The 52,838-nt window shown below is 68.2% G+C and carries 45 protein-coding genes; 30 read left to right on the plus strand and 15 right to left on the minus strand.

The features are described from left to right. The 9 genes from V2B31_RS15705 to V2B31_RS15745 all read left to right on the plus strand — a co-directional run. Positions 1-791, plus strand: a 791-nt coding sequence (locus tag V2B31_RS15705) for a cbb3-type cytochrome c oxidase subunit I (protein ID WP_328280225.1), incomplete at its 5' end; no start/stop codon positions are given. A gap of 83 nt (positions 792-874) precedes the next feature. Continuing rightward, complete coding sequence (locus V2B31_RS15710; RefSeq protein ID WP_328280227.1) at positions 875-1,783, plus strand: heme o synthase; 909 nt, start codon at positions 875-877, stop codon at positions 1,781-1,783. Then, positions 1,780-1,917: a hypothetical protein gene (locus tag V2B31_RS15715; protein WP_328280229.1), complete on the plus strand. Its 138-nt coding sequence runs from the start codon at positions 1,780-1,782 to the stop codon at positions 1,915-1,917. The genes V2B31_RS15710 and V2B31_RS15715 overlap by 4 nt, the downstream gene beginning before the upstream one ends. Then, a complete protein-coding gene (locus V2B31_RS15720; RefSeq protein ID WP_328280231.1) occupies positions 1,917-2,492 on the plus strand; it encodes a cytochrome c oxidase assembly protein in 576 nt (191 codons plus the stop codon). Before V2B31_RS15715 ends, V2B31_RS15720 begins: the two co-directional genes overlap by 1 nt. 36 nt (positions 2,493-2,528) lie before the next feature. Further along, positions 2,529-3,359, plus strand: a complete 831-nt coding sequence (locus V2B31_RS15725) for a cytochrome c oxidase subunit 3 (RefSeq protein WP_328280233.1) — start codon at positions 2,529-2,531, stop codon at positions 3,357-3,359. Between the two features lie 16 nt (positions 3,360-3,375). After that, entirely contained in the window at positions 3,376-3,885 is a 510-nt protein-coding gene (locus V2B31_RS15730; RefSeq protein WP_328280235.1) for a DUF3291 domain-containing protein, read from the plus strand. After that, positions 3,878-4,540, plus strand: a complete 663-nt coding sequence (locus tag V2B31_RS15735; protein ID WP_328280237.1) for an SURF1 family protein — start codon at positions 3,878-3,880, stop codon at positions 4,538-4,540. The genes V2B31_RS15730 and V2B31_RS15735 overlap by 8 nt, the downstream gene beginning before the upstream one ends. Positions 4,541-4,584: 44 nt before the next feature. Then, positions 4,585-5,985, plus strand: a complete 1,401-nt coding sequence (gene thrC / locus V2B31_RS15740; RefSeq protein ID WP_328280239.1) for a threonine synthase — start codon at positions 4,585-4,587, stop codon at positions 5,983-5,985. 95 nt (positions 5,986-6,080) lie between these two features. After that, positions 6,081-6,950 carry a class I SAM-dependent methyltransferase gene (locus V2B31_RS15745; RefSeq protein ID WP_328280241.1) on the plus strand — a complete coding sequence of 290 codons (870 nt, stop codon included), beginning with the start codon at positions 6,081-6,083 and terminating at the stop codon, positions 6,948-6,950. A 79-nt stretch (positions 6,951-7,029) separates the two neighbouring features. Here the strand turns inward: V2B31_RS15745 and V2B31_RS15750 are convergent, their stop codons facing one another. From V2B31_RS15750 to rnd, 3 genes are all read right to left on the minus strand, one after another. Continuing rightward, positions 7,030-7,413, minus strand: coding sequence for a nuclear transport factor 2 family protein (locus tag V2B31_RS15750; RefSeq protein ID WP_328280243.1), 384 nt, complete (start codon positions 7,411-7,413; stop codon positions 7,030-7,032). A gap of 102 nt (positions 7,414-7,515) precedes the next feature. Beyond that, a complete protein-coding gene (locus V2B31_RS15755) occupies positions 7,516-7,806 on the minus strand; it encodes an I78 family peptidase inhibitor (protein ID WP_328280245.1) in 291 nt (96 codons plus the stop codon). A gap of 11 nt (positions 7,807-7,817) precedes the next feature. Further along, the gene (gene rnd / locus V2B31_RS15760) at positions 7,818-8,984 is read right to left on the minus strand and encodes a ribonuclease D (RefSeq protein WP_328280247.1); all 1,167 of its coding nucleotides are present in this window, start codon (positions 8,982-8,984) and stop codon (positions 7,818-7,820) included. A 128-nt stretch (positions 8,985-9,112) separates the two neighbouring features. Here rnd and aspS point away from each other — a divergent pair, with 128 nt between their 5' ends. The 4 genes from aspS (at position 9,113) to V2B31_RS15780 (ending at position 13,452) form a co-directional block, all read left to right on the plus strand. Further along, the gene (gene aspS, locus V2B31_RS15765) at positions 9,113-10,897 is read left to right on the plus strand and encodes an aspartate--tRNA ligase (RefSeq protein WP_328280249.1); all 1,785 of its coding nucleotides are present in this window, start codon (positions 9,113-9,115) and stop codon (positions 10,895-10,897) included. Between the two features lie 107 nt (positions 10,898-11,004). Further along, entirely contained in the window at positions 11,005-11,793 is a 789-nt protein-coding gene (locus tag V2B31_RS15770; RefSeq protein ID WP_328280251.1) for a polyphosphate kinase 2 family protein, read from the plus strand. Between the two features lie 82 nt (positions 11,794-11,875). Continuing rightward, entirely contained in the window at positions 11,876-13,189 is a 1,314-nt protein-coding gene (locus V2B31_RS15775; RefSeq protein ID WP_328280253.1) for a methyl-accepting chemotaxis protein, read from the plus strand. A gap of 77 nt (positions 13,190-13,266) precedes the next feature. Beyond that, on the plus strand, positions 13,267-13,452 hold the full coding sequence (locus tag V2B31_RS15780; RefSeq protein ID WP_066696002.1) for a hypothetical protein: 186 nt from the start codon (positions 13,267-13,269) through the stop codon (positions 13,450-13,452). Position 13,453: 1 nt separating this feature from the next. Here V2B31_RS15780 and bla read toward each other — a convergent pair whose 3' ends face one another. Beyond that, on the minus strand, positions 13,454-14,338 hold the full coding sequence (gene bla, locus V2B31_RS15785) for a subclass B3 metallo-beta-lactamase (protein WP_328280259.1): 885 nt from the start codon (positions 14,336-14,338) through the stop codon (positions 13,454-13,456). 106 nt (positions 14,339-14,444) lie between these two features. Here bla and V2B31_RS15790 point away from each other — a divergent pair, with 106 nt between their 5' ends. Next, positions 14,445-15,338, plus strand: coding sequence for a LysR family transcriptional regulator (locus V2B31_RS15790; RefSeq protein WP_328280261.1), 894 nt, complete (start codon positions 14,445-14,447; stop codon positions 15,336-15,338). 60 nt (positions 15,339-15,398) lie between these two features. On the opposite strand, the gene greB is transcribed toward V2B31_RS15790, so the two are convergent. Continuing rightward, on the minus strand, positions 15,399-15,881 hold the full coding sequence (greB, locus tag V2B31_RS15795; protein WP_328280263.1) for a transcription elongation factor GreB: 483 nt from the start codon (positions 15,879-15,881) through the stop codon (positions 15,399-15,401). A 313-nt stretch (positions 15,882-16,194) separates the two neighbouring features. On the opposite strand from greB, the gene V2B31_RS15800 reads away from it, so the two are divergent. Further along, positions 16,195-17,067 carry a hypothetical protein gene (locus tag V2B31_RS15800; protein WP_328280265.1) on the plus strand — a complete coding sequence of 291 codons (873 nt, stop codon included), beginning with the start codon at positions 16,195-16,197 and terminating at the stop codon, positions 17,065-17,067. Between the two features lie 18 nt (positions 17,068-17,085). Here V2B31_RS15800 and V2B31_RS15805 read toward each other — a convergent pair whose 3' ends face one another. Then, the gene (locus V2B31_RS15805) at positions 17,086-19,170 is read right to left on the minus strand and encodes a lytic transglycosylase domain-containing protein (RefSeq protein ID WP_328280267.1); all 2,085 of its coding nucleotides are present in this window, start codon (positions 19,168-19,170) and stop codon (positions 17,086-17,088) included. Positions 19,171-19,269: 99 nt separating this feature from the next. Here V2B31_RS15805 and dapA point away from each other — a divergent pair, with 99 nt between their 5' ends. The 6 genes from dapA (at position 19,270) to recA (ending at position 25,401) form a co-directional block, all read left to right on the plus strand. Further along, a complete protein-coding gene (gene dapA, locus V2B31_RS15810; protein WP_328280268.1) occupies positions 19,270-20,148 on the plus strand; it encodes a 4-hydroxy-tetrahydrodipicolinate synthase in 879 nt (292 codons plus the stop codon). A gap of 91 nt (positions 20,149-20,239) precedes the next feature. Further along, a complete protein-coding gene (smpB, locus tag V2B31_RS15815; RefSeq protein WP_328280270.1) occupies positions 20,240-20,722 on the plus strand; it encodes an SsrA-binding protein SmpB in 483 nt (160 codons plus the stop codon). After that, on the plus strand, positions 20,722-21,312 hold the full coding sequence (locus V2B31_RS15820; protein WP_328280272.1) for a DUF2062 domain-containing protein: 591 nt from the start codon (positions 20,722-20,724) through the stop codon (positions 21,310-21,312). Before smpB ends, V2B31_RS15820 begins: the two co-directional genes overlap by 1 nt. 34 nt (positions 21,313-21,346) lie before the next feature. Beyond that, positions 21,347-23,764: a hybrid sensor histidine kinase/response regulator gene (locus V2B31_RS15825; protein WP_328280274.1), complete on the plus strand. Its 2,418-nt coding sequence runs from the start codon at positions 21,347-21,349 to the stop codon at positions 23,762-23,764. Positions 23,765-23,848: 84 nt separating this feature from the next. Then, a complete protein-coding gene (locus V2B31_RS15830) occupies positions 23,849-24,205 on the plus strand; it encodes a response regulator (protein WP_328280276.1) in 357 nt (118 codons plus the stop codon). A gap of 122 nt (positions 24,206-24,327) precedes the next feature. Continuing rightward, a complete protein-coding gene (gene recA / locus V2B31_RS15835) occupies positions 24,328-25,401 on the plus strand; it encodes a recombinase RecA (RefSeq protein WP_328280278.1) in 1,074 nt (357 codons plus the stop codon). Between the two features lie 203 nt (positions 25,402-25,604). On the opposite strand, the gene V2B31_RS15840 is transcribed toward recA, so the two are convergent. From V2B31_RS15840 to V2B31_RS15870, 7 genes are all read right to left on the minus strand, one after another. Next, complete coding sequence (locus V2B31_RS15840; protein WP_328280280.1) at positions 25,605-27,074, minus strand: HlyD family type I secretion periplasmic adaptor subunit; 1,470 nt, start codon at positions 27,072-27,074, stop codon at positions 25,605-25,607. Further along, a complete protein-coding gene (locus V2B31_RS15845; protein WP_328280282.1) occupies positions 27,071-29,245 on the minus strand; it encodes a type I secretion system permease/ATPase in 2,175 nt (724 codons plus the stop codon). The genes V2B31_RS15840 and V2B31_RS15845 overlap by 4 nt, the downstream gene beginning before the upstream one ends. Before the next feature lie 111 nt (positions 29,246-29,356). After that, positions 29,357-36,883 carry a beta strand repeat-containing protein gene (locus V2B31_RS15850; RefSeq protein WP_328280284.1) on the minus strand — a complete coding sequence of 2,509 codons (7,527 nt, stop codon included), beginning with the start codon at positions 36,881-36,883 and terminating at the stop codon, positions 29,357-29,359. Between the two features lie 139 nt (positions 36,884-37,022). Further along, positions 37,023-37,823 (minus strand): 3'(2'),5'-bisphosphate nucleotidase CysQ, encoded by an 801-nt coding sequence (locus V2B31_RS15855; protein WP_422247565.1) that lies wholly within the window; start codon positions 37,821-37,823, stop codon positions 37,023-37,025. Beyond that, the gene (locus V2B31_RS15860) at positions 37,816-39,162 is read right to left on the minus strand and encodes a TldD/PmbA family protein (protein WP_328280288.1); all 1,347 of its coding nucleotides are present in this window, start codon (positions 39,160-39,162) and stop codon (positions 37,816-37,818) included. The genes V2B31_RS15855 and V2B31_RS15860 overlap by 8 nt, the downstream gene beginning before the upstream one ends. Before the next feature lie 45 nt (positions 39,163-39,207). Then, the gene (nudC, locus tag V2B31_RS15865) at positions 39,208-40,122 is read right to left on the minus strand and encodes an NAD(+) diphosphatase (protein ID WP_328280290.1); all 915 of its coding nucleotides are present in this window, start codon (positions 40,120-40,122) and stop codon (positions 39,208-39,210) included. Next, entirely contained in the window at positions 40,100-41,164 is a 1,065-nt protein-coding gene (locus V2B31_RS15870; RefSeq protein ID WP_328280292.1) for an A/G-specific adenine glycosylase, read from the minus strand. The genes nudC and V2B31_RS15870 overlap by 23 nt, the downstream gene beginning before the upstream one ends. 26 nt (positions 41,165-41,190) lie before the next feature. Here V2B31_RS15870 and V2B31_RS15875 point away from each other — a divergent pair, with 26 nt between their 5' ends. The 7 genes from V2B31_RS15875 to V2B31_RS15905 all read left to right on the plus strand — a co-directional run bounded on the left by V2B31_RS15875 (position 41,191) and on the right by V2B31_RS15905 (position 48,524). Then, on the plus strand, positions 41,191-41,733 hold the full coding sequence (locus tag V2B31_RS15875; RefSeq protein WP_328280294.1) for a DUF721 domain-containing protein: 543 nt from the start codon (positions 41,191-41,193) through the stop codon (positions 41,731-41,733). A 42-nt stretch (positions 41,734-41,775) separates the two neighbouring features. Then, positions 41,776-42,444, plus strand: coding sequence for a thioredoxin domain-containing protein (locus V2B31_RS15880; protein ID WP_328280296.1), 669 nt, complete (start codon positions 41,776-41,778; stop codon positions 42,442-42,444). Between the two features lie 40 nt (positions 42,445-42,484). Next, positions 42,485-43,219, plus strand: coding sequence for a thioredoxin domain-containing protein (locus V2B31_RS15885; protein WP_328280298.1), 735 nt, complete (start codon positions 42,485-42,487; stop codon positions 43,217-43,219). A gap of 71 nt (positions 43,220-43,290) precedes the next feature. Continuing rightward, entirely contained in the window at positions 43,291-46,734 is a 3,444-nt protein-coding gene (gene smc, locus V2B31_RS15890; protein ID WP_328280300.1) for a chromosome segregation protein SMC, read from the plus strand. Between the two features lie 106 nt (positions 46,735-46,840). Beyond that, positions 46,841-47,113, plus strand: coding sequence for a BrnT family toxin (locus V2B31_RS15895; RefSeq protein WP_328280302.1), 273 nt, complete (start codon positions 46,841-46,843; stop codon positions 47,111-47,113). After that, a complete protein-coding gene (locus V2B31_RS15900) occupies positions 47,073-47,354 on the plus strand; it encodes a BrnA antitoxin family protein (RefSeq protein WP_328280304.1) in 282 nt (93 codons plus the stop codon). The genes V2B31_RS15895 and V2B31_RS15900 overlap by 41 nt, the downstream gene beginning before the upstream one ends. A 60-nt stretch (positions 47,355-47,414) precedes the next feature. Next, complete coding sequence (locus tag V2B31_RS15905) at positions 47,415-48,524, plus strand: pyridoxal phosphate-dependent aminotransferase (RefSeq protein ID WP_328280306.1); 1,110 nt, start codon at positions 47,415-47,417, stop codon at positions 48,522-48,524. Here V2B31_RS15905 and V2B31_RS15910 read toward each other — a convergent pair. Together V2B31_RS15910 and ubiA are read right to left on the minus strand one after the other, a co-directional pair. Then, positions 48,521-49,978 carry a phospholipase D-like domain-containing protein gene (locus V2B31_RS15910; RefSeq protein WP_328280308.1) on the minus strand — a complete coding sequence of 486 codons (1,458 nt, stop codon included), beginning with the start codon at positions 49,976-49,978 and terminating at the stop codon, positions 48,521-48,523. The two genes, V2B31_RS15905 and V2B31_RS15910, sit on opposite strands and share 4 nt — an antisense overlap. Then, positions 49,975-50,880 carry a 4-hydroxybenzoate octaprenyltransferase gene (gene ubiA / locus V2B31_RS15915; RefSeq protein WP_328280310.1) on the minus strand — a complete coding sequence of 302 codons (906 nt, stop codon included), beginning with the start codon at positions 50,878-50,880 and terminating at the stop codon, positions 49,975-49,977. Before ubiA ends, V2B31_RS15910 begins: the two co-directional genes overlap by 4 nt. 168 nt (positions 50,881-51,048) lie before the next feature. Between ubiA and V2B31_RS15920 the strand changes: the two genes are divergently transcribed. Continuing rightward, a complete protein-coding gene (locus V2B31_RS15920) occupies positions 51,049-51,795 on the plus strand; it encodes a 16S rRNA (uracil(1498)-N(3))-methyltransferase (protein ID WP_328280313.1) in 747 nt (248 codons plus the stop codon). Positions 51,796-51,907: 112 nt separating this feature from the next. Next, positions 51,908-52,838, plus strand: a 931-nt coding sequence (locus tag V2B31_RS15925; protein ID WP_328280315.1) for a glutamate--cysteine ligase, incomplete at its 3' end; no start/stop codon positions are given.

A 52,838-nucleotide genomic window follows, 5' to 3' on the forward strand; every position in this document is an offset into this window, starting at 1 on the left:
AGATCGTCTCGACCTTCAGCCGCAAGCCGGTGTTCGGCTATCTCGGCATGGCCTACGCCATGGTCGCGATCGGCGTCGTTGGCTTCGTGGTCTGGGCGCACCACATGTTCACGACCGGCATGTCGGTCAATGTGAAGATGTATTTCACCGCCGCCACCATGGTCATCGCCGTGCCCACGGGCGTCAAGATCTTCTCCTGGATCGCGACCATCTGGGGCGGCTCGATCAGCTACAAGACGCCGATGGTCTGGGCGCTGGGCTTCATCTTCCTGTTCACCGTGGGCGGCGTGACCGGCGTGGTGCTGGCCAATGGCGGCGTGGACGATGTGCTGCACGACACCTATTATGTCGTCGCCCACTTCCACTATGTGCTCTCGCTGGGCGCGGTGTTCGGCCTGTTCGCCGGCTTCTACTACTGGTTCCCGAAAATGTCGGGCCGCATGTATAACGAGTTCCTCGGCCAGCTGCACTTCTGGGTCTTCTTCATCGGCGTGAACCTGCTGTTCTTCCCGATGCACTTCCTGGGCCTCAGCGGTATGCCGCGTCGCTACCCCGACTATCCGGAAGCGTTCGCCTATTGGAACAAGATCGCCAGCCACGGCTATGAGATCATGGCTGCGGGGATGCTGATCTTCTTCGTCAACCTGATCTGGTCGCTCGCCGCTGGCCGCAAGGCGGAGGGCAATCCCTGGGGCGAAGGCGCGACCACGCTGGAATGGACTCTGTCCAGCCCGCCGCCCTTCCACCAGTTCGAGACGCTGCCGGTGATCGACGACGCCGCGCACCATTGAGGCTGTGACTTTCGCCGGGGGCGGACGCGATCCGTACCCCGGCCCAGCATGAAAGCCCGCTTGTTGCGCGGGCCGGAACGATTATGACGACCGCGATCCTTTCCCCTGTCTCCCTGCCTGCCGACTGGCGGGATTTCGTGGCTTTGACCAAGCCGCGGGTGATGACTCTGGTCGTGTTCACGGGCCTCTGCGGCCTGCTCGCCGCGCCGGGGCATATCCACCCGGTCCTCGCCTTCACCGCCATCCTGTGCATCGCGCTCGGCGCGGGCGCGGCCGCCGCGCTCAACCAATGGTGGGAGGCCGATCTCGACGCCAAGATGAAGCGCACCGCGTCGCGCCCGCTGCCGGCCGGCCGGATGGACCGGCAGGCGGCGCTGCATTTCGGCGTCGGCCTCTCTTTCTTCTCGGTCATCCTGATGGGCATGGCGACCAACTGGCTCGCCGCCGGGGTGCTGGCCGTTTCGATCCTCTTCTACGTCTTCGTCTATACGATCTGGCTCAAGCCCCGCACGGCGCAGAATATCGTGATCGGCGGCGCGGCCGGGGCGTTTCCGCCGGTGATCGGCTGGGCGGCGGTGACCGGCGACGTCAGCGCGCTGCCGGTTGCCCTGTTCATGCTGATCTTCTTCTGGACGCCGCCCCATTTCTGGGCGCTCGCTTTGTTCGTAAAGACCGATTACGCCGCCGCCGGCATCCCGATGCTGCCAGTCGTGTCGGGCGAAGTGGCGACCCGTCGGCATATCTGGGCCTATACCGCGATCATGGCGGTGGCCGCGCTCGCGCCGGTGCTGCTGCGGCTCACCGGCCTCATTTATGGCGTGACGGCGCTGGTCGGCACGCTCATCTTCGCCGCGCTCGCCTTCCAGGTCTATCGCCGGCGCGAAAGCGATCCCGCGCGCATGGCGCCGGAGAAGCGGCTGTTCAAATTTACGATCCTCTACCTGTTTCTGCTGTTCGGAGCGGTGGTCGTCGACCGCTGGCTGCTGGCATGACGCCCGAGGAGCAGGAACAGATCCGCGCCCGGCAGAAGAGCCGCGCCATCATGACCGGGCTGCTGCTCGGCTTCCTCGCCATCCTCTTCTTCGCCATCACGCTCGCGAAGATCGGCGCGAGCCATAATATCTGATGGCGACCTTGCCGCCTTCGCCCTTCGACCGGGATCGGCGCAACCGCCGAACGCTCGTCGCCATGGCGGGGGTGGGCCTTGCCATGCTGGGCCTCGGCTTCGCGTCCGTCCCGCTCTACCGCATCTTCTGCGAGCAGACCGGGTTCGGCGGCACCACCCAGCGCGCTGACGCGGCGACGAGCGTGCCGGTGGCGACCGGGCACAGCATGTCGATCCGGTTCGATTCCAACATCGCCCCGGGGATGCCCTGGCGCTTCCAGCCCGAGCGTCGGACCGCGACGGTGACGGTGGGCGCCAAATCGATGGCGATCTTCGTCGCGAAAAATCTCTCCGACAAGCCGGTCACGGGCACTGCCGCCTTCAACGTCACGCCGACGCAGGCCGGCGCCTATTTCACCAAGATCCAGTGCTTCTGCTTCACCGAGCAGACGCTCATGCCGGGGCAGGAGGTGCGGATGCCCGTCCTCTATTATGTCGATCCCAAGATATTGGCCGACCCGGACAACAAGGATACGCAGCAGATTACGCTTAGCTATACCTTCTACCCTGTTGAGCAGGGCCGGAAGGCGAGCTAAGGACGACACGATAACAGCCACGGGGAAGAGCAGGACATGGCCGGCGCCAAGAATCACGATTACCATATTCTCCCGCCCAGCATCTGGCCGCTGTTCGGCTCCATGTCGGCGCTGGTGATGGCGTTCGGCGCGATCATGTGGATGCACCCCGATGCGATGGGACCGGGCGGCGGCTGGGTGTTCCTGATCGGCGTCGCGGGCGTGCTCTTCACCTTCTACAGCTGGTGGGGCAATGTCATTGCCGAAGCCCATGCGGGCGATCATACCCCGGTGGTGCAGCTTCACCTGCGCTACGGCATGATCCTGTTCATCGCGTCGGAAGTGATGTTCTTCGTCGGCTGGTTCTGGGCCTTTTTCGACTTCTCCCTGTTCCCCAGCGAACTCGCGCCGATCGAGGGCCTGTTCCCGTCCAAGGGCGTGGAGGTGATGAACGCCTTCGAGCTGCCCCTGCTCAACACGCTGATCCTGCTCTGCTCGGGCACTACGGTCACCTGGGCGCACCATGCGCTGATCCATGGCGACCGCGACGGCCTCATCAAGGGGCTGTGGTGCACCATCATCCTGGGCGCGATCTTCTCGTGCATCCAGGCTTATGAATATGCCCATGCGCCCTTCGACTTCGGCGGCAATCCCTACAGCTCGTCCTTCTACATGGCGACCGGCTTCCACGGCTTCCACGTTCTGGTCGGCACCATCTTCCTGATCGTCAATCTGGTGCGCGCCTATAAGGCGCATTTCACCCCGCGCCAGCATTTCGGCTTCGAGGCGGCGGCCTGGTACTGGCATTTCGTCGACGTGGTGTGGCTGTTCCTGTTCGTCGCCGTCTATGTCTGGGGCGGCTGGAACGCGCCGGTCCACGGCGGCTGATCGGCGGCGGCGGGCGATGACGCAGGCCGTCTGGCACCTCGCCCAGATCAATATCGGCCGGCTGGTCGCCCCCAGGGGCGATCCGCGGGTCCAGCCCTTCTTCGACGCGCTCGACCGCATCAACGCGCTGGCCGAAGCCTCGCCGGGTTTCGTCTGGCGGCTGAAGGACGAGGGCGGCAACGCCACCGACATGGCGCTGGGCGGCGATCCGCTGCTGATCCCCAACATGTCGGTATGGACCGATGCCGACGCTTTGTTCGACTTCGTCTATCGCAGCGCCCATACGCCGGTGATGGCGCGGCGGCGCGACTATTTCGAACGGTTCGAGGGCGCCTATCAGGCGCTCTGGTGGATCGAGGCAGGCACGGTGCCCACGGTCAATGACGGGCTGTCGCGGCTCTGGCTGCTCGATCGGCTCGGCCCGTCGCCCCAGGCCTTCACCTTCAAGGCGCGCTTCCCTGCCCCCGATGAGGCTGGACCGCCGATCGATCACCAGCCCGATCCCTGGTGCATGGGTCGTGCCTGATACAGGCGGCGGCACGCGGCGCATTCCCGTCATTCCGACGATCATCGTCGCGGCCGCCATCCTCACAATGATCGCGCTCGGCGTCTGGCAGCTCCAGCGGCGGGGCGAAAAGGCGCAGGCGCTTAGGTTGGCCGCGACCAATCCCGCGCAGCCTCCCGTCGCCTTTCCCTCCTTGCCGCCGGTCGCGCCCGACCTGCTGTTCCGCCGCTCCTCGGTCCACTGCCTGCGCGTCGTGGGGTGGCAGGTGGAGGCAGGGCGCGCTGCCGACGGCTCGACCGGCTATCGCCATATCGCGCAATGCGCCACCGGAGCGGAGGGGCCGGGCGTGCTGGTCGCGCTGGGCGTCGGCCAAAAGCCCGACCAGAAGCCGAGCTGGACCGGCGGGCAGGTAGAGGGCTGGATCAGCGAGGAGCCCGATCATCGCGCACTCCTGACCCGCATCGCCGGTAACGCCGCCCCGCTGCGGCCGATGCTGATCGCGAAAGCCGCGCCGGCCGGTCTCAAGCCCGTCGCGCCGCCGACTGCCGCCGACATTCCCAACAACCATTTGGCCTATGCGGTGCAATGGTTCTTCTTCGCCGGGGTCGCCGCCATCATCTATGGCCTGGCGTTGCGGCGGCGGAATATCGCGGTTTCGGGGTCGCAAAAGCCTTAATTGCTTGCCCCTTTGCCGGGCCGGCGCTACCGCGCTTCCCCATCATGCAGTATCAGAGCAGCAGAGGGAGCGCGCCGGCGCTCGGGTTCGAGGATGTGACGCTGGCGGGCCTGGCGTCCGACGGCGGGCTTTACCTGCCGACCGAATGGCCCGCCTTTTCGCCCGAGCAAATCCGCGACCTTGCCGGCCTCTCCTATGTCGAGACGGCGGTGCGGGTGATGACCCCCTTCGTCGCCGGATCGCTGAGCGAAGACGAACTGCGCGATCTCTGCGCCGCCGCCTATGCGCGGTTCAGCCATAATGCGGTGACGCCGCTGGTGCAGCTCGACCATCAGCACTGGCTGCTGGAGCTGTTCCACGGCCCGACGCTGGCGTTCAAGGATGTGGCGCTGCAACTGCTCGGCCACCTGTTCGAGCGCTTCCTGTCGCGCCGCGACGATCATATCACCATCGTCGGCGCGACATCGGGCGACACCGGATCGGCGGCGATCGATGCCGTGGCGGGCCGGGCGAAGATCGACATCTTCATGCTCCATCCCGAAGGCCGCGTGTCGGACGTGCAACGTCGGCAGATGACGACGGTGCTCGCCCCCAACGTCTATAATATCGCGATCGACGGCAGCTTCGACGATGCGCAGGCGCTGGTGAAGGCGATGTTCAACGACGTCGATTTCTCCGGCCGCTTCAACCTGTCGGCGGTGAACAGCATCAACTGGGCGCGGCTGATGGCGCAGGTGGTCTATTATTTCTACGCCGCCGTGCGCCTGGGCGCGCCGGAGCGGCCGGTCGCCTTTTCGGTCCCCACCGGCAATTTCGGCGACGTGTTCGCGGGCTATGTCGCAGCGAAGATGGGGCTGCCGGTGGCGAAGCTGATCGTCGCCACCAACGTCAACGACATCCTCCACCGCGCTTTGTCCGATGGCGACTACAGCCAGGGTCAGGTGGTGCCGACCGCGACGCCCAGCATGGACATCCAGGTCAGCTCCAACTTCGAGCGGCTGCTGTTCGACGCCGGCGGGCGCGACGGGCTGGCGCTCGCGGCGCAGATGCGCGGGTTCGAGGCGACGAAGGCGATGCGGCTCACCAATGCGCAAAGGGAGGGCGCGGCCCACCTGTTCCGCTCCGCCCGGATCGATGCGGACGGCATGACGACCGCGATGCGCTGGGCGCATGATGGCGCAGGGCAGATCATCGATCCGCACAGCGCCATCGGGCTGGCGGCGGCGCGCGCGGCGGCGATCGATGTCGACGTGCCCGTCGTCACGCTGGCGACGGCGCATCCCGCCAAGTTCCGAGACGCGGTCGAGCGCGCGACCGGCGTCCGCCCGCCGCTGCCCGGCCGGGTCGGCGACCTGTTCGCGCGCGAGGAAAGCTATGCAAAGCTCCCCGGCACGTTCGACGCGGTGACCGCCTATGTCGCGGAGCGGGCGACGCCGCGCGGCTAATCTCAGCATCCGTTCGGTTCGAGCTTGTCGAGAACCGGATGCCCATGGTTCTCGCCCTTCGACAGGCTCAGGATTTCGAACCGAACGGGACTGGTATGGACCTCAAGACCCTCATCGGCGAACCCTGGCCCGATTATGGCCTGCTCGATTCGGGCGACGGCCGCAAGCTGGAGCGCTATGGCCGCTTCCGCTTCATCCGGCCCGAGCCGCAGGCGATGTGGAAGCCCGCGACGACCGACTGGCGCGCCGACGCCGAGTTCATCCCCGGATCGGACGAGGATGGCGGCGGGCGCTGGTATTATGAAAAGCCGGTGCCGGCCGAAGGCTGGCCGCTGCGCTGGCGCGAGGTGACATTTCAGTCGAGCTGCACCCCCTTCCGCCATCTCGGCTTCTTCCCCGACATGGCGCCCGTATGGGACGATCTGCGCGCCGCCATCGCCGACAAGCCCGATGCCGAGGTCATGAACCTCTTCGGCTATACCGGCGTGGGCACGCTGGCACTGTCGGCGGCGCGCGCGCGGATGGTGCATGTCGATGCGTCCAAGAAGTCGGTGGCGCAGGCGCGCGCCAACGCCGCGCTGTCTGGTATGGAGGATCGCCCCGTCCGCTGGATCGTCGAGGATGCGGCAAAGTTCGTCGCGCGCGAAGTGCGCCGCAATCGCCGCTATGACGGCATCCTGCTCGACCCGCCCAAATATGGCCGCGGCCCCGATGGCGAGGTGTGGCGGCTGGAGGAGGATCTGCCCGGCCTCATCGCCAATTGCCGCGCGCTGCTCGACGCCGACAGCCGCTTCCTGTTCCTGACCGTCTATGCCGTCCGCATGTCGGCGCTGGCGATCGGTGAATTGTTGCGCCAAGCCTTCGCCGACCTGCCCGGCACCGTGGAAGCCGGCGAGCTGGCGGTGCGCGAAGAAGCGCGGGGGATCGCGCTTCCCACCGCTATCTGGGCACGGTGGAGGCGCTGATACCACGCCAGTGACTATCTTTAGCCCCTCTCCTTCAGGGAGGGGAGGAGTCCTGCTCAACACAGCTTGGCATGAGCCGTCACGCCATCGTCACGTAGATTTCCGCTTCGATCACCCAAATGCCGCCCACCTCTCGCCACTTGGCGCTGTAGCTGCCGGACGCCTGAGCGATGCCGCCGAGGACGCCCTGCCAGACGCCCAATTCCATCGCGATCGGTTCGACCGGCGAGACGCTGACCGTCTGCGGCGTGCGCGCATAGATCATCCGCGCCTTCGCCGCGAATTCGCGCTTCCATGCCTGAAGCTGCGCCTTGCGTCCGGCGATCACGGCGCTGTCAGTGCCCGTCACCATGACCACATCGGCGCTCAGCAGCGGACCGATCGCGGCAAGGTCGCCCTCCGCCAGCGCCCGGTTGAAGCTCGCCCGAGCGAAACGGATGGCGAGGTCGGCGGCGGCGATCATGCCTTAGTCATTCCATCAGCCGTTCGTTTCGAGCGAAGTCGAAAAACGGGCAGGATAGGCCAACCGCTTCTCGACAAGCTCGAAGCGAACGGAGGTAGGCAATCAGCCACACCGCGCGGACGTAATCACCATCGCCTCGTCATAGCTGACCGTCAGCCGATCGGGCCGATAGTCCATCGTCATCGCCATGCCGGGGCCGCCCCAACGCAGCGTCCGCGCGCCCGAAGCCTTGAGCAAAGCCGCGCCGGTTTCCGCGCTTGCCTTCTGCCCGACGAAGGCGTCCAGGCCATTGTTGCGGCACGGCCCTTCGGCGGTCGCAGGCGGCGTCGCCGGCCCCTTCGCGCCGGCGCAAGCGGTCAGGCCCAGCAGGCACACCAGCATCATCGTCCGCATCGCCGCTCTCCTCATTCCGTCCGCGTCATCTTGAGCCGGCCATTCTTGACCGCGAACGCCATGCGTCCCTCGACCAGATCGACCGCGTCGCGCCCGAACTGCTCGTAGCGCCAGCCTTCGAGGATCGAGAGCCCGTCGCGCACGCCCGCCGCCAGCGCGTCGATATCGTCGGTCCGCGCGATCAGCCGCGCGGCGACATTGATGTCGCGCGAGCGGATTTTCAAAAGCAGCTTGAGCAGGTCCGCCACCAGCGCGCCGTCCTTGCCCAGTCCCGGCCGGCGCGGCTCGCGGTCGGGCATCTCGTCGCGGCCGAGCGGCTGCGCGCTGCGGATCGCCGCCATCAGCCGCGCGCCGATATCGTTGGTCTTCCAGGTGGCGGAGAGGCCCCGCACCTTGCCGAGGTCTTCCTGCGTGCGCGGCGGGTGGCTGGCGATATCGGCGAGCGTCTCGTCCTTGACGATGCGGCCGCGCGGCAGATTCTTGTCGCGCGCCTCGATCTCGCGCCAGGCGGCCAGTGCTTTCAACCGGCCCAGCACATCGGGCTTCTTGCTGGCGATCCGCACGCGCTGCCAGGCTTCCTCCGGGTCATTCTCATAATTGGAAGGATCGCTGATCCGCTCCATCTCCTGATCGAGCCAGTCGCCGCGCCCGGTCTTGCGCAATTCGTCCAGCATCCGGGGGAAAATCTGGATGAGGTAGGTGACGTCGCCGATTGCATAGTCGATCTGGCGCTTGTCCAACGGACGGCGCGCCCAGTCGGTGAAGCGCGCGCCCTTGTCGAGCTGCACCCCCATCCACGCATCGACCAGATTGCCATAGCCGATCTGTTCGCCCAGCCCCAACGCCATCGCCGCGATCTGGGTGTCGAACATCGGGTGCGGCGTCTTGCCGGTCAGATTGTGGACGATCTCGATATCCTGCCCGCCGGCATGAAAGACCTTCAGCACATCCTCATTGTTCACCATGAGGTCGAGCAGGGGCGTCATGTCCAGCCCCGGCGCCTTGGGGTCGATCGCCGCGGCCTCGTTCGGATCGGCGACCTGCACCAGGCAGAGTTCGGGCCAATAGCTATTCTCGCGCATGAACTCGGTATCGACGGCGATGTAGGGGGATTTCGCAATGCGGGCGCAGAAATCGAAAAGCGTCTTGCTGTCGGTAATCAGCGGATGGATTTGCATATGGTCTTCGATCTTATTATGGGCTGGCCCGCTCCCCGGCGGGCTGGTCGAACTTCGACATCTCCGGCCATAGCGGGGCTGCAACACTTTGTCATTTCCGTAAAACGAAGCCGAAAGACCAAAACGCCATGCACGCCTATCGCACCCATACCTGCGGCGCCCTGACCACGGGAGAGGTCGGGAATGACGTGCGGGTGTCGGGCTGGGTCCATCGCAAGCGCGACCATGGCGGCGTGCTGTTCGTCGACCTGCGCGACCATTATGGCATCACCCAGATCGTGGCGAAGGCGGACAGCGAGCCGCTGAAAATGCTCGAAACGCTGCGCCTTGAGTCGGTGGTGACGATCGAGGGCAAGGTCGTCGCCCGCGCGGCCGAAGCGATCAACCCGAAGATGGCGACCGGTGAGATCGAAATCGTGGCCGATCGCGTGACGGTGCTGTCGACGGCGGCGGAGCTGCCGCTGCCGGTCGCAGGCGAGCAGGACTATCCCGAGGATATCCGCCTGCGCTACCGTTTCCTCGACCTGCGGCGCGAGACGCTCCACGCCAACATCGTCAAGCGCACCCAGATCATCCGCGACATGCGCCGCCGGATGGAGGATGCGGGCTTCACCGAATATTCGACGCCGATCCTGACGGCCTCGTCGCCGGAAGGCGCGCGCGACTTTCTGGTGCCGAGCCGTATCCATGCCGGCAAATTCTACGCCCTGCCCCAGGCGCCGCAGCAATATAAGCAATTGCTGATGGTCGCGGGCTTCGATCGCTATTTCCAGATTGCCCCCTGCTTCCGCGATGAAGACCCGCGCGCCGACCGGCTGCCCGGCGAATTCTACCAGCTCGACCTCGAAATGAGCTTCGTCACGCAGGAAGATGTGTGGAACACGATGGAGCCGGTGATCGCCCAAGTGTTCGAGGCGTTCGCCGACGGCAAGCCGGTCACCCCGGCCGGCAGCTTCCCGCGTATCCCCCACGCCGAAGCGATGCTCAAATATGGCAGCGACAAGCCCGACCTGCGCAACCCCATCCTCATTCAGGACGTGACCGAGCATTTCCATGGCTCGGGCTTCGGCATCTTCGCCAGCCTCGTGGAGAGCGGCAGCGTCATCCGCGCCATCCCTGCGCCCGGCGCTGGCGCTGGCAGCCGGAAGTTCTTCGACGACATGAATGTCTGGGCGCGGGGCGAGGGCTATTCGGGCCTTGGCTATATCAATATCAAGGACGGCGTGCCCGGCGGCCCCATCGCCAAGAATCATGGCGAGGAAGCGACCGCGAAGCTGATCGCGGCGCTCGGCCTCGGCCCCAATGACGGCGTGTTCTTCGCGGCGGGCAAGGAAAGCCAGGCGGCCAAGCTCGCCGGCCTCGCCCGCATCCGCATCGGCGAGCAGCTCGACCTCATCGACAAGGACCGGTTCGACCTGTGCTGGATCGTCGATTTCCCCTTCTACGAATATGACGAGGACGAGAAGAAGATCGACTTCGCGCACAACCCCTTCTCGATGCCGCAGGGCGGGCTGGAGGCGCTGAGCAGCCAAGACCCGCTGACGCTCAAGGCCTATCAATATGACATGGTCTGCAACGGCTATGAGATTGCGTCGGGATCGATCCGCAACCAGTCGCCCGAAGCCATGGTCAAGGCGTTCGAGCTGGTCGGCCTGTCGCAGCAGGATGTCGAGGATCGGTTCGGCGGCCTCTACCGCGCGTTCCAGTACGGCGCGCCGCCGCATGGCGGCATGGCCGCTGGCGTCGATCGCATCGTGATGCTGCTGTGCGGCGCGCAGAATCTGCGCGAGATCACGCTGTTCCCGATGAACCAGCGCGCCGAAGACCTGCTGATGGGCGCACCCAGCCCGGCGGAACTCAAGCAGCTGCGCGAACTCCACATCCGCGTCGTGGAGCCGCAGGCGAAGGCGTGACGCCTTCACTTTCCAGTTCCGTTCGGTTCGAGTAGCCTTCGAGCGAAGCCGAGTAGGCGTATCGAGAACTGGTTCTCGACAAGCTCGAACCGAACGGGACTGAGGCATTGACCATCGACCTTGCCGATTACGAAACCGGCGCGAAATATAAGGGCGATTATGACGCCGATCTCGCCGCGCTCCAGGAGCGGCTGGCGAAGATACAGGTCGCGCACATCCTCCACGACCGGCGCAGCGTCATCCTGCTGGAGGGCTGGGACGCGGCGGGGAAGGGCGGGATCATCAAGCGGATGAGCGCCGACTGGGATCCCCGCTATTATCAGGTCCATCCCATCGCCGCGCCGAGCGAGGTCGAACGCGACCATCATTTTCTCTGGCGCTTCTGGACCCGCCTGCCGGCCCGGCGCAACATCGCGATCTTCGACCGCAGCTGGTATGGCCGGGTGCTGGTCGAGCGGGTCGAGGGCTTCTGCTCGAAGAAGGAGTGGAAGCGCGCCTATGACGAGATCAATGCGTTCGAGAAGCAGCAGGCGCAGGCAGGCACCAACCTCGTCAAGCTGTTCGTCCACATCACGCAGGAGACTCAGGACGAGCAGCTCGCCCAGCGGCTCGATACGCCGTGGAAGCGGTGGAAGACCGGACCGGACGATTATCGCAACCGCGCGCGGCGCGCCGACTATCTGGATGCGATGCACGCCATGTTCGCCAAGACCGACAGCAAATATGCGCCCTGGCATGCCATCGACAACAACAACCGCAAGGCCGGCCGCATCGCGGCGCTAACCTATGTTGCGGAGCGGCTGGAGCGGCTCGTGCCGATGACCTTCCCCGATCCGGACCCGGCGGTCGTCGCTCTGGCGCGCGAAGCGTTCGGCTATCAGCCGGCCGGCGCGTGAAGGCCGCAGAAAAACAGGCATTGTCACGTAACTGTCACGAAATCCTAACCCCTCATTTACCATTGACCGGTAGGTCGGGTTTATGGCTTCCACCGCCCGCCTCATCGCGCCCGACCCGCTGCCAGCGCCGACCCTGCGGGCGGAGCAGTGCCCCGTCGTCCGGCTGGGCCAGCCGCTGAGCGACGCGGTCGATCAGTTCCAATATGATTCCGGGCTGCGGCTGCTCCCCGTGCTTGATGGGCGCGACCGGCCGGTCGGCGCGATCTACGAGCGGGACATGCGCCGCATCCTCTTCAACCCGTTCGGCCATGCGCTGCTGCGCAATCCCAGTTTCGGCGGGCGGCTCGACGATCATGTCCGGCCCTGCGCCACGGCCGAGCAGAGCGAGAGCATCGAGGCGCTGGTCGATCTCTACGCCGCGCAAGGAACGGGATGCGAAGGGCTGATCGCCACCCGAGCCGGTGTCTATGTCGGCGTTCTGGGCGGGCCGCTGCTGCTGCGCCTCACCGCCGAACGCGACGCGCGGGTGGCGCTGGCGCGGGCGGCGCGGGCGGAGCGGGTCAGCCGCGAAAGCGCCGCCTTCCGGGAAGATATTGCCGCGATGATCGCCGACATGGCGAAAATGGCCGACAGCCTCGCGGGACTGGCGGCGCAGGCGGCGGAGCGCGCGGCCGGCGACGGGGCGGACTCGGCCGCGATGGCGGTCGCCGCTGCGCAGACCGCCGAACGGCTCCATCAGCTCGCCGCCGGCGGGGCGGAACTGGGACAGCTTTTCCGAGCGATGGAGGCCGAAGCGCAGGCGGCGGGCGCCGCGATCCGCGAGGCGGCGGCGCACAGCCGCTCGGGCGCGGCGCGCAGCGCGGCGCTCAGGGCCGACGCCGACAGCATCGGCGAGGTCGTGGCGCTGATCGACAGCATCGCGCGGGCGACCGCCATGCTTGCGCTCAACGCCAGCATAGAGGCGGCACGCGCCGGCGAAGCGGGGCAGGGCTTTGCGGTCGTCGCGCGCGAGGTCAAGTCGCTCGCGCAGCAGACGCGCGACGCCGCCGCCAGCATCGCCGGGCGGATCGATCATATCCGCATCGGCATCGGCGACGTGGCGGCCGGGCAGGCCCATATCGACGCCACCATGGCGCGCGCGGACAGCCTGTCCGCCGCGATTTTCGACGCGGTCGCGCGTCAGAGCGCGTTCAGCCGCACCATTGCCGATAGCGTCGCGGAAGCCAGCGCATCGAGCGACCATATCCGCGCCGGCGCCCGGCAGATCAGCGACAATGCCCAGGCGAGCGTGGTCGCGGTGGGCGGCCTGCGCGACGTGGCCGACCGGCTCGCGGGCGAGGCGCACCGGCTGGAACAACGGGCGGGCGGCTTCATCGCCGCGATCCGGGCGGCCTGAACCCGCTGCAAAACTAGGACTGGCGCGGCGCTTCAAAGCCGCTAGGCTGCCTCTTCAAACAGAAGGAGAGGCACGCCATGCTCGTGATGTTCGTCGGCACCGACCGGACCCAGACCGCGATCAACCCCGCCCAGGTCACCTTCGTCACCCAGGTCAGCGACGGCACGCGCATCCGTTTCGGCGAAGGGCGCAGCGTCACCGTGACCGAGCCGATCGACGCGGTGCTGGACAGCCTCAACCGCGCGCTGCGACCGCACGAATAGGCTATTTCCCCAGTTCCTCGCCCAGTGCCGCCTCCGCCCGCTCGGCATAGCCGCGGCAGGGCGCGGCATAGGCGAAGGGATTGGGCGTGCGCCGCGCCGCCAGCCGCTTGAGCCGCTCTTCGTCACCCTCCTGCGGGTGGGAGGCGATGAGGATGTCGCAGGGCTGCGCCTTCATCCTGGCGATGCTCGCGCGGAAGGCGTCGACGAAGCGGCTGTGCGCGGGATCGGCGAAGCGCCAGCCGTCCGCCGCGATCGGATTGAGGCTGGCGGCGAACAGCATCGTCTTGCAGGATTTCCTCTCGCAACTCCTCCAGCGCCAGCTCATGCTGCCCAGCGTATGGCCGGGGGTCGCGATCGCCGTGACGGCGACATCGCCCAGCCGGATCGCTTCGCCGTCGCGCGCGGTGCGCAGCCGGGCGACGCCGGGGAAACGCTCCAGCCAGGCCGCCTGCGGATCGTCGGGATCGCCGCCACCCTGCTTCAATATCGCCGCGCCAGCCGCGCTGGCGATCACCATCGCTCCGCTGTCCCGCGCCAGCGCGGCGATGCCGCCGGCATGGTCGAAATGCGGCTCGGTGCTGAGGATCAGCTTCACGTCGCGAATCGAAAAGCCCAGGCGGCGGATGTTCGCCTCGACGTCCGCCACCGCCTGCGGCACCGCGCCGTCGATCAGGATGAGGCCCGCGCTGGTGCGGATCAGCGCCACGTTGAGCCCGCCGAAGCCGACTAGATAGCTGTTGCCATATAGCCTTATCGGCGCTTGCGGCGTGAGCCAGCGCTTTGCGGATTGGGGCGCGATCGGCCGCGTGAGCGGATCGTCCGCTTGGCTCGCACCCGTCGACATTATCCCAGCCAGGCTAATAGCCAGCGCCGCCACCATCCGCATCCGCCCATCTCCTTCATCGCTCGACGGCAAAATTGCCGGCATCATGGCCCGTCCGCAAAGCATCATTTCTCGACATAGCCATTAGCTTGGCTTATGACGGTTGCCCATGGACCGCGCCCGCTTGCCGCTCAACGCCCTGCGCGCTTTCGAGGCGGCGGCGCGGCATCTCAACTTCACCCGCGCCGCGATCGAGCTGTGCGTCAGCCAGGGCGCGGTCAGCCAGCAGGTCGCGCAACTGGAGGCGCGGCTCGGCGCGCCGCTGTTCCGCCGCTTGCCGCGCGGCCTGATGCTGACCGACGAAGGCCGCGCGCTGCTGCCGGTGATGGGCGAGGCGCTGGACCGGATCGGCGCGACGCTGGGCCGGATCGAGGGCGGCCGCCCGCGCGAGATCGTGACGCTGGGCGTGGTCGGCACCTTCGCGACCGGCTGGCTGCTCGACCGGCTCGGCGATTTCGAGCGCGCCTGCCCGCATATTGACCTCCGCATCATGACCAACAACAACCGCGTCGATCTGGCGGGGGAGGGGCTGGACCTCGCCATCCGCTTCGGCGACGGGGCGTGGCACGGCACCCATGCCGATCCGGTGCTGCGCGCGCCGCTGACGCCGCTCTGCGCCCCGGCGGTGGCGCTGCGGCTCACGGAGCCGGCGATGCTGGCGGGGGAGATGCTGCTGCGCTCCTACCGCGCCGACGAATGGCCGCGCTGGTTCGCGGCGGCCGGCGCGCCCTGCCCGCCGCTGCGCGGGCCGATGTTCGACAATTCGGTGGGCATGGCGCTGGCGGCGCAGCGGGGACTTGGCGTCGCGCTCGCCCCGCCGGCGCTGTTCGCGCGCGATCTGGAGGCAGGGCGGCTGGTCCAGCCCTTCGCCATGGCGGTCGATCTCGGCGGCTACTGGCTCACGCGCCTCATGTCGCGCGCGGACAGCCCGGCGATGGCGGACTTCCGACGCTGGCTGATCGACGCCGCGACAGCCACTGATCGTCCTCACGCCCGCCAGTAGCGCGAAGGTCGAATCAGCTGTTCACTTCGCTGTTCCACTTAAGGCGAAAATGCCTGCGATTTACGATGGATAGGCGATCGCTAGCACCTCATATTCCTTTTCGCCCGCCGGCAGCGTCACCCGGCGCAGATCGCCCACCGCCGCCCTGCGCAAGGCGCGCGCCAACGGCGACCCCCAACCGATGCGCCCGGCGTCCACATCGGTCTCGTCATTGCCCACGATCGTGACAGTGCGCTGCCTGTCATCCTCGTCGGCGATGGTGACGGTCGCGCCGAAATAGACCCGCGCCTTGTCGGGCTGCTGGCGCGGATCGACGACCTTGGCGTCCTTCATCTTCTTCGACAGCCGCTTCAGCTGCCCGTCAATCTCCCGCATCCGCTTGCGGCCGTAGAGATAGTCGCCATTCTCGCTGCGGTCGCCATTGCCCGCCGCCCAGCTCACCACCTCGACGACGCGCGGCCGCTCGACGCCCAGCAGATGGTCATAGTCTGCCCGCAACTTCGCGAAGCCTTCGGGCGTGATGTAATTGGGCTGATTATTCACTGGATTTAATTATCCTGCGTTAATATTGTCATCAACAACGGGCAACAGTCCGGTCGGTCGCGTCGCAACTATAACAGAAACAAGACGGCAACATCGAATTTGGGGGATTCCAATGCGTTTTAACCTTGTCCCGGCCGCGCTTGCGGCCGCTTTCATCCTGTGCGTCCCCTCCGCTTGGGCGCAGAGCGGGTTGGAGGGTACGCCGATTGATCCGTGCGCGACAGTGGGCAACATTCCCACCCTTCCCAACTTGCCTTCGCAGCAATTTGCACGAAGTGGCGCTCGGCAGGGCGGCTCCTGGCGCGAGGGGCTGATGCAGCGTCAGGTGGCGCAGACCGGCTGCGACACGATCGCCTATGGCAATCCCAACAGCGTCCAGATGCAGGCATTCCAAACCGCGCTCGGGCTGGAAGAGTTCGAGCCCGAGGTGCCGATGGCCGACGTCGACGCGATCGGCCTCAACGGCACCTACTGGAAGGCGGGCGGGCAGGACGGCCAGCGTATCGACGGCTGGTATCGGCATGGATCGCGGATCGCCGAAGGCAGCCGGACCCGCTTCGTCATCGACCTGCCGGTCAGCGTCGTGCGCGCCAATGCGGAAGGCAGCGGGTTTTCCCGCCTGCCCGTCCGCACCGCTTTGCTCGCCACCCTGTCGGCCGGCGTCGAGTTCCATGCGACGCCCGACTGGACGCTGACCCCGCGCGCGTCTTACGGCATGGTCGTTGCCGACAAGGCGTTCGGTGGTGATCGCGAACTGGTGACTGCCTCGCTCAGCAGCCTCTACCGGATCAGCAATGTCGGTCGCGGCGTCGTGACGATCGGCAACATGGTCGGATACAGCACGACCACCGGCGACATATTGCTCAACGCGCGCGATGCGGGCCAGACGCGCAACTGGATGTTCCGCAACGGCGTGGCCTATCAATTGCCGCTTCAGGGGCGGGTCTTCGGTCGGGCCGGCACGTTGCGCGGCAGCTATAGCTATTCGATCCTGACCAAGGATGTGGTGCCCTATGACGAGGTGCACCAGGCGGCGATCAGCCTGGGCGTGCGTGGACGGGAGGGCGGGCAGACCTCGGCCTTCGAGCTGCTGCGCATCGGCCTCATGTACACCCATGCCGATCATCAGTTCCTGCCCAATGCCGGTTTCGACGCCGTCACCCTGACCCTGGGCTATCGCTTCTGACGCGCAGCCGGCGCCGGGTCACCCCGGCGTCGACTTGCCCAGATAGCGGCTGAGGACGGCGGTCGCGCCCCGGAACCGCGCCCGCTCGGGGTTCATCGCCTCATAGACGACGGCATTCTCCAGCACGCGCTGCACATAGTTGCGCGTCTCGAAAATCGGGATCTGCTCGATCCAGCGCAGCATGTCCGCGCCGGCGACCCGCGGATCGCCATTGGCCCTGATCCACTTGTTCACATTGCCCGGACCAGCATTATAGGCCGCCACCGCCAGCGGATAGCTGCCGCCATAATAATCGAGCATCCGCTGGAAATAGCCTGAGCCCAGCAGGATGTTGTAGCTGGGATCGTTGAGCGCGCCGGGATTATAGCTCATCCCCAGCTTCCCCGCCTGCTCGCGCGCGGTGCCGGGCATCAGCTGCATCAGCCCGCGCGCGCCGGCATGGGACACGATCTGCCGGTCGAACTGGCTTTCCTGCCGGGCGATGGCATGGACCATGGTCCAGTTATATTGCGCTTCCGACGGCACCGGCACGCGCGGGAAGGCGCTCTGCCCATAGCCGGTCAAGCCGCTGGAGACGGCGCGGCGGCCGACCATCACGCCCATGTCGGGCCGGCCGATCTTCTGCGCCAGTTCGGCGGCGAGGAAATGATCGGCGTCGCTGTCGGCATTGTTGGCGATGGCGCGGGCGAACTTGCTCTGATCCTCCCAATAGCCCATCTGCCCCAGCGCCCGGACGGCGCGCACCACGGAACGGTTTTCGAACGCGGCCCGCTCGGCGGCGGAGATCGGCACCGGCCGCTCGACCGTGGCGGGGGCGGGGATGGGGCGGCCCAATCGCTCCAGCGCGAGCTGGCCGTAAAACTGGTCGGGATAGACGCCGGCCTGGGCGAAATAGCTGCTGGCGCTCGCCGCGTCGCCCGCCTGGAGCGCGGCGCGACCGGCCCAATAATAGCCCTTGGACTTGGTCTGGGGCGACTTGGCCGCATTGGCATAGGCGCGGAACATCGTCACTGCGTCGGTCGGGCGGTTGAGGTTGTAATAGGCGGTGCTGCCGGCCAGCCAGGCGAGGCTGGTATAATCGTCGCGCACGCCGATCGGCTGGGCGCTGAGGTCGACGCCCGGCGGCACCGCGTCGTCGATCCTGCTGGCGATCCCGTAGGCGAAGCTCCACTGGCTGTCATTGGCGGCGGCGCGCGCCTGCCCCAGCAGCACTTCGTAGAATTTCTCGGGATTGCTCGGCCGGTAGGTGGCGACGGGGCGGTTCGCCAGATATTGGCGCGCCGCGATCCAGTTGCCGCTGTCGCGCAGCCACAGCGCCTTGTCGGCGACATAGCCCGCGTCGCTCATGCCGGTCGCCTCGGCGCCCTGCATCAGCATCGCCGCGTCCGGGCTCTTGCGGCGGAAGGCGATGCGCGCCTGGAAGGCCGGGCGGCGCGCGGGGCTGACATAGGCGATCATGCGGGCCGCGCCGCTGGTGTCGTTGACCCAGAGCAGCGCGTCGGCGCGCTGGTCGTGATCCGCGCTGGTGAAGGTGGAGCCAAATAGCGAGAGCAGCCGCGCCTCGTCCGTCGGCGTCAGCGACCCGCCGATCCAGGCGTTGCGCGCGGCGACCCGCGCTTCGTCCATGCGCCCAAGCTGCATCAGCGCGACGGCGTTGCGGGCATGGCCCGTGGCGGTGCGCGCCGGGAAACGGGCGAAGAAGGCAGCCACCTGACCCGGATCGAAACTGTCGGGATTGATCCCGCTCTCGGCGAGCTTGCGCATCCGGTCCTCGCCCGGCCAGCCGGGGTTGGCGATCAGGAAATTCGCATACGTGGAAAAGCTGAGGCCATCGCTTTGCTGGAGCGCGCGCCACTGGCTGATCGTGCCGGCGATGCCGCTGTCCTGCGCGACGCCGATGCGGCTCTGCACCTGCTGCCAGGGGCTGGGTCCGCTACTGGCGCCGGGCAGCGGCTGCACCACCGGGCCGGTCGGATATTCGGGCGGGATCGGCTGGACGACTTCGGTCTGCGCGCCCGCGCCGGCGGTGATGAGCAACAGGGCGACGATCGGCATTCGGACAAGGTAACTTTCAACATGGGATGAGGCGCGCATGCTGGACATTATCCCCATTGCATCCTTATCAGGCCCTGAATGGCGCGCTATAGCGCCCCGCTTGGTCGATCATGCCCCGGCCGCCCGGAGAATAGAAGGAGTAAAATCATGTTTTCCGGCTCGATTCCGGCTCTGGTGACCCCGTTTCGCGACGGACGGGTGGACGAGGCGGCGTTCCGCGCCTTCGTCGACTGGCAGATCGCCGAAGGATCGAGCGGCCTTGTCCCCTGCGGCACCACCGGCGAGAGCGCGACCATGACGGTCGAGGAGCATAACCGCGTCATCGCCATCTGCGTGGATCAGGCAACGGGCCGCGTGCCGGTGATCGCCGGCTGCGGCTCCAACGATACGCGGATCGCGCTCGAACATATGTATGCAGCGCAGGCGGCAGGGGCGGACGCGGCGCTGGTGGTCGCCCCTTATTACAACAAGCCCAATCAGGACGGCGTCTACCAGCATTTCGCCTATCTCGCCGAACGCTGCGACCTGCCCATTGTGCTCTACAACGTGCCGGGCCGCACCATCACCGACATCGGCGTGCCGGTCATGTACCGGCTGGCGGAGGAATATCAGTCGATCGTGGGCGTCAAGGACGCCACCGGGAATCTCGGGCGGGTCACCGCGCAGCGTCTGGCCTGCGGCCCGGACTTCTGCCAGCTGTCCGGCAATGACGAAACGGCGCTGGGGTTCAATGCGATGGGCGGCCGGGGATGCATCAGCGTCACCGCCAATGTCGCGCCTCGTCTGTGCGCCGATTTTCAAGCGGCCTGCGCGGCGCACGATTGGGATGGCGCATTGGCGCTTCAGGATCGTCTCTACCCGCTGCACGATGCCCTGTTCAGCGATTCTTCACCCGGCCCGGTTAAATATGCGCTCACGCGGGTCCGCCCCGACATGCCCGGCGACGTCCGCCTGCCGATCACCTGGCCGTCGGAATCAAGCCGGGCGGCGGTGGACCGGGCGCTGGAGATTGCGGGACTGGTGTGAATCCCTACATCCGTTCGGTTCGAGCTTGTCGAGAACCGGAGCGACAGGGTTCTCGACAAGCTCGAACCGAACGGAAGTTAAGTAGAATATCATGGCCCGTCCCCGCCCAGAAACCTTCGACAAGAAGAAGATCGTCGCCGAAAACCGGCGCGCGAAGTTCGAATATTTCCTGGAGGACGTGTTCGAGGCCGGGATCGCGTTGCAAGGCACCGAGGTCAAGTCGCTGCGCTTTGGCGAAGGCAATATCGCCGACAGCTATGCCGAGGTGAAGGGCAATCAGGTGTTTCTGGTCAACAGCAACATCCCCGAATTCAGCCATGGCAACCGCTTCAACCATGAATCCAAGCGCCCCCGCAAGCTGCTGCTGCACGAGCGGGAGATCGCCCGGATGCACGGCGCGGTCGAGCGCAAGGGCATGACGCTGGTGCCGCTTTCGCTCTATTTCAACAGCCGGGGCAAGGTGAAGGTCGAACTGGCGCTGGCCAAGGGCAAGCAGAACCACGACAAGCGCGAGACCATCAAGGAACGCGACTGGAAACGCGACCAGCAGCGCATCATGAAGGCGCACGGCTGATGGACAATCGCCTGACCCGCTGGTGGCACGCCAACGCCCCGACCCGCGAGTCGCTGGAAAAGAGCAAGGTGCTTGCCCCCGTCGCGCATCGCGTGCTGGAGCCGTCGCTCTGGCGCTTCACCCGGCGGTCGGTGCCGCGCGGGGTGGCGCTCGGCCTCTTCGTCGGCATCTTCCTGCTGATCCCCGGCGTCCAGATCGCGGGCGCTGCGCTGCTGGCGCTGCCGTTCCGCGCGAACATCCCGGTCGCGGCGGCGATGACCTTCCTCTCCAACCCCGCCACGACGCCGCTGATCCTGATGGCCTCCGTATGGGTCGGCAACTGGCTGCTCGGCCGCAGCGCCGATGCGTCGGGCTTCATGGCGCTGGTCGATCGGCACGCCTCGGTGCGCGAATGGTGCGGCTGGCTCTTTTCCGAGGCCGCGCCCGCGATGCTGATCGGCCTGTTCCTCATTTCGCTCGCCTGCGCGGTTATCGGCTATGTGATCGCCGACCGGGTCTGGCGGCACCGCATGGGCCGCAAATGGCAGGCGCGTAAATTGAGGATTGGCAAGGTCCACCAAAGCGGCGCATTGGAGAAGGCAAGCGTCTGATCGGGCGCGGTCCTTTTCCGGTGTTGCAGGGGCGATGGGATTGAAACGGGGTGAGCAAGCCTGGCTGATCCAGCCGCGCTCGCGCTTGGCGCTGCCGCTGCTGATCCTTGCCGCCTTCGCGTCCGCCGGCCTTGTCCTCTACGCCGCCGGCAGCTGGGCGCTGGCCGCCGGCTTCGGCGCGACGATCCTGACCGCCGCCGCGTTGATGAGCTGGTATCAGCATCTCTACCCGCCCGAACCCGCCGACCGGGAAGCGATGCCCGACTGGACCGTCGCCCGCGCCGCCGCCGATGCGTCCAGCATGGCGATCGCGGTGACGGACCGGGCCGGGCGGCTGGTCTGCGCCAGCGACTTGTTCGGCGAATGGTTCCCCGGCTACCCGACCCCGCCCGCCATCGCCGCGGACGAAGCGCTGGCCGACAGCCTGGCGCGCGCGGCGCGCGCCGCCTGGCGCGATGGCGCGGCGCGGCATGAGGGCATGGTGCATGGCGCGCTGCGGCTGGATGTCGAGATCATGCGGACCGGGCGGACCGAGGATTATCTCCTCTGGCGCTTCACCCCCGTCCGCCAGCCGAGCGCGCTCGACGATGTCCACCGCTTCCTGACCGGAGAGGCCGGGCGGCAGCTGGGCGAAGCCGGCATCATGGCAGTGATGATCGGCGGCGAGGGACGCATCCGCGCCGCCAACGGGGCGTTCCTGTTGCGGGCGGCGGGGCGGATCGACGCCAACATCACCGGCCGCGATTTCGCCGCCCATATGCGGGTCGATGACAAGGGCCGGCTGTTCCTGGCGCGCGAGGAACAGGGCGGGCTGCCGCTGCGCCTGCTCCAGGTGCCGCTGAAACGCGCCACTCAGCCCAATGGCGCGCAGACATCGGCGCAGGACGGGCCGATGCTGCTGCTGCTGATCGACGAGCCGGCGGGGGGCGGCGGCACCTCGGCGCTCTCCTATATCGAGACTCTGCTGTCGCTGTTGCCCTTCGGTCTCGCCATGGCCGACCGCGACGGGCGCGTCCTCTTCCTCAACAATGCGTTCGCGCGCGCGGCGGGGCTCAAGGCGGGCGACAAGCCGAGCTATCCGGGCGATCTCGTCGTGCGGGAGGATCAGGCGGCGGTGGCGGACGCGGTGCGGCGCTTTGCCGTCGGGCCGCAAATGTCGGGCGACATTGCGGTCAGGATGCGCGACAATCCCGACGATCCCGTCGCGCTCAGCCTGGCCGGCGTCCGGGGCCTCGGCGAAGCGGCGGTGCTGCTCAGCCTCAAGGACAATAGCGAGGAGAGCAAGCTCAAGCGGCAGGTGGCGCAGGCGACCAAGATGCAGGCGATCGGCCAGCTCGCCGGCGGCGTGGCGCACGACTTCAACAATATCCTGACCGCGATCATCGGCCATTGCGACCTGATGCTGATGCGCCATACGCCGGGCGACAGCGACTATGACGATATCCAGCAGGTCAAGTCGAACAGCAACCGCGCCGCCGGCCTGACCCGCCAGCTGCTCGCCTTCTCCCGCCAGCAGACGCTGCGGCCGCAGATATTGCAGCTGCCCGATATCGTCGCCGATGTGTCCAACCTCTTGAAGCGGCTGCTGGGCGAAAATGTGAAGCTGGACGTGACCCACGGCCGCAATCTGGGCGCAGTGCGCGCCGATCCGGGCCAGATGGAGCAGGTGATCGTCAACCTCGCCGTCAACGCCCGCGACGCCATGCCCGAAGGCGGCACGCTCAACATCCAGACCTACGCCGTCCCCGCCGCGAAGGTGCGCGAGATGCACCAGCAGATATTGCCGGCGGGCGACTATAGCGCGCTGCGCGTGTCCGACACCGGGCTCGGCATCCCGCCCGACATATTGGCGAAGATTTTCGAGCCCTTCTTCACCACCAAGGAACTGGGCAAGGGGACGGGGCTGGGGCTCTCCACCGTCTATGGCATCGTCAAGCAATCGGGCGGCTATATCTTCGCCGAATCGGAACTGGGGCGCGGCGCGAGCTTCGTCATCTACCTGCCCGTCTATAGCGGCGCTGACGCCGACCTGCCGGTCGCGCCGCCTGCACCCGTGCGCCGCACCGAAACCTGGGGCACTGGCACGGTGCTGCTGGTGGAGGACGAGGATATGGTCCGCGCCGTCGCCGAGCGCGCGCTGACACGGCAGGGCTATCGCGTGCTGACCGCGCAGGATGGGGAGCAGGGGCTGGAGGTGCTGGGATCGGGCGAGACGATCGACCTCCTGATTTCCGACGTCGTCATGCCGAACATGGATGGCCCCGCCATGGTCGCCCGCGCGCGCCACAGCCATCCCGACCTCCCCGTATTGTTCATGTCGGGCTATGCCGAGGAGCAACTGCGCAAGTCGATCGACATCGCCAATGTCGCCTTCCTGCCCAAGCCCTTCTCGGTCAGCCAGCTCGCCGAAGCGGCGCGTGATGCGCTGGCGATGCGGCCTGCGGCGGAATGATCTTGCGCCGGGTTAAGCTGATTCGACTGGGCAATTCTGCGCGGATCGGCTAGCGAACCGGCTGGGTTAGCAGGGACGCGCAGCATGTCGGACGCCAAGAGCATTTTGATCGTCGAGGATGAAGCGATGATCGGCATGATGCTGGAGGATTATCTCGACGCCCTCGGCTACCGGCTGCACGCGGTCGCCTCCACGGTCGACGAAGCCTGCGCCCATGCGCGCGAAGGCGGGTTTGACGCGGCGCTGGTCGACTGCAACCTCCAGGGCGAGAAGAGCTGGCCGGTCGCCGACATATTGGCGAAGTCCGACATTCCCTTCATTTTCGCGACCGGGGGCATGGCCGACGATCTGCCGCCCGATCATGCCGACCGTCCTACCCTTGCCAAGCCCTTCACGATCGGGGCGGTGGAGCGCGCTTTGGGCAGGGTTCTGAGCGAATAACCGGCTGCGCAAGACGCGGATAGGAAATTTCCGTTCCCCTCTTGTTCCGATAGAACAAACAGGATACATCATCGTCCAGGGACGACGCGGATTCGCATGCCGCTTGACTTAAGGACCGGCCGATGACTGCACTGCTTTCACTCATCGATTCCAAGAAGACGGGGAATATGGACAGACAGAAAGCATTGGACGCGGCGCTCGCGCAGATCGACCGCGCGTTCGGCAAGGGCAGCGCGATGAAGCTCGGCAGCCGGGAGAAGCTGGAGATCGAGGCGATCCCAACCGGGTCGCTCGGCCTCGACATCGCGCTGGGCATCGGCGGCCTGCCCAAGGGGCGGATCATCGAGATTTACGGCCCGGAAAGCTCGGGCAAGACGACGCTGGCGCTCCACGCCATCGCCGAAGCGCAGAAGGGCGGCGGCACCGCGGCCTTCGTGGACGCCGAACATGCGCTCGATCCCGTCTATGCCAAGAAGCTGGGCGTCGATATCGACGAGCTGATCGTGTCGCAGCCCGACACCGGCGAGCAGGCGCTGGAGATTGTCGATACGCTGGTGCGGTCGAACGCGATCGACGTGCTGGTGGTCGATTCGGTCGCGGCGCTGGTGCCCCGCGCGGAAATCGAGGGCGAGATGGGCGACAGCCATGTCGGCCTTCAGGCGCGCCTGATGAGCCAGGCGCTCCGCAAGCTCACCGGCTCCATCTCCCGGTCGAAATGCATGGTGATCTTCATTAACCAGGTGCGGATGAAGATCGGCGTGATGTACGGCAACCCCGAGACCACGACCGGCGGCAATGCGCTCAAATTCTACGCTTCGGTCCGGCTCGACATTCGCCGCACCGGCCAGATCAAGGATCGCGAGGATGTGGTCGGCAACGCGACCCGGGTGAAGGTGGTGAAGAACAAGGTCGCCCCGCCCTTCAAGCAGGTCGAATTCGACATCATGTATGGCGAGGGCATCTCCAAGATCGGCGAACTGCTCGATATCGGCGTCAGGGCCGGGTTGGTGGAGAAATCGGGCGCCTGGTTCTCCTACGACTCGGTTCGCATCGGCCAGGGCCGCGAGAATGCCAAGACCTTCCTGCGCGAGCATCCCGAACTGTCGGAAAAACTCGAAAAAGCCATCCGCGCCCAGACCGAAAAGGTCGCCGAAGGGATGATGACCGGACCCGATGCGGAGGATGATGGCGAATAGGCCCGACCGCCCTCGCCGGACGGATCATCCGGTCGAGGGGATCATGGCTCCCGCCCGCCTTGCGCGTCACGCACCGAAAAGGCCCGCCCATCGTGGCGGGCCTTTTACCGTTTCGGCATGCGGCCGCGTCTCGACCGAGAACAGCGCAAGCGAGCGCAGCCGCCTTGCGCCTTGCCGCGGAGGAGGCGGAGCCCGTAGCGGACTCATCGCTCGCGGCCAGCCTCCGCTCCGGCTTCGACCAGCGGCGAAAGCAGATATTGGATGATCCGCCGCCGTCCTGTGCGGATTTCGGCCTGTACCCGCATACCCGATGTCAGCCGCAGCATATGGCAGTCGCGCGATCCGGCGCTGCAATCGCCCGAGCGCAGCATGGTGTCGGCAAGGCGCACCCGCACTTTGAAGCCGGTCGGGGCGGCGGGGTCCGGCCGCGCCTCTTCGTCCAGCCCCTGCACCGAATCGCGGCCGATCGAATGAACGGCGCCGCGAAGCATTCCGTAATCGGTGAAGGGATAGGCATCGACCTTCACCTGCACCCGTTGGCCCAGGCGCACGAAGCCGATCTCCGCATTGGGCACCAGCGCCTCGACGAACAACGGCCCCCGGCTGGGCACGATGCTGAGCAGCGGCTGCGCGGCCTGCACCGTCCCACCGACGGTCCGCACCCGCAACTGCTCGACCGTGCCGTCCACCGGCGCGCGAATGTCAAGCAAGGCGCTGCGCCGCTGCGCCTTCGCCAGGTCGCGCGCGCGCAGGCTGGCGTCGTCGCTCGCCTTGCTGAGGTCGGCCAGGCTGCCGCGCGTAAGCGCTTGCCGCAACTGCTGCCGCTGCTGCGCCAGATCGGCAAGGGAGGCGCTGGCCTGCGCGGCGAGACTCTCCTGCTGCTCCATGTCGCGCAGCCGCTCGATGCGGACCTGCTGGATCTGGTAGAGCGAGACCTTCGACTGATAGCCCTTGGCCGCCAGTTCGCTCCGCATCGCGATCTCCCTGTCGAGCAGCGCCAGCGTGTCGGCCAGCATCGCGCGCTGGCGCTGCGCCGATTGCAGCTGCGCCTGCTTTTCCGCCTGCTGCTGTGCGATGCTGGCGGCGCGCGCCTCATATTCGCCGATGGTCGATTGGACGAGCTGGCGCTGTACAGCCATTTCAGCGGGCGACAGGCCGGGAACGGCGCGCATCTCCGCCCGGCCGCCCGCCAGATAGTCGACAAGCGCGCGCGAGCGGGCCGCCTCCACCTGCGCACTGTCGAGGCCGCGCCGCGCCTGGTCGGACTCCGCGCTGACGATCGTGGGATCGAGCGAGATCAGCAGCTGCCCGCGCCGGACGCCATCGCCCTCCGCCACATGCAGCGCGCGCACGACCCCCACCGTTCCCTCCGCCCCGTCGCCCGATCCGCCCCAGCTCACGGTCTGGACGCTGTCGAGCGGCGCGATCCGGCCGGGCGCTGCGACGATGATGTCCACCCTGGCCAGGATGCTCCAGAGCAGCGCGATGCCGAGGAATGCGCAAAGCAGCCACAGCAGCAGCCGGCCGACCGGGCTTGGCGGGCTTTCGATGATCTCCAGCGCGGCCGGCAGGAACTCGGTCTCGCGCCGCTCCGGCCGACCCGCCGCCGCCGCGCGGTCGAGCGCCAGCGCCTCGCGCACCATATCCCAGTGGCGGCCGATCGCCTCCCTCATGCCGCGCCCCCGCCAAGGCCCATCTGCGATCGGAACAGCGCGGCATAGCGCCCGCCGGCGGCGAGCAGCGCGTCATGATCGCCGATCTCCGTAATCGCGCCGCCCTCTACCGTCATGATGCGGTGGCACTGGCGCACGGCCGACAGGCGGTGAGCGATGATGATGACGGTGCGTCCCGCCGCGATCGCCGCGAGATTCTGCTGGATGATCGCTTCGGATTCGGCGTCGAGCGCTGACGTCGCCTCGTCCAGGATCAGGATGCGCGGGTCGCACAGCAGGGCGCGGGCGATGGCGATGCGCTGCCTTTGCCCGCCCGACAGATTCGCGCCGCGCTCCTCGATTGGCGTGTCATAGGCGTGCGGCAGCTCCAGGATGAAGTCGTGCGCGCCGGCGAGCCGCGCGGCCGCGATCACCCGCTCCATCGGCGCGGCGGGATCGGCGAGCGCGATATTGTCGCGCACCGATCGGTTGAACAGCTCATTTTCCTGAAGCACCACACCCATCTGCCGCCGCAGCCAGGCGGGATCGACCAGCGTCAGGTCGGTCCCGTCCACCAGCACCCGTCCGCTGGTCGCGACATAAAGGCGCTGGACCAGCTTGGTGAGCGTGCTCTTGCCCGATCCCGAGGGGCCGACGATGCCCACCATCTCCCCCGCCTCGATGTCGAAGCTCAGGTCGCGCAGCGCTTCGGGGCTGTCGGGGCGGTAGCGGAAGCGCACCCGGTCGAAGCGGATGCACCCTTCGAGCGGCGGCAGCACCGCCTTCGTCGGGTCGTGCTGCGGTTCGGGCCGGGTGTTGAGAATATCGCCCAGCCGGTCGATCGAGATGCGCACCTGCTGGAAATTCTGCCACAGCTGCGCCAGACGCAGGATCGGGCCGGACACATGGGAGGACAGCATGTTGAAGGCGATCAAAGCGCCGACGCTCATCGCCCCGCTCATCACCTGCCGCGCGCCGAAATAGAGAAGGGCGATCATCGTCAGCTTCGACACCAGCTGCACCAGCTGTCCGCCCCAATTGGCAAGCTGCGCGACGGCGAAGCTGGTGCGGGTGTAGCCGGCGATCTGCCGCTCCCATTTCTCGCGCATCTGCGGTTCGACCGCCATGGCCTTGAGCGTCCTGACGGAGGTGACGCTTTCGACCAGGAACGCCTGATTGTCCGCGCCGCGCGCGAATTTCTCGTCCAGCCGGCGGCGCAGCGGCGGCGTGATGACCATCGAAATGGCGACATAGGCGGGGATCGAGAGCATCACGATCAGCGTCAGCAGCGGCGAGTAGAGCAGCATGACCGCGAAGAAGACGAGGGTGAAGAAAACGTCGAGGATCAGCGTCACGGCATTGGAGGTCAGAAAATCGCGGATCGTCTCCAGCTCATGCACCCGTGCGACGCTGTCGCCCACGCGGCGCGATTCGAAATAGGCGAGCGGCAGGCTGAGCAGATGGCGGAACATCTGCGCGCCCAGTTCCGCATCGACCCGGCTGGTGGTGTGCGCGAACAGCCAGGTCCGAAGCCCGCCCAGCGCCACCTCCCAGAGGCTCACCACCAGCAGCGCGAAGGCGAGAACGGCGAGCGTCGTCATCGCGTCATGCGCCAGCACCTTGTCGATCAGCAGCTGAAAGAAGAGCGGGGTCGCCAGCGCGATCACCTGAAGCACGAAGCTGGCGACGAACACGTCGCGCAGCGCGGCCCGATATTTGACCAGCGCCGGGATGAACCAGCTGACATCGAAACGCCGCGCCTCGCCCGCAATCTGCTCGCGCGTGGTGAGGAGGATCAGGCTGCCGCCATATTCGGCCTCCAGCGCGGCCTGGTCCCATATTTCGGGCGCGGGCGCATCGGGCCGCTGGACCAGCGCGCCCCCGGCCTCATCGACCTTCCCCAGGATGAAGAAGCGGCCGTCCCGTCCCTCTGCGATGGCGGGCAGGGGCAAGGTCGCCAGCGTCTGGACCGGCGCGCTGACCTGCCGCGCCTTGACCGACAGGCGGCGGGCCATGCGGACGATGTCGTCGGCGTCGAACGGATCGTCGCTCCGGCCGCGCTCGCGCTTGATCTGCTCGGCATCGGCGGGGCGGCCGTGGAAAGCAAGCAGCAACACCAGCGACGCCAGTCCGCTGTCGATCGGCTGCGGCCCCGCGTCCTGCGGCGCCAGCGGCATTTCATGCCCCATCATTCACCTGTTGCCGCGACCGACGCGGGCGCTCCCCCGACATATCGGCGCAGCATCGCATAATCGGGAAAAGAGGCAAGGCGTCGGCGCGCCTTGCCTCGCGCATGTCCCAGTTCAGACCGCCTGCAAATGCCGGCGGTTGAGCCCGCCGGACGAGGCGAGCAGCAGGTCGCGGGTCGGCAGGCCGTAGCGGCTGGGCCGGTCCATCTGCGCCGCGCCGCGATCCGCGCCGAAGCTGGCAAGACCAGCGACCAGATTCTGCAACTGCGCTTGCTGGCTGACTGGCGCGGACGCAGCCGGCGCCGGAGCGGGGGCCGCCGTTTCGGCCGGCGGATCGCCGATCAGCAGATTGCCGAAGAAGCCGCTGGTCGGGCTGTTGATCGTCAGCGACATGAAGACGCGCAGGTTGAGCGTGTTGCTGCTGTAGAGCGACGCGCTGAGCGAACCCAGATCGACCGCGCGGTTGGTGAAGTAGCTGACCGCCGCCGCCTGCGATCCGAAGCTCTGGTTCAGCAACGTCGAGCCATTGGCGGTGATCGTTACCGTCACATTGCTGACGCCCGTGCCGAAGCCGCTGCCATTGTAGAAGCCGACTACCAGATTGTCGCGCGAGGGCAGTTTGGTGAGATCGACGGTCAGATCGACCGTGCTGTTGACCGTCTGTGTGCCCACGCCCGCCGCGCTGTATCGCCCGCCCATCTGCGCGATGGCGAAATAGGAGGGCGACTTGGCCGTGAAGGCGGCGTTGATGTTGCTGTTGCCCGAGAGGATCGCCGTCACGTCCGCATTGGTCGGCGCACCGAAAATCTGCGCGACGCTTTGCTGCGTGGTGGAGTTGCTGGCGGACAGGCCGAGCGACGCGCTGGTCAGCGCCCGCGACGTATCGACGATGCTGCTGGTGCCGTAGAGATTGGCATAGGCGTCCGCCCGCACCCCCGTCACCAGTTTGCCGGCGAAGTCTGACGCGATCGAGGTGGAGCGGAGCGTGCCGCTATTGCCCCTGGCATAGGCCAGCGCATCCGCTTCGCTCTGCGTGCCCCTGCCGCCATCGGCCCAGGCTTGCGAGTTGACCGCCTTGCCGGTGACGAGCGATCGGGCATCGGCGGAACTGCCAGCGCCGTTGCTGGTGCTGCCTGCCCCGCCGTCGCCGCCCACGGCGGTCGCGACGACGCTGGCGGTGTTCGCCGCCGTCAACGTGCCGTAAGCGGTCGCATCGGCGCCCGCGCCGCCGACCTTGTTGCCGTCGCCGCTGCCGCCATAGGCGTTGACGGTCATGCCGACGCTGGCGCTCTGGGTGGCGTTGGCGGTATCGTCGAAGGTCAGCTGGCTCGATGCGGTGCCGCCCGCGCCGCCATTGCCATTGTAGGAATAGCCGCCATTGCCCGCATAGGCGCTCTGATTGAGCGCCAATGTGCCGCCGTTGCTGGAGCCGGTGACCTTGTCCAGCAGAGTGACTGCGCCACCCGCGCCGCCATTGGCGGTGTTGTAGCCGGTGCCGCCCGTGCCGCCATAGGCGTTGAGCAGCGCCGTCACCGAGCCCGCGCCATTGCTGCGGGCTTCGGCGGAGGACAGGCCGTTGACGCTCCCGCCCGCGCCTGCGGACCGGCCAGCGCCCGAGGCCGAGCCGCCGTTGCCGCCATAGCCATAGGCGTTCGCGGATACAGGGTTGGCAAGAGTCGTGGTGCTGATCGCCGCCAGCGACACGCGGCCATTGCCGCCCGCGCCGCCATTGCCGCCGAGCGACGACTGACCGCCCGCGCCGCCATTGGCGCTGCTGACCGCCTGGACCGCGCGCGCGCCCCTGATGGTGCTGATGCTGATCGCCGATGCGCCATTGCCGCCAGAGCTGTTCGAGCCCGTGCCGCCGCTGCCGCCCTGGGCGGAGATGGTGGCGTAGATTTGCGCGCTCTTGTTGGTCTGCGTCGTGTCGTTGAAGTTGAGGTTGGAGGTTGCGGAACCGCCCGCGCGCGCGGTGCCGGTATCGCTGCCGCCGCCATTGCCGCCGACCGCCCGCTGATTGAGCGACAGGGTGCCGAGCTTGGTCGAGCCGCCGACCGCGTCCACCAGTGAACTGGCCGCGCCCGCGCCGCCACTGGCCCCGCTGGCGCCGTTGCCGCCCGTGCCGCCGGTCTGGGTTACGCTGGCCGAGGCGCTGGTGCCTGCGCTGTCCGCCCGCGCGGTTGCGCCGCTGGCGACGCCGCCCGCGCCTGCCGTATCGCCTGACGCATGGCCGTCGCCGCCCCGGCCGCCGAGCGCGGTCATCGTGGCGCTGACCGTTTCGGCGCCGGTCGTGGTGGACGATGCGGTGGCCGATCCGGCCGCCGTGCCGCCAGCCGCTCCGTTGCCATTGGACTGGGCGTAGCCGCCTGCGCCGCCGCTGGCATTGCTGGTGAGCGATACGCCCCTGGTGGCCGTCACCGAGGCATTGCTGGTGGCCGCGCCGCCGACCCGGCCATTGGTGCTGCTGGTGCCGCTGCCGCCTGCGCCGCCGATGGCGGCACTGTTGACGTTGAGCTGGTTGCTTTTCGTGCTGCTGGCGGTGTCATCGACATTCAGGGTCGATGCCGCGCCGCCGGCCGCGCCGGCGATGCCGCCATAGCTGAAGCCGCCCGACCCGCCGTACAGCGACTGGTTGAGCGTCAGCGTGCCGCCGTTGGTGGAGCCGCGCGCGCGGCTGGTCGCGGCCACCGAAGCGCCTGCGCCGCCGGACGCGCCGCTAAAGCCGGTGCCGCCGCTACCGCCATACATATATAGCGTGCTCGTGGCGCTGGCGGTCCCGCCGGAATAGGCGAAGGCCGAGGATGCGGTCGAAACCCCGCCGCCATCCCCCGCGACATTGCCGCCGCCAGAGGCGCTGCCGCCATTGCCGCCGCTTGCGGACGCATAGGAGGACGCAGAGTCGCCGTTCAGCGTGCCCGTGCTGGTGCCGGTGGATGACGCGCGCGCCGTGCCGCCGTCCGCGCCATTGCCCCCGGCGCTCGATGCGCCGCCCGCGCCGCCAGTGCCATAGGCGCTGGCGTTGACCACGCGGGTTCCGGTGATCGACCCGATGCTCGTCGCGCCGCCGCCGGCGCCGCCATTGGCGTTGGCGCCATTGCCGCCGCCGCCGCCGGTTGCCGTGGTGGTGGCGTAGAGGCTGTTGGTCTTGTTGACATTGCTGCCGTCGTTGAAGGTGAGGCTGGAGCTTGCGTCGCCGCCGACCCCGCCGACCGCATCATTGCCGCCGCCGCCAAAGCCGCCGCGCGCTTGCTGCGACAGGCTGAGCGTGCCTGCCTTGGTCGACCCGCCGACAGCGTTGGTGAGACTGCTCGCTGCGCCCGCGCCGCCGGTCGCGCCGGCATAGCCGACGCCGCCATTGCCGCCATATTGGTTGACCGTGGCCGCCGCGCTGGTGCCGCCGCTGTCGGCACGGGCCTGCGACGCGCTGGCGATGCCGCCCGCGCCGCCGGTCCTGCCCGCGCCCGATCCGCTGCCGCCGCTGCCGCCCGTAGCGGTGGCGGTCGCCGTGACCGAGTCGGCGAGCGTGGTCGTGCTGTTCGCCGTAGCGGTGGCGGTCGCGATGCCGCCGGCCGCGCCACTGCCATTGTCCGACGCATAGCCGCCGCCGCCGCCCGAGGCGCTGGCCGAGACGCCGAGCGCTCGGGTCGCCTTGCCATTGGCGGCTGCGGTCGCGCTGCCGCCGACGCGGCCCGGCGTGCTCGCCTGGCCGCTGCCCCCCGCGCCGCCGGTCGCGCCGGCCGCGACTCCGACGCTGTTGCTCTTGGTGGCGTTGGCGGTGTCGTCGAAGGTCAGGCTGCTGCTCGCCGACCCCGCTGCGCCCGCCGTGCCGCCATAGGAATAGCCGCCGCTGCCGCCGATCGCATTCTGGGTGAGGGCGAGCGAGCCGCCATTGGTCGATCCCGTCACCTTGTCGACGACCGACGCCGACCCGCCCTTGCCGCCCGCCGCGCTGGCAAAGCCGGTCCCGCCGCTGCCCGCGGTGAGGTTGAGCGATGCCGCGACCGCGCCCGTGCCGGCGCTCCGTGCGCTGGCCGAGGAGGAGGAGCTGACCGCGCCGCCGCTGCCCGCCAGCCGGCCGGCGCCGCTGGCGCTGCCGCCGGTGCCGCCATTGGCATAAGCAGTGGCGTTCACTCCGTCGCCAAGCGTTGTCGTGCTGGTGAAGCTGATATTGGCCCGGCCGGTGCCGCCAGCCCCGCCATCGCCGCCGGTGGACGCGCCGCCGCCGGACCCGCCGTTGCCGGTGACGCTGCCCTGCATCGCCCGCGCGCCGGTGATGGTCCCGCTTGCGACGCCCGACCCGCCCTTGCCGCCGTCGGTGCCGTTGCCGCTGCCGCCGCCGCCGCCATAAGCAGCGCTATAGGCGTAGAGCAGGTTGCTCTTGTTGGCATTCAGCGTGTCGTTGAAGGTCAGCGCGGAGCTTGCGTTGCCGCCGATCCCCGCGACGCCTGCCTCGCTGCTGCCGCCGCCGCCGCCATAGGCATTCTGGTCGATCGATAGCGTGCCGCCCTTGGTCGATCCGCTGACGGCGTTGGTGAGGCTGCTCGCCGCGCCCGTGCCGCCATTCGCGCCGCCATAGCCTGCGCCGCCGCCGCCGCCGCGCTGGACCGCGCTGGCGCTCGCCGCGACGCCGCTGCTATGGGCGCTCGCGCTCGCGCCGCTCGCCACGCCGCCCGCGCCGCCGCCATGGCCCGCGCCCTGGGCGCTGCCGCCCGTGCCGCCGTTCGCATTGGCGACGGCCGAGACCGGATCGCTGCCGCTGACAAGGCTGGTGGTGGTGCTGGTGGCGCTGGCCGACGATGTTGCTGCGCCGCCCGCGCCGCCATTGCCATTGGCACTGCCATAGCCGCCGGTGCCGCCGGTCGCATAGCTGTTGATGCTGACCTGCTTGGCCCCCTTGCCGGTTGCGCTGGCGCTGGCCGAGCCGCCATTACGGCCGTCGGTGCCGTCCTGCCCGCTGCCGCCCGCGCCGCCCGCGGCGTTGATTGACATGGACAGATATTTCGCCTGGGTGGCGTTGGCGGTGTCGTCGAACGTCGCGCTGGACGTCGCCGATCCCGCCGCGCCCGCAATGCCGCCATAGCTGTAGCCGCCGGTGCCCCCCGTCAGCGACTGGCCGAGGTAGAGATTGCCGTTGCGGCTCTGTCCGTCGACCCGATTCGTCAGGCTGACCGAAGCGCCCGCGCCACCATTGGCGTTGGAATAGCCCGTGCCGCCATTGCCGCCATAGCCGGTGACCGTCGCACTGCTGTTGCCGCCGCCACCGCTTGCCGAGGCGTATGTCGTGCCCGCCACGCCGCCGCCATTGCCGCCGGTCTCGCCCGCGCCGGTGGCGTAGCCGCCTGTGCCGGCCGCGACATAGGCGGTCGCGGTCGTGCTTTCCAGATTGACCGTGGTGCTGGTGGCGAAGGCGCGCCCGGACGCGACCGCGCCGGCGCCGCCCGATCCGTTCGCCCCCGCGCTGCCGCCGCCTCCGCCCACGCCATAGGCATAGGCGGTAACCTCGCGATTGCCGGTCGCATTCGCCAGAGCCGTGCCCGAAGCGCCGTCCACACCGTCCGATCCCGAGCTGCCCGCGCCGCCGGTGCCGCCATAAGCCGAGCTGTAGACGTTGACGAGGCGGCTCTTGTTCGCGCCCGAATCGTTGAACGTCAGCGAGGAGGACGCTGCGCCCGCCGTGCCGGCAATGCCGCCCGCGCTGCTGCCGCCCGACCCGCCATAGACATTCTGCGACAAATAGAGCGTGCCGCCATTGGTCGATCCGGTCACGCGGTTGGTAGCCGATCCCGCAGCGCCAGCGCCGCCGGCCGCGCCGTCATAGCCGGTGCCGCCATGACCGCCGCGCAGGGTCAGCGTCGCGCTCGCCTGACCAATGCCGGCGAGGCTTGCCGAAGCGGACGAACTGCCCGAGGCCGCGCCGCCCGCGCCGCCGGTGCGGGTGGCGGTGTCTCCATAGCCGCCATTGCCGCCCGTGGCATAGACCGTGCTGGTGACCGAATCGTTGAGCGTGGTCGTGCTGCTCGCCGCGCCATTGGCGGTCGCCGCGCCGCCATTGCCGCCGCTGCGATTGTCGCTCGATCCGCCCGCGCCGGCGCTGGCGCTGACCGACAGGCTGATATTGCGCGCGCCGTTGATCGTGGCGGCGGACGTCGCGTCGCCGCCGATCGCGCCCGCGCTGTTGCTGCCGCTGCCCCCGCCGCCGGCGTTCGCCGTCACGCCGACATTGAGCTGCGCGCTCGTCGTGCTGTTGGCGGTGTCGTTGAAGGTCAGGCTGGACGCCGCCGCGCCGCCGCCGCCGGCCGTGCCGCCGGTCGATCCGCCGCCGGCGCCGCCTGTCGCCGTCTGCCCCAGGTTCAGCGTCCCGCCGTTAGTGCTGCCGCTGACCGCATCGATCAGGCTGCTCGCCGCGCCCGCGCCGCCGCTCGCGCTGGCATAGCCATAGCCGCCGCCGCCGCCCGATTGGCTTACCGATGCCGACGCGCTGGTGCCGGTCGTCTGCGCCGATGCGGTCGCGCCGCTGGCGATGCCGCCGCCGCCCGCCGCGCGGCCCGCGCCACTGGCATAGCCGCCCGAGCCCCCGGTTGCGTTGGCAAGGGCGCTGACCGTGTCATTGCCTGCCGTCGTGCTGACCGCCTGCGAGCTGCCCGTTGCAGCCCCGCCCGCAGCGCCATTGCCGTTGCCGGACGCGCCGCCGCTGCCGCCGGTCGCGTAGACATTCGCCTGCACGCTGCGCGTCCCCGTCAGCGAGGCCGATGCGGTGGCGTTGCCGCCGGTCCGGCCGGCCGTGCCGCTATTGCCGCTGCCCCCGGTGCCGCCCTGCGCGGTGATCTGGCCATAGACCAGCGCGCTCTTGGTGCTGTTCGGCACGTCGGTGAAGGTTAGGCTGGAGGTCGCCGACCCCGCCGTGCCGGCCGTGCCGCCATCCGAATAGCCGCCATTGCCGCCGGTCGCGTCGTTATAAAGGTAGAGATTGCCGCCATTGGTCCGGCCGGTGGCGGCGTTGGTGGTCGTGGCGGACGCGCCGCTGCCCCCGTTCGCGCCCGAATAGCCGGTACCGCCGCTGCCGCCGACTCGCCGCGCGCTGGCGACGACGCTGCCCGCGCCGTTGCTGATCGCCGTTGCGGTCGCCGCGCCGGCCGCCGCGCCATTGCCGCCCTTGCGCCCTGCGTTGAGGCCCGAGCCACCGCTGCCGCCATAAGCAACCGCTGTCGCTTCGACATAGTCGCTGGTGGCGGCGGTGTTCGTCGCGCTGGCGCTTGCCGATCCGGTGCCGCCATTGCCGCCGCTGCCGCCGAGGCCACTCGTCACGCTGCCGCCGCCGGGGCTGCCGCTGCTGCCGCCCGTGCCGCCGCTGCCGGTCGCAACCGCGACCGCGCTGCCCGCGCGGGATGTGGTCGCGGTCGCCGATCCATTGCCGCCGCTGCCGCCAGAGCCGGCATTGCCGCCGGTCGTGCCGCCGCCCCCGCCACTGCCGCCGCCGCCGCCCTGGCCGCCCTGCGCATAAGCGCGATTGTCCGCGTCCGCCGGCGTGCTGGTGACGGCGCTGACCGACTGTCCGGTGCCGCCATTGCCGCCGGACGCGCCGGGGCTCGATCCATTGGAACCAGCAGTGCCGGTCGTGCCGGTGATTGAGACGTTAGACATAGCAACAGCCCCTTTATGCTTGCAGGGGCGACCCATCATCCGCTCAGGCATCCGGCGGACATTTTTTGTGCGGTTGCTCGTTAGCATGGCGGGCCAAGGGGCCGCAAGCGGCCATGTTGCCGCGTCCTGCCGAGCAGGGTCAATTCGTCGCGTTTTGAGCCAATATGTCGCGCGCACGCGGCGCGAGCCGGTCCAGCGCGGCGGCGTGGATGCCCGGCGCGCAGCAGAGCAGGCCGAAGGCGGTCGGCTGCGGCCGGTTGAAGCGCAGCGGAGCGCCCAGCGCGTCGGTCACGATCGCGCCTGCCTCCTGCGCGATCAGGGCGGAGGCGGCGACGTCCCACTCACTGCCCCAGCGCACGGTCGCCACCAGGTCCGCCTCATCCGCCGCCACCATCGCCATCCGCAGCGCGATGCTGTTGGGCTTGGGCACGGCAAGAAGATCGCGGTCGATGCGGGGAAGCTGGTCCGCCGGCACGCGCGCGCCGGGCAATATGGTGCGCGTCCCTGCCCGCAGCGCCCGGCCGTTGCGAGTCGCGCCCTTGCCCGCCTGCGCGATCCAGAGTTCGTTGCGGGCCGGCGCGGCGAGGATGCCGATGCTGACCGCGCCATGCTCCACCAGCGCCACCGACACGGCCCATCCCGGCCGGCCGCGCAGATAGTCGCGCGTGCCATCGATCGGGTCGACCACCCACACGCGCGGGACGCCCAGCCGATGGACCGTGTCGGCGGTCTCCTCCGACAGCCAGCCCGCATCGGGATCGATCGCCGCCAGCTGTTCGCGCAGCATGGCATCGACCGCGAGGTCCGCCTCGCACACCGGATGGCCGGGCACCTTCTCCCATTGCCGCACGCGCGTGTCGCCCCCGGCCCACAGGGTCAGCGCATGATCGGCCGCGTCCGCCACGGCGAATACGATCGCGCGCAGCCGGGGATCATCCACCGGCAACGGTCATCCCGTCGATGCGGATCGTGGGCACGTTCATGGCATAGCGGAACTGGAGGTCGTTGGCGGGCACCAGCGCCTTGAACATCTGCTTCAGGTTGCCGGCGATGGTGATTTCCGAAACGGCATGGGCGACCGCGCCATTTTCGATCAGGAAGCCGGCCGCGCCCCGGCTATAGTCGCCGGTGACGCCGTTCACCCCCATGCCGATCAGTTCGGTCACATAGACGCCGCGCTTGACGTCGGCCATGAGGTCGCCCGGCGATATGGCGCCTGGTTCCATATGGACGTTGGTGACGCTCGCGCCCGGTGCGCCGCTGCCGCCCCGGCTGGCATGGCCGGTCGGCTCCAACCCGAGCTGCCGCGCCGATGCGCTGTCCATCAGCCAGCCGGTCAGCACGCCCCGGTCGATAAGCGCGCGCCGTTCGACCGCCAGCCCCTCGCCGTCGAACGGGCGCGAGCGCAGCCCGCGTGGCAGCAGCGGATCGTCCAATATGCTGACGCCCGTCTCGAAGATCGCCTCGCCCAGCATGTCGAGCAGGAAGCTCGACCGCCGGGCGATCGCGGGGCCGACGATGCCGCTCACCAGATGGCCGAGCAGGCTGGAGCCGATGCGGGGATCGAAGATCACCGGCATCACCCCGCTCTCGACCTTCACCGGATTGAGCCGTGCCACCGCGCGCTGGCCGGCGCGCACGCCGATCGCTTCGGGATCGTCCAGATCCTCCAGATGGCGGACGCTGTGGCTGGCATGGTCGCGCTGCATCTGCGCGCCGCTGCCGGCCAGAACGCTCGCCCAGCTCGAATGGGTGGTGCCGGCATAGCTCCCCGCAAAGCCATGGCTGGTGGCGAGCGCGACCTGGCTGCGGCCATGCGACGCGCCGCCGCCCTCGCTGTTGGTGATGCCGGGCACGGATCGCGCCGCTTCCTCGGCGATCAGCGCGCGCTCGCGCAGCGCGGCGGGCTCCGGCTCGGCCTCGTCGGCCAGGTCGAGCGCCGGCGGGCGGCGAGTCAGCAGCCGATCCTCGGGCGCAAGGCCGGCATAGGGGTCTTCGGGCGCTTCGCGCGCCATGGCGATGCAGCGGTCAACCAAAGTGCCAAGTGTCGCCGGGTTCATGTCCGACGCGGAAATGCTCGCCGACCGCTGGCCGACGAAGACGCGTAGGCCGATCTCCTCGCCCTCCGACCGCTCGACATCCTCCAGCGCGCCCAGGCGCACCGACACGTTGGTCGATGCGTTGCAGGCATAGATGGCGTCGGCCGCGTCCGCGCCCGCCTTGCGCGCGGCGCTCACCAGATCCTGCGCGCGCGACTGGGCTTCTTCTAGACTGAGCATCGCGGGGAGATAGTCCTTATGTCGGCGAAAGGAAGAGGCCGGGCCTTACGCGCTCGGGCCGTCGGGGGCAACGCCGGCCAACCAGTGATCGAGCAGATGCCAGGCGACCGCCATCTGCGGCGGCGCGAGGAAGGGGGCGTCGGGTTCCTCCGCCATGGCGGCACGCACGCCGGCGGCATCGCACCAGAAGGCATGTTCGATCTCGGTCTCGTCGAGCGTCAGCGCATCGTCCTGCGCCGTGCAGATGCAGGCGATCATCAGCGAGGAGGGGAAAGGCCAGGGCTGGCTCATGACATAGCGGACGGAGTGGACCCGCACGCCCGCCTCCTCATGCAGTTCGCGCGCCACCGCTTCCTCGATCGTCTCGCCCGGCTCGACGAAGCCGGCGAGCGCTGAATAGCGACCTTGAGGCCAGCTATGCTGCCGCCCCAGGAGGACGCGCCCGTCATGTTCGGCCAGCATGATGACGACCGGATCGGTGCGCGGGAAATGTTCGGCGTGGCAGGCGGTGCAGCGCCGCGCCCAGCCTGCCTTGGCCGGCAGGGTCGCAGCGCCGCAGATCGAGCAGAAGGGATGGCGCGCGTGCCAATGGACGAGGCTGCGGGCCGTGCCATAGAGCGCGACTTCCTCGGCCGGAAGCTCCCCGGCAATGGCGCGGCTGCGCGGCGTCGGAATGAGGTTGGGGCCGAGATCGGCGACCAGCCGAGCGAAGATCGGGCGGCCTTCGGTATCGATGCCGAGCAACACATGCTCCTCGACCCGATCGTCCGGCTCCAGCGGCTCCAGCACCAGATGCCCGTCCGCCGCGACCGGTTCCAGCCCGTCGAGCAGCAGCAGCCGTGCGGCGGGATCGGCGAAGGTGTCGGCCAGCAGCGCCGCATTGGTGCGGATATGGTCCGCCCGGTCGAGCGTGCCGCCGACGAAGCCGGGCAGCGGTTTAGGCGCTTGGGTTCCGTGCATCCTTGTCCTTTCGTACCGCCTCTGCCGCGCGGGCGAACAAGGTCGGCAGCCCCGCCGCGTCGATCCGATCGACCGGCCACCATTCACCCTCGCCCGGCGGCGTCGTCTCCACATGGGCATGATGGATCGTCAGCGCCAGCGAGAAATGGGTGAAGACATGGGCCACCGGCGTGTCGATCCTGGTCCAGCGCGCCGGAGCGGGCGGGGTAATGTCGGGCGCAGCGCTCCAGTCGGAACTGGGCAGCGCGCGCATCCCGCCGAGCAGCCCTTTGTCGGGTCGTCGCACCAGCCAGACCCGGCCGTCGCGCTCCATCCACCAGCCATGGCCCAATCGGTGCGGTTTTGGCTTCTTCGCCGCCTTCACCGGAAAGGCGGCCGGATCGGCAGTGCGCACGGCGGCGCAGTCCTGCCGCAGCGGGCATATGCCGCAGGCGGGATTGCGGGCCGTGCAGATGGTCGCGCCCAAGTCCATCATCGCCTGCGCGAAATCTCCGGCCCGCGCGTCCGGCGTGATCCGGTCGGCGGCGGCGTGGATCGCCGGGCGGGCGGCGGGCAGCGGCGTCGCTATGGCGAACAGCCGCGCCACTACCCGTTCAACATTGGCGTCCACCACGACCGCCCGCCGCCCAAAGGCGATGGCGGCGACAGCGGCGGCGGTGTAGGCGCCGAGGCCCGGCAGGGCGCGCAGCCCCTCCTCCGTATCGGGGAAGCAGCCGTCATGATCGCGCACAACAGCACGCGCGCAGGCGAGGAGGTTGCGCGCCCGCGCATAATAGCCAAGCCCCGCCCAGGCTGCCATCAGATCGGCGTCGGCGGCTGCGGCGAGCGCCTCGACCGTGGGCCAGCGCTGCGTGAACTTCGCAAAATACGGCCCGACCGCCGCGACCGTGGTCTGCTGGAGCATGACTTCGGACAGCCAGACGCGATAGGGATCGGCGGCGTTGCTGCCGGGCGGCGCGCGCCAGGGCAGGCGGCGCGCGTGGACGTCATAATGGGCCAGCAGATCGGCCGCGATTTTTCTGTCTCCGCCCTCGACGCGCATGGCGGCCCTATGCCATTAAGCAGGGCATGACGGAAAGCCCGCCCAGCCCGAAAATGAAGACTCGCGCCATCCCGGCGGAAGAGCGGCCGCGCACCGGCGCGCCGCGCCAGATCGCCGACCTGATGCCCGACATCGGCCGCGCCGCCTTCCGCAAGTTCGGGTTCGTCCAGTCGAGCATCGTCACCCGCTGGCAGGAGATTGTCGGCGCGCATTATGCCGCGATTTCCGCGCCCGAATCGATCCGCTTTCCGGTCGGGCAGAAGGCGGGCGGCACGCTCCAGCTGACAGTGATGAGCGGCCATGCGCCCATGATCCAGCACGCGCTGCCCGATATCGTTGAGCGGGTGAACCGCTTCTTTGGCTATGCCGCCGTGGCGAAAGTGGCGCTGCGCCAGGGCGACATCCGCCCGACCCAGCCCGAACGCCGGCCTCCACCCCGCAACCTCAAGCCGATCCCGGTCGATCTCGGCGATTCGCTGCGCGACATTGGCGACCCGGAATTGCGCGCGGTGCTCGAATCGCTGGCGCAGGGCATCGCCAACAGCAGCGGCCTCCCCCGGATCGGCTGAGGTTTAGCCGCTATTCAGCTCTTCTTTCCTATCGGATATGCCATGATTAGAAAGTTCCTGCCGGTCGCGCTTCTTGCCATTCCCATGTCGCTGGCGGCGGCCCCTGCCGCCAATTGGGTAAGCCGTATCGCGGTGTCGTCGATCGGCGGGCATGTGATGGGCAATCCCGCCGCAAAGACCAAGCTGGTCGAATATGTGAGCTATACCTGCTCGCATTGCGCCCATTTCGTCGGCGAGGCGACCCTGCCGCTCAAGACCCAATATGTGAAGGGCGGCACCGTCAGCGTCGAGGTGCGGAACGCCGTGCGCGACAAATATGACCTGACCGCTGCGCTGCTCGCCCGCTGTGGCGGCCCGGCGCGGTTCATGGGCAATCATGAGGCGCTGTTCGCCAACCAGACCGCCTGGATGGACCAGATCATCGCCTATGATCGCGACGCGACCAAGCCCGCTGAGCAGATCCCGGCCTTGCAGGATATCGGCCAGAAGACAGGCCTCTACGCGCTGATGGGCAAGCGCGGCTTCACCCCCGCCCAGCTCAACGCCTGCGTCGCCAATCCCGCGTCGATGAAGCAGATCCTCGCCATGACCGACGAGGCGTGGAACAAGGTCAAGATCGGCGGCACGCCGGGCTTCACCGTCAACGGCGCGAAAGTGGACGGATCGAGCTGGGATGTCGTGAAGGCCGCATTGCCCCCTGCCTCGCGCTGATCTAAACCGCCGTCACCCTGTAATCGGAGCCTAGTCCGCCGTGAAAGCCCTGCCCGCTCTCGTTCCCATTCTCGCCCTCAGCCTGACCCTCGCCGCCTGCGGCAAGAACGAGGAGGGAGCAAAGCCGAGCGGCGCGCCGGTCGCCGAAGTGAAGGCGCCGGCGGGCAGCAGTTGGTCGGAGACCGTGGCGGCGACCCCGGAGGGCTATTTCGTCCTGGGCAATCCCAATGCCGCGGTGAAGCTGGTCGAATATGGCTCCTACACATGCAGCCATTGCCGCGACTTTTCCGTCGAAGCCTCGGAGGAAATCCGCAAGATCGTGGATACGGGCAAGATGAGCTACGAGTTCCGGCCCTTCCTGCGCGACCCGATCGACCTCACCACCGCCTTGCTTGCCCAGTGCGGCGGCAAGGATGTCTTTTATCCCCTGACCGAGCAGTTCTTCGCCAACCAGACCGCGATGTTCGAAAAGGTGCAGGCGGCAGGGCCGCAACTCCAGGCGGTCGAGCAGATGCCGCCGGCGCAGCGGCCCGTCGGCATCGCCCAGGCGCTCGGTCTGGTCGAATTCGCGCAGCAGCGCGGCATTTCCGCCGATCAGGCGAAGCAGTGCCTGGCCGACACCGGCGCCGCCACACGCCTTGCGAAGGGGGTCGAGGCCGCCGGGAAACAATATAATATCGAAGGCACGCCGACCTTCCTGCTGAACGGGGTGATCGTGCCGAACACCTCCACCTGGGCGACGTTGCAGCCCAAGCTCAAGGAAGCAGGCATCTGATTGGACCGGCGGGGGCGGACATCGGCAACGGGGGCTGACGGGGGCGGGGCAGGCTGCTCCGGTTTATCCCCGTGCAGATAAAGCGGCTCAAGCTCGCCGGCTTCAAGAGCTTCGTCGATGCGACCGAGCTGCGCATCGAGCCGGGCCTCACCGGCATCGTCGGCCCCAATGGCTGCGGCAAGTCCAATCTGCTGGAAGCGATCCGCTGGGTCATGGGCGAATCCAGCGCCAAGTCGATGCGCGGCGCGGGCATGGAGGATGTGATCTTCGCCGGCACCGCCAGCCGGCCGCAGCGCGATTTCGCTGAAGTATCTTTGCTGACGGTGCAGGAACAGGGCGAGCTGTTCTCGACCGTCGAAGTCGGCGCGGACGGCGAGCTGGAAGTGACCCGCCGGATCGAACGCGGAGCCGGCAGCGCCTATCGCGCCAATGGCAAGGATGTGCGGGCGAAGGACGTCTCGCTGATCTTCGCCGACGCCGCGACCGGTCCGCACAGTCCGGCCCTCGTCAGCCAGGGCCGCATCGCTGCCGTCATCGCCGCCCGCCCGCAGGAGCGGCGCGCGATGCTGGAGGAAGCGGCCGGGATTGCCGGGCTGCACGTCCGCCGCAAGGATGCCGAACAGAAATTGCGCGCGGCCGAGGCCAATCTGGCGCGGCTGGACGAAATATTGCTCGACATGGACACCCGCGCCAACGCGCTGCGCCGGCAGGCGCGGGCGGCCGAGCGCTATATCCGCCTGTCCGACCAGATTCGCGTGGCGGAGGCGCGAACGCTGTTCGCAAGATGGCGCGAAGCCAATGTGAGCGCCGAGGCGGCGCGCGCCGAGGCGAGGCAGGCGGAAGCGGCCGTGGCGGCAGCGCAGGCGGCGCAGCTGGCTGCTGGGGCGGCGGCACAGGCGGCGGTCGCGACGCTGGCGGAGCGGCGGGCGGCGGCGCAGGCCGCCCGCGACGCCGCGAGCGAGGCGGGACACCGGCTGGCGGCGCTGCGGACAGAACGCGAGTCAGCGGTTCGCCGCCTTGCCGACCTCAGCCAGCAGGCAAGCCGGCTGGAGGAAGACCGCACGCGCGAAGGGACTCTGGCCAACGATGCCGCCGACGCGATTGCCCGGCTGACGGGCGAAGTGGCGACGCTCAAGGCGCGCATTGCAGAGACTGAAAAGCTTCGGCCCGATTTCGCGGCGCGCATCGCGGTCGCAGAGGCAGCAGCGCGGGACGCCGAACTCGATCTTGCCCGCGCCATGGCGACGCAGGCGGCCGAGCAGGCGGAACTGCGCGTCGCCGAGGCAGCGGTGGCGGCGGCGCGTCAGCGGCTCGATCGGGCGGCGCGGGAACGGGGACGGCTGGAGGCGGAAGCGGCGGCTCTGCCCGATCCCGCCCCGCTGGCGGCGAAGCGCGACGCAGCGCTGACCGATCAGCAGCAGGCCAGCGCGGACCGCGATGCGGCCGAGACAGCGATCGGCACTGCCGATTCGCAGCGCCAGGCGGCAGCGGAGGCACGCGCGGCGGGCGAGGCGGCGCTCGCCTCGGCGCGCGCGGGGCTGGCGGCGCTCGACAGCGAAGCGTCGGCATTGCGCCGCGCGGTGGAGAGCGGCGGCGCCGGCCGAGGGTGTGCGCTCGACCGGCTGAAGGCCGCACCCGGCTATGAGCGGGCGCTTGCCGCCGCGCTGGGCGACGATCTGGAAGCGCCGGTCGGCGCGGAGGGCAAGCGACGCTGGGGCGGCGCGGAGCCGCTTCCGGGCGATCCGGCGCTGCCAGACGGCGCATCCGCCCTCGCCGACCATGTCGCCGCGCCGCCGGAACTGGCGCGCCGCCTGGCTCAGGTGGCTGTGGTCGAGAGCGATATCGGTCAATCGCTGGCAGTGGGGCAAAGGCTCGTCACCCTCGGCGGCCAGCTGCGTCGCTGGGACGGCTATGTCGCGGCCGAGGGCGGGGCGGCGGCGGCAGAGCGGCTGATCCGGCTCAACCGGCTCGATGCGCTGGCGGCCGCGCGGCCCGCCGCCGAGCAGGCCGTGGCGGAGGCCGCCGCCGCGCAGGATCGGGCGCGAGCACAGGAGCAAGCCGCCGCTCAGGCGCTTGCCACCCACCGCGCTGCGCTGACGCAGGCGGACCAGCGGCTGCGCACAGCCCTCCGCGCGGCCGACGAGACGACGACGGCGCTGGAACGGCTCGCAGGGCGGCGCGAGGGGATCGAGGAGCGGCTGAGCGAAGCACGGCAGGATGATGCAGCGGCGCAGGCAGAGCATGAGGCGGCGCAGAGCGCGCGCGCTGATATGCCTGACGGCGCAGAAACGCGCGCGCTGGTGGCTGCGCTCGCGCAAGCGAGCGAGAAGGCGCGCGCTGCCGTCAGCCAGTTGCAGGCCGATCAGGCTCTCGCCGACCGGGCTCTCGCCAGCGACCGCGAACGGCAGGCCGCGGCTGAGGCGGAGGTCAAGGGATGGCGGGCGCGGGCCGGCGAGGCGGCGCGGCGCATCGCCGCCATGGTGGCGCGCGCCGAAGAGATCGGGGCCGAGCGCGGCGTGATCGAGCACCGGCCGGATGCTCTTGCGACGGACATCGCCGCGCTGGCGGACCAGGGCGCATCGCTGACGCACGCCGCCGAGGAAGCCCGCCGCGCCGAACAACAGGCTGACGTTGCCCTGCGCGCCGCCGAGCAGCAAGCGGCGCAGGCGGGCGAGACGCTGGCCGGCGCGCGCGAAGCTCGCGCCACCGCATTGGCGCGCGCCGAAGCCGCGGACGAACGCCGGATCGAGACCAACCGGCTGTCGGGCGAGCGCTTCCAATGCCCGCCGCCCGTCCTCCCCGAACGGTTGGGCTTCACCAGCGCGGACATTCGCCTGGCGCAGACCGAACTGGCCGAGCATGACCGGCTCCATGCCGAGCGCGAGCGGATCGGCCCGGTCAACCTCGTCGCCGCGCAGGAACTGGGGGAACTGGAAGCCACCCAGGCGACCAGCCGCGCCGAAAGCGCCGAACTCACGACCGCGATCAATCAGCTTCGCGGATCGGTCGGCAGCCTCAACCGCGAGGGTCGCCAGCGCCTGCTCGCCGCGTTCGAGGCGGTGGACGGCCATTTCCGCCGCCTCTTCACGACCCTCTTCAACGGCGGGCAGGCGCATCTGGAGCTGATCGACAGCGACGATCCGCTGGAGGCGGGCCTCGAAATCATGGCCCAGCCTCCGGGCAAGAAGCTGGCGGCGCTGACCCTCCTGTCCGGCGGGGAGCAGGCGCTGACCGCCGTCGCGCTCATCTTCGGCCTGTTCCTCACCAACCCCGCGCCGATCTGCGTGCTGGACGAGGTCGACGCGCCGCTCGACGACGCCAATGTCGAGCGCTTCTGCGACCTGCTCGACGCGATGGTGGCGCAGACCGCCACCCGCTATCTCATCGTCACCCACAATGCCGTCAGCATGGCGCGGATGCACCGCCTGTTCGGCGTCACCATGGTCGAACAGGGGGTGAGCAGGCTGGTGTCGGTCAACCTGGAAAGCGCCGAGGCATTGCTGGCGGCGGAGTAATTGTTGTAGTTACGGATATTGACGATCGGTCACTGCAGTGGCATAGAAGCTACGGCCTTTCCATTCCCGCCGCTGAGTTATCAATCCAAATTGTTGGGAGCGGGAGATGGAATTAAGCTTCGATCCGGCGAAGCGGCGAAAGACTCTGGAGGAAAGAGATCTGGATTTCGCCGATGCCGCGAAAATTTTCGCCGGGCGGACCCTCACCGCGCTCGATGATCGCGATGATTATGGTGAGGACCGTTACATCACCTATGGTTATCTCGAAGACCGTGCGGTGATATTGGTGTGGACGCCCCGTGATGAAACGCGCCGCATCATCTCAATGAGATATGCCAATGACCGGGAAAGACATTTCTACGAAGCAGCCCTGGATTGATCCGGACGACGCGCCTGAACTGGATGCGTCCTTTTTCCGGCATGCGGAAATTCGGATGGACGATCAGGTCGTTCGTCCGGCTTCCGGCACGCTTACTCGCCCCGGCCGTCCTCCCTCCCCCGATCCCAAGCAGCAGGTGACGCTGCGCCTTGACCGGGCGGTGCTCGATGCCTTTCGCGCCACCGGGCCTGGTTGGCAGAGCCGCATCAACGCCGAACTGCGGAAAGTCCTCGGACTCTAAGCGCCAGCCGCGCCGCACTGGCCCTTGCCTCCCGCCGGCGCGCTGGGGAGGATAGCGGCCATGGTCAACCTACCTCCCTTCGCGCTCGATCACTGGCTCTCCGCTCATGATTTCGCCACGCCGCCGATCGCCTATAATCTCGCGTCGAGCACCGGTCCGCGCTGGAGCGTGGGGGAGATCGCAGCGCTGGGCGACGCGCCGCTCGATCTGACCGACACGGTCTTGAGCTACGCGCCGCCGCAGGGGAGCGCGCCGCTTCGTCGGGCGATCGCAGCCTTCCATGGCGCCGATCCCGACCATGTCGTCGCCACTACCGGCGCGTCCGAAGCGCTTTCCATCCTCTTCTGCCTCGCCGCCGAGCCGGCCGCCAACATCGTCGTGCCCGATCCGGGCTATCCGGCCTATGAAGCGGTGGCGCAGGCATGGGGTCTTGCCACTCGCGCCTACCGGCTGGAGCGCGCCGACGGTTTCACCCAGCGGGTCGAGGCCATTTTGGCTGAGGTCGATGCCGGCACCCGCCTCGTCATCCTCAACACGCCACACAATCCCACAGGTTCGGTCATGCCGCGCGGCGAGATCGAAACGCTCGCCGCTGCGCTGGCGGCGCGTGGCGTGCCTCTGCTGGTGGACGAGGTCTATCATCCACTCTACTTCGGCGCGCCGCAGCCCTCAGCGGCCGGCATCCCCAACGTCATCGTCACCAGCGACCTGTCGAAAGCGCTGTCGCTGCCGGGGCTGCGCACCGGCTGGCTGATCGACGCCGATGCGGAGCGCCGCGCCCGCATCATCGATGCGCGCAGCTATTTCACCATCAGCGCATCGCCGTTGCTGGAGCGTCTTGCGGCCCACGCGCTCACTCACGCCTCGGCGATCCTCGATCGGCTCGAAGCGGTGGCCGGCGTCAACATCGCTCTGCTGGACGAGCTGATGGCAGGATCGCGGGGCAAGCTCGCCTGGGTCCGACCGCAGGGCGGCACCACCGCTTTCCCCTGGCTCGCCGACGGGCGGGACAGCCGATCCTTCTGCCAGACGCTTGCCAGCGCGGGCGTGCTGCTCGCGCCGGGCGACTGTTTCGGCCATCCCGCGCACATGCGGCTCGGCTTTGCGCAGCAGACCGACGGGTTCGACTTCGCCGTCGGCCGCATTGCCGATGCTCTCGCCGCGCTTTAGCTGCGCCCGAACCAGCCCCGCATCCGCCGGAACAGCCCGCGTTCGCTCACCGGCTCGAACATCTCGTCTGGGCCTTCCGGGTCCAGCACCTCATGGTCGGCCAGCCACGCCTGCACCTCGTTCAGGTCGGGCGTTACATAGGGGCGCAGCGTGCGCCCCGGCTTCTGCCGCAGTTCCTCGATTCCCGCGATCAGCCCGCGCTGCGCGATCACGGCGCTTACCCGCTCGCGCGGCAGGTCCAGATGTTCGGCGATAAGGTCGTCGCGGATGCGCAGGATCGTCGGCTGCTGTCCGTCATTGGCCGGCAGCGCGGTGTCGATGCAGACGTCGCATTCGGTATCGAGCCGCATCGACCGATTGTTCATGTTGGAGGAGCCGACGCGGATCAGCCGGTCGTCCACGATCAATATCTTCGCGTGGACATAGATCGGCGCGCCGCGCTGGGTGAAGGGGTGATAGATGCGGAAACGGCCGTCGACGTCGCGGCTCTTGAGCGTCTCGAACAGGCGCGCGCGCGCCGTGTCCATCGCCTGCTGCTCCAGCCAGCCGTCAGCCTGTTCGGGATTGACGATGACGATATCCGGCCCGTCCGGTTCGGCGATCCGGGCCGCGATAGCCTCGGCGATCCGGCGGGAGGCGAAATATTGGCTCTCGGCATAGATGTGCCGCTTTGCCGCCGCGATCTGCTTGAGATACAGCGCCTCGATCTCGGTCAGTTCCTCCTGATCGTCCATTTTCGGTGCGGTGCGGGCGATAGCGACATCGACATTCTCGAACATCACCGGCAGCGCGTCGGGCCAGCAATCGAGCACGCCCCCGATCGGTTCCAGCGGATCGCCGCCGGCGCCCGCCCAGCGCATCCGCGCATGGTCGCCCAGCGCCGCCGCGACCGGTCCTTTCAACGCTGTCGTCGCGTCGTGCCATGGGCCGTAGGGCGACCCGTCGGGATGATGGCGGCCGGGGTCTTCGTCGCGGTGGTGGCGCGTGTCCCAGCGGTCGCCGGTCATGTCGATCCCGCCGCAAAAGGCGAAACAGTCGTCGATCACCACGATCTTCTGATGGTGGGAGGCGGCCGGCGGATGATGGCTGTCCAGCTTCACCGTGACGCGCGGATGCGCCATCCACTTCAATGTCGTGAAGAGGTTGGTGGGCCGCACCATGGATTTCATCGCGCCCACGTCCCAGCGCAGCAGGAAAATCTCCAGCTCCGGCGTCCGCTCGACCAGCCAGGTGATGAATTCGCCGATCACCACAGGCGCATCGTCCTGTGCTTCATCCTCGCGGATCAGGCTGATCGCGGCGTCGAAATCCCAGCCGATCAGCATGATGCGATGCTTCGCCTTCATCATCGCGGCGCGGGCGTGGCGGAAATAGGCGTCGGCGTCGATGATGACGCTGGCCTTCTCCGCCCGCTCGATGCGCCAGCAATCTTCGCCAGGGTGGGGCGGGGTCATGCGGCGCTCCCCACGGTCAGGCAGGCGAGAAACATCAGCAGGCCCGCAAAGCGATTGGACCGGAATTTCACGAGCGGATCGATGCCGTCCTCCTTCAAAGTCATGACCTGCCAGCCCAGATGCGCCGCCATCGGCAGAAGCGCGACTAGCGCCAGCCCCTGCGGCCGGACCTGCCAGATCGCACCTGACCATAGTATGAGCGCCAGCGTGTAGCAGATCGCCACCCCTGTGCGCACATGCCGGCCCATCGACAGAGCGCTGGAGCCGATGCCGATCAGCGCATCGTCCTCCCGGTCCTGCAACGCATAGATAGTGTCATAGCCCACGACCCAGAAGATGCAGCCGGCATAGAGCGTCAGCCCTGGCATGGTGAGCACGCCTTTGACCTCGCTCCATCCCACGAGCGCCGCCCAGGAAAAGACAAGACCGAGCCAGATTTGCGGCCATCCGGTGATCCGCTTCATGAAAGGATAGGCAGCGACCAGCGCCAGGCTGCCGAGCGATACCATCCGCGCATAGAGGTTCAGTTGCACCAGCACCAACAGGCCGATGAGGCACAGCCCCAGCAGCCACGCCCAGGCCGCCTTCACCCCGATCGCGCCGCTGGCGAGCGGGCGGACGGCGGTGCGCGCGACCTTCCGGTCGATGTCGCGGTCGACGATGTCGTTGAACACGCACCCCGCGCCCCGCATGGCGATGCTGCCGAGCAGCAGCCACGCGATCAGCGGCCAGCGCGCGAAGCCGCCGCCGGCCAGCGCCACCGCCCAGGCGCCCGGCCAGAACAGCAGCCACCAGCCGATCGGCCGGTCCAGCCGGGCGAGCTGCGCCAGGATGCGCGGCGTTTCCGGCAACCGCGCCAGCAGCCCGCGCGCCTCGCTGTCCGGGACGATGGTTTGGCTCAACGCTTCACTCCGCCAAAGCCGCTTGTCGCGGCTGCCATTCCTCAAAAAGACCGTCGCGCTTGTCGCGGCTGCCGTTTCCTCCAAAAGCCGCTGAGCTTGTCGAAGCTCCCTGTTCCTCTAAAGACTAGAGCCGCCTACGGGCAAGTTCAGTCGGACGAAAGAGACGAAATGACCGCCACCCCCGCCTGGCCGCCGCAAAGCGCGCCGCGCCTGCATGTCGAAACGCAGTTGGGGCAAGGGGTCGTAGTGCCGGTGGACGGCAACCCGGCCCACTATCTCATCAGCGTCATGCGGGTGAAAGCGGACGACATCGTCCTGCTCTTCGACGGTCGATCGGGTGAATGGGCGGCGCGCGCCCGCGATATCCGCAAGCGCGATCTTGTGCTGGAATGTGTGGCGCAGACCAAGCCGCCGGAGGTCGTGCCCGACTTCTGGCTCTGCTGCGCGCCGATCAAGAAGGGCCGCATCGACCTGATCGCGGAAAAGGCATGCGAACTGGGCGTCGCGCGGCTTCAACCCGTGCTCACCCGGCGCGCGGTGGTGGACAAGCTCAATTTCGATCGGCTCCACGCCCATCTGGTCGAGGCCGCGGAGCAATGCGGCCGCACTGCGCTGCCTGAGCTGGGCGAGATGGTGAAGCTCGACGTGCTGTTGCGGGACTGGCCCAGCGGCCGCCACCTTTTCTTCGCCGACGAGACCGGCGGCGCGCCGCTAGAGGAGGCGCTGCGCGCGCATACCGGCCCCGCCGCTTTCCTCGTCGGGCCGGAGGGCGGCTTCGACCCCACCGAGCGCGACGCGATCCGCGCCGTCCCGCAAGCCGTCCAGGTCTCGCTCGGCCCGCGCATCCTGCGCGCCGAAACGGCGGCCATTGCCGCCACCTCGGCCTGGATGGTGATCAACGGCGACTGGCGCTGACCCCTCAAAATAGTTTCATTCCGCTATGTTGTTGCGCTTGAGCGTAGCGCAACTTATCTGTCGCCCGCGCGCTCTGGTTTGACGCGCCGGGGGGAAGGATTAAGGGCGGGGCATGAGCACCAGAACCGACTCAGGGGGCAATGATCCCGTCATCGAAAGCCGCGAGCAGCTGATCGCGGCTTTCGCCAAGGGTGAAAAGCCCAAGGACCGCTGGCGCATCGGCACCGAGCATGAGAAGTTCGTCTATGCCCGCTCGGATCATCACGCCCCCTCCTATGAGGAGAAGGGCGGCATCCATACGCTGCTGATCGGTCTCACCCGCTATGGCTGGCAGCCGGTGTTCGAGGGCGAGAATATCATCGCCCTGTCCGGCGCCGACGGCACGATCAGCCTGGAGCCCGCCGGGCAGCTCGAACTCTCCGGCGCGCCGCTCGAAAATCTGCACCAGACCTGCGCGGAGACCGGCCGCCATCTGGAGCAGGTCAAATATGTCGGCGACATGCTGGGCCTGGGCTTTCTCGGTCTTGGCATGTGGCCGGACAAGAGCCGCGAAAACCTGCCGATCATGCCCAAGGGCCGCTACGAGATCATGCTGCGCCACATGCCGCGCGTCGGCTCGATGGGTCTCGACATGATGCTGCGCACCTGCACCATCCAGACCAACCTCGATTATGGCAGCGAGGCGGACATGGCGCAGAAGTTTCGCGTCAGCCTCGCGCTCCAGCCACTCGCCACCGCGCTGTTCGCCAACTCGCCTTTCACCGACGGCAAGCCCAACGGTTTCCTCTCCTATCGCAGCCATATCTGGTCGGACACCGACCCGCACCGCACCGGCATGTTGCCCTTCGTGTTCGAGGACGGCTTTGGTTATGAGCGCTATGCCGACTATGCGCTCGATGTGCCGATGTATTTCGTTTACCGCGACGGCAAATATATCGACGCTGCGGGGCTCAGTTTCCGCGATTTCCTCGACGGCAAGCTCTCGGTCCTGCCGGGCGAGAAGCCGACCGAGAAGGATTGGGAGGATCATCTCTCCACCGCCT

This window comes from Sphingobium sp. (genome assembly GCF_036170395.1).
GTDB lineage: Bacteria > Pseudomonadota > Alphaproteobacteria > Sphingomonadales > Sphingomonadaceae > Sphingobium.

Bases quoted from the DNA above. Each gene is read 5' to 3' on its own strand.
- V2B31_RS15710 (WP_328280227.1), top strand. From the start codon at position 875: ATGACGACCGCGATCCTTTCCCCTGTCTCCCTGCCTGCCGACTGGCGG.
- V2B31_RS15715 (WP_328280229.1), top strand. From the start codon at position 1,780: ATGACGCCCGAGGAGCAGGAACAGATCCGCGCCCGGCAGAAGAGCCGC.
- V2B31_RS15720 (WP_328280231.1), top strand. From the start codon at position 1,917: ATGGCGACCTTGCCGCCTTCGCCCTTCGACCGGGATCGGCGCAACCGC.
- V2B31_RS15725 (WP_328280233.1), top strand. From the start codon at position 2,529: ATGGCCGGCGCCAAGAATCACGATTACCATATTCTCCCGCCCAGCATC.
- V2B31_RS15730 (WP_328280235.1), top strand. From the start codon at position 3,376: ATGACGCAGGCCGTCTGGCACCTCGCCCAGATCAATATCGGCCGGCTG.
- thrC (WP_328280239.1), top strand. From the start codon at position 4,585: ATGCAGTATCAGAGCAGCAGAGGGAGCGCGCCGGCGCTCGGGTTCGAG.
- V2B31_RS15745 (WP_328280241.1), top strand. From the start codon at position 6,081: ATGGACCTCAAGACCCTCATCGGCGAACCCTGGCCCGATTATGGCCTG.
- V2B31_RS15750 (WP_328280243.1), bottom strand. From the start codon at position 7,413: ATGATCGCCGCCGCCGACCTCGCCATCCGTTTCGCTCGGGCGAGCTTC.
- V2B31_RS15755 (WP_328280245.1), bottom strand. From the start codon at position 7,806: ATGCGGACGATGATGCTGGTGTGCCTGCTGGGCCTGACCGCTTGCGCC.
- rnd (WP_328280247.1), bottom strand. From the start codon at position 8,984: ATGCAAATCCATCCGCTGATTACCGACAGCAAGACGCTTTTCGATTTC.
- aspS (WP_328280249.1), top strand. From the start codon at position 9,113: ATGCACGCCTATCGCACCCATACCTGCGGCGCCCTGACCACGGGAGAG.
- V2B31_RS15775 (WP_328280253.1), top strand. From the start codon at position 11,876: ATGGCTTCCACCGCCCGCCTCATCGCGCCCGACCCGCTGCCAGCGCCG.
- V2B31_RS15780 (WP_066696002.1), top strand. From the start codon at position 13,267: ATGCTCGTGATGTTCGTCGGCACCGACCGGACCCAGACCGCGATCAAC.
- bla (WP_328280259.1), bottom strand. From the start codon at position 14,338: ATGCGGATGGTGGCGGCGCTGGCTATTAGCCTGGCTGGGATAATGTCG.
- V2B31_RS15790 (WP_328280261.1), top strand. From the start codon at position 14,445: ATGGACCGCGCCCGCTTGCCGCTCAACGCCCTGCGCGCTTTCGAGGCG.
- V2B31_RS15800 (WP_328280265.1), top strand. From the start codon at position 16,195: ATGCAGCGTCAGGTGGCGCAGACCGGCTGCGACACGATCGCCTATGGC.
- V2B31_RS15805 (WP_328280267.1), bottom strand. From the start codon at position 19,170: ATGTCCAGCATGCGCGCCTCATCCCATGTTGAAAGTTACCTTGTCCGA.
- dapA (WP_328280268.1), top strand. From the start codon at position 19,270: ATGTTTTCCGGCTCGATTCCGGCTCTGGTGACCCCGTTTCGCGACGGA.
- smpB (WP_328280270.1), top strand. From the start codon at position 20,240: ATGGCCCGTCCCCGCCCAGAAACCTTCGACAAGAAGAAGATCGTCGCC.
- V2B31_RS15820 (WP_328280272.1), top strand. From the start codon at position 20,722: ATGGACAATCGCCTGACCCGCTGGTGGCACGCCAACGCCCCGACCCGC.
- V2B31_RS15825 (WP_328280274.1), top strand. From the start codon at position 21,347: ATGGGATTGAAACGGGGTGAGCAAGCCTGGCTGATCCAGCCGCGCTCG.
- V2B31_RS15830 (WP_328280276.1), top strand. From the start codon at position 23,849: ATGTCGGACGCCAAGAGCATTTTGATCGTCGAGGATGAAGCGATGATC.
- recA (WP_328280278.1), top strand. From the start codon at position 24,328: ATGACTGCACTGCTTTCACTCATCGATTCCAAGAAGACGGGGAATATG.
- V2B31_RS15840 (WP_328280280.1), bottom strand. From the start codon at position 27,074: ATGAGGGAGGCGATCGGCCGCCACTGGGATATGGTGCGCGAGGCGCTG.
- V2B31_RS15845 (WP_328280282.1), bottom strand. From the start codon at position 29,245: ATGATGGGGCATGAAATGCCGCTGGCGCCGCAGGACGCGGGGCCGCAG.
- V2B31_RS15850 (WP_328280284.1), bottom strand. From the start codon at position 36,883: ATGTCTAACGTCTCAATCACCGGCACGACCGGCACTGCTGGTTCCAAT.
- V2B31_RS15860 (WP_328280288.1), bottom strand. From the start codon at position 39,162: ATGCTCAGTCTAGAAGAAGCCCAGTCGCGCGCGCAGGATCTGGTGAGC.
- nudC (WP_328280290.1), bottom strand. From the start codon at position 40,122: ATGCACGGAACCCAAGCGCCTAAACCGCTGCCCGGCTTCGTCGGCGGC.
- V2B31_RS15870 (WP_328280292.1), bottom strand. From the start codon at position 41,164: ATGCGCGTCGAGGGCGGAGACAGAAAAATCGCGGCCGATCTGCTGGCC.
- V2B31_RS15875 (WP_328280294.1), top strand. From the start codon at position 41,191: ATGACGGAAAGCCCGCCCAGCCCGAAAATGAAGACTCGCGCCATCCCG.
- V2B31_RS15880 (WP_328280296.1), top strand. From the start codon at position 41,776: ATGATTAGAAAGTTCCTGCCGGTCGCGCTTCTTGCCATTCCCATGTCG.
- V2B31_RS15895 (WP_328280302.1), top strand. From the start codon at position 46,841: ATGGAATTAAGCTTCGATCCGGCGAAGCGGCGAAAGACTCTGGAGGAA.
- V2B31_RS15900 (WP_328280304.1), top strand. From the start codon at position 47,073: ATGACCGGGAAAGACATTTCTACGAAGCAGCCCTGGATTGATCCGGAC.
- V2B31_RS15905 (WP_328280306.1), top strand. From the start codon at position 47,415: ATGGTCAACCTACCTCCCTTCGCGCTCGATCACTGGCTCTCCGCTCAT.
- V2B31_RS15910 (WP_328280308.1), bottom strand. From the start codon at position 49,978: ATGACCCCGCCCCACCCTGGCGAAGATTGCTGGCGCATCGAGCGGGCG.
- V2B31_RS15920 (WP_328280313.1), top strand. From the start codon at position 51,049: ATGACCGCCACCCCCGCCTGGCCGCCGCAAAGCGCGCCGCGCCTGCAT.